Source organism: Corallococcus sp. BB11-1 (genome assembly GCF_026626625.1).
GTDB lineage: Bacteria > Myxococcota > Myxococcia > Myxococcales > Myxococcaceae > Corallococcus > Corallococcus soli.
Window position 1 is genome coordinate 1 of sequence record NZ_JAPNJY010000020.1, and the last position, 56006, is coordinate 56006.

The 56006-nt window shown below is 71.8% G+C and carries 48 protein-coding genes (1 of these 48 running past the window's edge); 32 read left to right on the forward strand and 16 right to left on the reverse strand.

All coding sequences use genetic code 11. The annotated features are described in order from the left end of the window. Positions 1–861 (forward strand): hypothetical protein (locus tag OV207_RS16125; protein WP_267556091.1); only part of this gene is annotated, 861 nt, incomplete at its 5' end. Here the strand turns inward: OV207_RS16125 and OV207_RS16130 are convergent. The 4 genes from OV207_RS16130 to OV207_RS16145 all read right to left on the reverse strand — a co-directional run bounded on the left by OV207_RS16130 (position 836) and on the right by OV207_RS16145 (position 7021). After that, positions 836–2971 carry an FUSC family protein gene (locus OV207_RS16130; protein ID WP_267556092.1) on the reverse strand — a complete coding sequence of 712 codons (2136 nt, stop codon included), beginning with the start codon at positions 2969–2971 and terminating at the stop codon, positions 836–838. The two genes, OV207_RS16125 and OV207_RS16130, sit on opposite strands and share 26 nt — an antisense overlap. Positions 2972–3162: 191 nt before the next feature. Further along, positions 3163–4230 carry a hypothetical protein gene (locus tag OV207_RS16135; protein ID WP_267556093.1) on the reverse strand — a complete coding sequence of 356 codons (1068 nt, stop codon included), beginning with the start codon at positions 4228–4230 and terminating at the stop codon, positions 3163–3165. A gap of 138 nt (positions 4231–4368) precedes the next feature. Further along, a complete protein-coding gene (locus tag OV207_RS16140) occupies positions 4369–4935 on the reverse strand; it encodes a DUF2378 family protein (protein WP_267556094.1) in 567 nt (188 codons plus the stop codon). Between the two features lie 130 nt (positions 4936–5065). Beyond that, positions 5066–7021: a DUF4365 domain-containing protein gene (locus tag OV207_RS16145; RefSeq protein ID WP_267556095.1), complete on the reverse strand. Its 1956-nt coding sequence runs from the start codon at positions 7019–7021 to the stop codon at positions 5066–5068. A 103-nt stretch (positions 7022–7124) separates the two neighbouring features. Between OV207_RS16145 and OV207_RS16150 the strand changes: the two genes are divergently transcribed. From OV207_RS16150 to OV207_RS16160, 3 genes are all read left to right on the forward strand, one after another. After that, positions 7125–8570, forward strand: coding sequence for a hypothetical protein (locus tag OV207_RS16150; RefSeq protein WP_267556096.1), 1446 nt, complete (start codon positions 7125–7127; stop codon positions 8568–8570). Between the two features lie 84 nt (positions 8571–8654). After that, on the forward strand, positions 8655–9518 hold the full coding sequence (locus tag OV207_RS16155; RefSeq protein WP_267556097.1) for an ATP adenylyltransferase family protein: 864 nt from the start codon (positions 8655–8657) through the stop codon (positions 9516–9518). Between the two features lie 16 nt (positions 9519–9534). Continuing rightward, positions 9535–10347 (forward strand): SAM-dependent methyltransferase, encoded by an 813-nt coding sequence (locus OV207_RS16160; RefSeq protein WP_267556098.1) that lies wholly within the window; start codon positions 9535–9537, stop codon positions 10345–10347. A gap of 12 nt (positions 10348–10359) precedes the next feature. On the opposite strand, the gene OV207_RS16165 is transcribed toward OV207_RS16160, so the two are convergent. Continuing rightward, positions 10360–10977, reverse strand: a complete 618-nt coding sequence (locus OV207_RS16165; RefSeq protein ID WP_267556099.1) for a hypothetical protein — start codon at positions 10975–10977, stop codon at positions 10360–10362. Positions 10978–11118: 141 nt separating this feature from the next. On the opposite strand from OV207_RS16165, the gene OV207_RS16170 reads away from it, so the two are divergent. The 4 genes from OV207_RS16170 to OV207_RS16185 all read left to right on the forward strand — a co-directional run bounded on the left by OV207_RS16170 (position 11119) and on the right by OV207_RS16185 (position 16345). Beyond that, positions 11119–11634, forward strand: a complete 516-nt coding sequence (locus tag OV207_RS16170; protein ID WP_193428466.1) for a sigma-70 family RNA polymerase sigma factor — start codon at positions 11119–11121, stop codon at positions 11632–11634. Then, a complete protein-coding gene (locus OV207_RS16175; protein ID WP_267556100.1) occupies positions 11627–12346 on the forward strand; it encodes a hypothetical protein in 720 nt (239 codons plus the stop codon). The genes OV207_RS16170 and OV207_RS16175 overlap by 8 nt, the downstream gene beginning before the upstream one ends. Continuing rightward, positions 12343–13896, forward strand: a complete 1554-nt coding sequence (locus OV207_RS16180; protein ID WP_267556101.1) for a caspase family protein — start codon at positions 12343–12345, stop codon at positions 13894–13896. Before OV207_RS16175 ends, OV207_RS16180 begins: the two co-directional genes overlap by 4 nt. A 70-nt stretch (positions 13897–13966) precedes the next feature. After that, positions 13967–16345, forward strand: a complete 2379-nt coding sequence (locus OV207_RS16185; RefSeq protein ID WP_267556102.1) for an excinuclease ABC subunit UvrA — start codon at positions 13967–13969, stop codon at positions 16343–16345. Between the two features lie 9 nt (positions 16346–16354). Here OV207_RS16185 and OV207_RS16190 read toward each other — a convergent pair whose 3' ends face one another. Both OV207_RS16190 and OV207_RS16195 read right to left on the reverse strand, forming a co-directional pair. After that, positions 16355–18634 (reverse strand): hypothetical protein, encoded by a 2280-nt coding sequence (locus tag OV207_RS16190; RefSeq protein WP_267556103.1) that lies wholly within the window; start codon positions 18632–18634, stop codon positions 16355–16357. 7 nt (positions 18635–18641) lie between these two features. Continuing rightward, positions 18642–19052 carry a hypothetical protein gene (locus OV207_RS16195; protein ID WP_267556104.1) on the reverse strand — a complete coding sequence of 137 codons (411 nt, stop codon included), beginning with the start codon at positions 19050–19052 and terminating at the stop codon, positions 18642–18644. A gap of 104 nt (positions 19053–19156) precedes the next feature. Here OV207_RS16195 and OV207_RS16200 point away from each other — a divergent pair, with 104 nt between their 5' ends. Then, complete coding sequence (locus OV207_RS16200; RefSeq protein WP_267556105.1) at positions 19157–20770, forward strand: hypothetical protein; 1614 nt, start codon at positions 19157–19159, stop codon at positions 20768–20770. A gap of 952 nt (positions 20771–21722) precedes the next feature. After that, positions 21723–23336, forward strand: a complete 1614-nt coding sequence (locus OV207_RS16205; protein ID WP_267556106.1) for a hypothetical protein — start codon at positions 21723–21725, stop codon at positions 23334–23336. Positions 23337–23344: 8 nt separating this feature from the next. On the opposite strand, the gene OV207_RS16210 is transcribed toward OV207_RS16205, so the two are convergent. Beyond that, entirely contained in the window at positions 23345–24439 is a 1095-nt protein-coding gene (locus OV207_RS16210) for an SGNH/GDSL hydrolase family protein (RefSeq protein WP_267556107.1), read from the reverse strand. 358 nt (positions 24440–24797) lie between these two features. Between OV207_RS16210 and OV207_RS16215 the strand changes: the two genes are divergently transcribed. The 6 genes from OV207_RS16215 to OV207_RS16240 are packed head-to-tail and all read left to right on the forward strand — an operon-like array spanning position 24798 to position 31340. Next, on the forward strand, positions 24798–25706 hold the full coding sequence (locus OV207_RS16215; RefSeq protein ID WP_267556108.1) for an ATP-binding cassette domain-containing protein: 909 nt from the start codon (positions 24798–24800) through the stop codon (positions 25704–25706). Next, the gene (locus OV207_RS16220) at positions 25703–26512 is read left to right on the forward strand and encodes an ABC transporter permease (protein WP_267556109.1); all 810 of its coding nucleotides are present in this window, start codon (positions 25703–25705) and stop codon (positions 26510–26512) included. The genes OV207_RS16215 and OV207_RS16220 overlap by 4 nt, the downstream gene beginning before the upstream one ends. Beyond that, on the forward strand, positions 26499–27749 hold the full coding sequence (locus OV207_RS16225; RefSeq protein WP_267556110.1) for an aminotransferase class I/II-fold pyridoxal phosphate-dependent enzyme: 1251 nt from the start codon (positions 26499–26501) through the stop codon (positions 27747–27749). Before OV207_RS16220 ends, OV207_RS16225 begins: the two co-directional genes overlap by 14 nt. Then, a complete protein-coding gene (locus OV207_RS16230; protein WP_267556111.1) occupies positions 27746–28657 on the forward strand; it encodes a nucleotidyltransferase domain-containing protein in 912 nt (303 codons plus the stop codon). The genes OV207_RS16225 and OV207_RS16230 overlap by 4 nt, the downstream gene beginning before the upstream one ends. Then, positions 28654–30354, forward strand: a complete 1701-nt coding sequence (locus OV207_RS16235; RefSeq protein WP_267556112.1) for an alpha-amylase family glycosyl hydrolase — start codon at positions 28654–28656, stop codon at positions 30352–30354. Before OV207_RS16230 ends, OV207_RS16235 begins: the two co-directional genes overlap by 4 nt. Next, complete coding sequence (locus OV207_RS16240; RefSeq protein WP_267556113.1) at positions 30351–31340, forward strand: nucleoside-diphosphate kinase; 990 nt, start codon at positions 30351–30353, stop codon at positions 31338–31340. The genes OV207_RS16235 and OV207_RS16240 overlap by 4 nt, the downstream gene beginning before the upstream one ends. A gap of 5 nt (positions 31341–31345) precedes the next feature. Here OV207_RS16240 and OV207_RS16245 read toward each other — a convergent pair whose 3' ends face one another. After that, complete coding sequence (locus OV207_RS16245) at positions 31346–32134, reverse strand: hypothetical protein (protein WP_193428452.1); 789 nt, start codon at positions 32132–32134, stop codon at positions 31346–31348. Between the two features lie 86 nt (positions 32135–32220). Between OV207_RS16245 and OV207_RS16250 the strand changes: the two genes are divergently transcribed. Genes OV207_RS16250 through OV207_RS16260 form a run of 3 tightly spaced genes read left to right on the forward strand, consistent with a single transcriptional unit; the run spans position 32221 to position 36354 of the window. After that, the gene (locus tag OV207_RS16250; RefSeq protein ID WP_267556114.1) at positions 32221–34962 is read left to right on the forward strand and encodes a PEP-utilizing enzyme; all 2742 of its coding nucleotides are present in this window, start codon (positions 32221–32223) and stop codon (positions 34960–34962) included. Beyond that, positions 34955–35584, forward strand: coding sequence for a gamma-glutamyl-gamma-aminobutyrate hydrolase family protein (locus tag OV207_RS16255; protein WP_267556115.1), 630 nt, complete (start codon positions 34955–34957; stop codon positions 35582–35584). The genes OV207_RS16250 and OV207_RS16255 overlap by 8 nt, the downstream gene beginning before the upstream one ends. Beyond that, the gene (locus tag OV207_RS16260; RefSeq protein WP_267556116.1) at positions 35581–36354 is read left to right on the forward strand and encodes a phosphocholine cytidylyltransferase family protein; all 774 of its coding nucleotides are present in this window, start codon (positions 35581–35583) and stop codon (positions 36352–36354) included. Before OV207_RS16255 ends, OV207_RS16260 begins: the two co-directional genes overlap by 4 nt. Before the next feature lie 4 nt (positions 36355–36358). Here the strand turns inward: OV207_RS16260 and OV207_RS16265 are convergent, their stop codons facing one another. Further along, complete coding sequence (locus OV207_RS16265) at positions 36359–36874, reverse strand: hypothetical protein (RefSeq protein ID WP_267556117.1); 516 nt, start codon at positions 36872–36874, stop codon at positions 36359–36361. Positions 36875–37024: 150 nt separating this feature from the next. On the opposite strand from OV207_RS16265, the gene OV207_RS16270 reads away from it, so the two are divergent. The 8 genes from OV207_RS16270 to OV207_RS16305 all read left to right on the forward strand — a co-directional run bounded on the left by OV207_RS16270 (position 37025) and on the right by OV207_RS16305 (position 44453). Next, positions 37025–37189 carry a hypothetical protein gene (locus OV207_RS16270; protein WP_267556118.1) on the forward strand — a complete coding sequence of 55 codons (165 nt, stop codon included), beginning with the start codon at positions 37025–37027 and terminating at the stop codon, positions 37187–37189. A gap of 1 nt (position 37190) precedes the next feature. Further along, positions 37191–37595, forward strand: a complete 405-nt coding sequence (locus tag OV207_RS16275) for a PaaI family thioesterase (RefSeq protein WP_267556119.1) — start codon at positions 37191–37193, stop codon at positions 37593–37595. Positions 37596–37732: 137 nt separating this feature from the next. Continuing rightward, a complete protein-coding gene (locus OV207_RS16280; protein WP_267556120.1) occupies positions 37733–38254 on the forward strand; it encodes an FmdE family protein in 522 nt (173 codons plus the stop codon). A gap of 337 nt (positions 38255–38591) precedes the next feature. Then, the gene (locus tag OV207_RS16285; RefSeq protein WP_267556121.1) at positions 38592–38954 is read left to right on the forward strand and encodes a TlpA family protein disulfide reductase; all 363 of its coding nucleotides are present in this window, start codon (positions 38592–38594) and stop codon (positions 38952–38954) included. A gap of 41 nt (positions 38955–38995) precedes the next feature. Continuing rightward, positions 38996–39295: a hypothetical protein gene (locus OV207_RS16290; RefSeq protein WP_267556122.1), complete on the forward strand. Its 300-nt coding sequence runs from the start codon at positions 38996–38998 to the stop codon at positions 39293–39295. A 193-nt stretch (positions 39296–39488) separates the two neighbouring features. Then, positions 39489–39758 carry a hypothetical protein gene (locus OV207_RS16295; protein ID WP_267556123.1) on the forward strand — a complete coding sequence of 90 codons (270 nt, stop codon included), beginning with the start codon at positions 39489–39491 and terminating at the stop codon, positions 39756–39758. Next, the gene (locus OV207_RS16300; RefSeq protein WP_267556124.1) at positions 39758–41299 is read left to right on the forward strand and encodes an efflux RND transporter periplasmic adaptor subunit; all 1542 of its coding nucleotides are present in this window, start codon (positions 39758–39760) and stop codon (positions 41297–41299) included. Before OV207_RS16295 ends, OV207_RS16300 begins: the two co-directional genes overlap by 1 nt. A gap of 7 nt (positions 41300–41306) precedes the next feature. Beyond that, the gene (locus OV207_RS16305; RefSeq protein ID WP_267556125.1) at positions 41307–44453 is read left to right on the forward strand and encodes an efflux RND transporter permease subunit; all 3147 of its coding nucleotides are present in this window, start codon (positions 41307–41309) and stop codon (positions 44451–44453) included. A gap of 20 nt (positions 44454–44473) precedes the next feature. Here OV207_RS16305 and OV207_RS16310 read toward each other — a convergent pair whose 3' ends face one another. Beyond that, positions 44474–44851 (reverse strand): DUF1304 domain-containing protein, encoded by a 378-nt coding sequence (locus OV207_RS16310; protein WP_193428439.1) that lies wholly within the window; start codon positions 44849–44851, stop codon positions 44474–44476. A 91-nt stretch (positions 44852–44942) separates the two neighbouring features. Between OV207_RS16310 and OV207_RS16315 the strand changes: the two genes are divergently transcribed. Both OV207_RS16315 and dbpA read left to right on the forward strand, forming a co-directional pair. Further along, the gene (locus OV207_RS16315) at positions 44943–45536 is read left to right on the forward strand and encodes a TetR/AcrR family transcriptional regulator (RefSeq protein ID WP_193428438.1); all 594 of its coding nucleotides are present in this window, start codon (positions 44943–44945) and stop codon (positions 45534–45536) included. Between the two features lie 91 nt (positions 45537–45627). Further along, on the forward strand, positions 45628–47013 hold the full coding sequence (gene dbpA / locus OV207_RS16320) for an ATP-dependent RNA helicase DbpA (RefSeq protein WP_267556159.1): 1386 nt from the start codon (positions 45628–45630) through the stop codon (positions 47011–47013). A 22-nt stretch (positions 47014–47035) separates the two neighbouring features. Here dbpA and OV207_RS16325 read toward each other — a convergent pair whose 3' ends face one another. From OV207_RS16325 to OV207_RS16335, 3 genes are all read right to left on the reverse strand, one after another. Beyond that, positions 47036–47725, reverse strand: a complete 690-nt coding sequence (locus tag OV207_RS16325) for an abortive infection system antitoxin AbiGi family protein (RefSeq protein ID WP_267556126.1) — start codon at positions 47723–47725, stop codon at positions 47036–47038. Positions 47726–47865: 140 nt separating this feature from the next. Further along, complete coding sequence (locus OV207_RS16330; RefSeq protein ID WP_267556127.1) at positions 47866–49161, reverse strand: APC family permease; 1296 nt, start codon at positions 49159–49161, stop codon at positions 47866–47868. A 57-nt stretch (positions 49162–49218) separates the two neighbouring features. Further along, positions 49219–49752 (reverse strand): hypothetical protein, encoded by a 534-nt coding sequence (locus OV207_RS16335; RefSeq protein ID WP_267556128.1) that lies wholly within the window; start codon positions 49750–49752, stop codon positions 49219–49221. A 131-nt stretch (positions 49753–49883) separates the two neighbouring features. Between OV207_RS16335 and OV207_RS16340 the strand changes: the two genes are divergently transcribed. Continuing rightward, positions 49884–50993 carry a hypothetical protein gene (locus OV207_RS16340; protein ID WP_267556129.1) on the forward strand — a complete coding sequence of 370 codons (1110 nt, stop codon included), beginning with the start codon at positions 49884–49886 and terminating at the stop codon, positions 50991–50993. 15 nt (positions 50994–51008) lie between these two features. On the opposite strand, the gene OV207_RS16345 is transcribed toward OV207_RS16340, so the two are convergent. Together OV207_RS16345 and OV207_RS16350 are read right to left on the reverse strand one after the other, a co-directional pair. Further along, the gene (locus OV207_RS16345; RefSeq protein WP_267556130.1) at positions 51009–52064 is read right to left on the reverse strand and encodes a GNAT family N-acetyltransferase; all 1056 of its coding nucleotides are present in this window, start codon (positions 52062–52064) and stop codon (positions 51009–51011) included. Positions 52065–52279: 215 nt separating this feature from the next. After that, positions 52280–53308: an endonuclease/exonuclease/phosphatase family protein gene (locus OV207_RS16350; protein WP_267556131.1), complete on the reverse strand. Its 1029-nt coding sequence runs from the start codon at positions 53306–53308 to the stop codon at positions 52280–52282. Positions 53309–53602: 294 nt separating this feature from the next. On the opposite strand from OV207_RS16350, the gene OV207_RS16355 reads away from it, so the two are divergent. Both OV207_RS16355 and OV207_RS16360 read left to right on the forward strand, forming a co-directional pair. Continuing rightward, positions 53603–55129: a DUF4153 domain-containing protein gene (locus tag OV207_RS16355; RefSeq protein WP_267556132.1), complete on the forward strand. Its 1527-nt coding sequence runs from the start codon at positions 53603–53605 to the stop codon at positions 55127–55129. A gap of 25 nt (positions 55130–55154) precedes the next feature. Beyond that, positions 55155–56006: the 5' portion of an EamA family transporter gene (locus OV207_RS16360; RefSeq protein ID WP_193428430.1), read on the forward strand. It continues 33 nt past the right edge of the window; 852 of the gene's 885 nt are visible here — the first part of the coding sequence; it begins with the start codon at positions 55155–55157; its stop codon lies off the right edge, out of view.

Sequence of the window (56006 nt, forward strand, 5' to 3'; positions counted from 1 at the left end):
CTCCTGAAGGGCACCCCCTCCCAGGAGGAGCTCCTGCGTGCCCTGGGTGACCTCTCCGCTGCTTGCGAAGCGGGTCTTGAGGATGCCTGCACGTTCCTGCACGAATCCTTCGGTCGTCCGGAGCGCATCTCCGGAGGTCTGTTCGTTTCGCCGCATCCCGTGGAGCTGGTCCGTCGCGGCATGTTCGCGCTGCTCATCTTCCGTTGTCGGGTCGATGTGGATGGAAGGGTCCGCGACTGCAAGGTCGTCGAGGGTGGGCCGGTGGAGGGCACCCAGCGCGCGCTCGACGAGCTGTACGCCACCCACAATCGTCCGCCGACCCTGGCGGGCCATCCATTGAGCATCCCGTACACGTTCAACCTCCGCTTCACTCCTCCGGATGGGAGGCTGACAGAGGAGGATGAGCTGGCGTGGGCGCGACAGCGGGTGTCCCAGAATCCGAAGAGCGCCCCTGCCTGGAGGAACCTGGCCAGGCGGCTCGCCGTGCAGTCACCCCAGGAGCGGCTGTATCCCCAAGCCGTGGCACGCGCTCATGCCCTCTCACCCTGGGACTGGTGGGCCGCCACGGAGGTGGCCTGGCAGCAGGTGCAGGCCAGGCAGTATGCGGTGGCCCTGATGACGGTGCGGCGCCCGCTGCGTCGTGAGCGCTCCAATCCCTACGTGCAGGAGACCGCCGCCGCGGCGTACTTCGGCCTGGGGCAGTGCGCGGAGGCCTTGAAGGTGCAGGAGCGCGCGGTGGGCTTGCTGCCGGAGGCGTGGCCCGAAGAGGAACATGCGCGCTTCGGGCGCAAGCTGAAGGAGTACCAGAGCGCGTGCGCCGCGCCCGCTCCGGCCGTCAGCGCAGCGCCGGCCCCTCGCTGAGCCGCGCCACCGCGCCGTGCAGGATGCCGAGCTGCCGGGGCACGCGCTCCAGCAGGGCGCCCAGGACAGGATCGTCGCTGGTGCGTGGCAGGGAGAGCGGTGGCAGCGGCGGGGGCTCCCGTCGCTCCTGCAGCGCGCGGGCGAGCAGCTCCAGGCTGTCGCTGGCCCGCTGCGCCAGTTGCTGTGGCAGCACCGACGTGCGTCCCTCGAACCGGCCCGTGCCCAGCGCCGTCACCGCCAGCGCGAAGCGCCTCGCGTAGGTGAGCAGCGCCATGCCCGACTCCAGGTGCTGCGGCGGGCCCCGGTACTCCGTCATCAGCCGCTGGAAGGACGACTCCGCCTCCAGCAGGGCCTGATCCAACCGGCGCCGCTCCTCGTTCACCTCCGGCTCCGTGCCGCTGCGGTGCGTGGCCAGCCGTTGCAGGTACTTCCCATCCGCGCGCAGGGCGGAGGCCGCCGCGTCCGGGAAGCGGCGGCGCTCCGGGCTGGGCCACAGCGTCCAGGAGCCCAGGAGCGCGAGCGTCCCCGCGATGAGCACCCCCAGCGAGCGCTGCGAGGCGACCGTCCAGTCCCCCGAGCTGAGCGTCGCCATCAGCAGGTAGTCCGGCGTGAGCAGGATTTGAAACGCCCCGAAGTTCAAGGGCAGCAGCGCCACCGACACGGCCGTCAGCAGGCTGATGACCACGATCATCGTCGCGGGCGTGTGCACGGTGGTCGCGATGAGCGCCGCCAGGCTCGCGCCCACCAGCGTCCCCAGCGTGCGCTGGAGCACGCGCTCCTCCGTGCTGCCCGCGTAGGGCTGGAGGATGGAGATGACCGTGAGGCTCACCCAGTGCGCGTCGCCCACCTGCAACGCCCGCGTCAGGCCCAGGGCCGCCGTCGCCACCATCCCCGTGCGCAGCGCGTGTCGCAGCACCAGCGAGTCCAGGTGGAGGTTGTCGCGCACCGGCTGCCACGGGGAGACCCCTCGCGCCTCCGGCTGCCCCCGCACGGTGCCCTTGCCGCGCGCGGACACCGGGTCCCCGAAGAGCAACCCCGACGCCGTTTCGTGCGTCACGCCCGCGTACTCCCTCAGCCGGTCGAGCAGCGTGGCGACGTGCGCGGACAGCGGCCCCTCCGCCCCCTGTCTGACGGCGGGCGCGGACATCCTGGCGGGCTGCCTCCGCCTGGGGCGCAGCGCCAGCCGTGGCGGCGCGCGCATGCCCTCGTTGCGCTCCTGCCGCAGGGCCCGCGCCACCCACTGGTCCATCGCGGCGTGCGCTTCGCACAGCCGCCCCACGCGCTCCCGCGTGGCGTGCAGGTGCGGGTCCCTCCCCACCACCTGCATCGCCTCCGCGAGCGCGCTGAGCAGGGCCACCATGGGCTCCGCCAGCTCCACCAACACCAAGAGGTGCTCGCCGCGCCGGGACTCGTCCGGACGCCCGCGCCGCGTGGCCGCGAGCACGCCCCGGGCCCGTTCGATGTCCGGACGGATTCCCCCATGGCGCCTCAATCCTTCCGCCCACTGGTCGGCCGTGGCCCCGTTCAGCGTGGCCGCGCCCAGCTCCTCCGCCGCGGTCGCGAGGGCCGCGTACACGCGGGCCACCGCGCGGCGCGCGGGCCGGTAGGGACGCAGGGGCCACAGCAGCAGCGACAGCGTCATCGCCCACAGGCCGCCCAGGAGCAGGGAGCCCCCCCGCGCCACGGCGTCGCCGAGCGTGGCCGCGGGCGCGCCCAACGACACCACGAAGATGACGGCGAGCTGGCCTCCCACCGCCCCGGCCGTGTCGCCGTAGCAGCGCGCGAAGCTGGCCGCCGTGACGCCGAACAGCAGCAGGCTGGCGTCCACCCAGTACGTGTGGCCCGCGGGCGCGGCGAGCATTCCGACCAGCGCCCCCAGCGCGGTCACCAGGCCCATGACGCGCGCGCGCGAATGGTACGAGCCGCCCTTGTCCGCGAGCGTGACGAGCAGCCCCGTGAGGCCCGCCCAGCCGGCCTGGGGCACGCCGAGCAGGAAGGCCAGGCACAGCGGCACCGCCGTGGCGATGGCGGCCCGCAGGCCCGCCCACAGGGCCGGGCGTCCCGGCTCCACTCGGAAGAGCGACCGGAGGTGTCGCAGCAGTCGGTGCATGGGGTGTCAGGGGAACGGCGGGCCGTCACCCCAGAGGGTGGCCACGGAAGCTCCCCTCCACATCCCGGCGCAGGCCCCACCCCTCCTGTCCGGACGGCATCGCGGGCCCGTGGCCGCAGGTTCCTCCCTCCCCAGCGGCGGGAGCGGGGGAGGGCACGGGCCCTGCCTCCGGCTCCGGGCCTGCCTGCGCGTCAGCCCGCGTCGCGGACCGGCTCTTGCGCGTCCTCGCGGGGAATCGAGGTGCCATCCCACGGGATGTAGCGCACGCCCGGCATGGCCTCTGGCGCGTGGAACTCCAGCGCGCCCACGGTGGAGGTGAGCTTCTTCGTGGGGCGCCACGCGGCGAACGGGTGGGGCCGGGAGGACAGCTCCACCTCGCACTGGGCCACGTCGCTCTGGGCCACCAGCACGTCCCAGCCCGTCGGGTCGCGGTAGGCGTAGCCCACCAGCGTGCGCGGGTCGCACCACGCCCGGCCCTTCATGGCCACCGTGGCGGACGTGGCGCTGAACTCCAGCACGCCCTGCGCGGGCGACGTCACGCGCGTGAAGAGCATGTTGGGCATCTCATGGAACGTGTGCTGCCCGTCGCCCGTGCGCAGGTAGATGGGCGCGAGCCTCGGGTGGCCGGGCTTGCGCTGGGCGCGAACAATCATCGCCTCCAGGCGCGCGTCGGGGTCCTCGCGGAAGCGCGGGCAGTACAGCCACGTCAGCTCCTCGATCCGCCGGGTGCCCCACAGGTGCTTCTGCAGGCCGGGCGCGCCCTTCACCTCGTAGCGCTCGCCGTCCACCGTCACCGTGCCCTCGAAGGTGACGTCGTCGTGCACGTGGGCCACGCGCGTGGGCAGGGGCAGCAGCGACGTGCCGCGCGGCTCGCGGCGCACCGGCGCGCGGCCGTCCGACGTGAAGCGCAGGTCCCAGGCGATGGCGTGCTCCCCGGAGGCCACCTGTCCGTGGCACTTCCCGGGGGAGAACTCCGAGTCCCCGATGCGCACCCCCGACGGCGTCAGCGCGCTGAAGGCGGAGGCCGGGTGGATGGACTTGAGCGCCACAGCGGGCCGCGTGGGCGACGCGCAGTCGAACGCCGCCGCCCACACCGTGGCGCGGGGCTCGCCGGGCGCGCCGGGCGCCGGGGTGAACAGGGTGTAGCGCAACCACCAGGCGCGGTCTCCGCCAGGGTCGAGCACCACCAGGAACCAGATTTCGAAGAAACCCTGCTGACCGTTCCAGCGCGGCAGGTTGGCGCGCTCGTGCGACGGCATTGGATGCAGCCCCCTCTTCAAGGGCGCGGTCCCGGCACCACCCCCAGGCGGTCCACGCTGGCAGATGGGGCCCGGTGCGAGCAAGGGGCCTCCGGTCGCGGATCCGCGAAGCGCGGGCACCCCCGGGCTGGCGGTGCTTCAGGACCCGGACCCGGGCACGCCCCAGGTCACGCGGTAGGTGACGCTGTCGTCGTCGTACTGCACGACGTCCACCTGCGTGGCGGGGCCGCTGGCCGCGCGCACCGTGGCCAGCATCACGCCCTGCTTGAAGTAGCGCAGCAGGCCGGGCTCGTTGAGCCACAGGTCCGCTTCGCGCTCGCCGCGCTCGGTGATGCGGACCTCCGTGTAGTTGTTGCCCGTGCGGAAGCTGTGCTGCGTGCGCAGCAGCATCCGCTTGGGCCCGATGAGCCGCAGCACGCCCAGCAGCGCCCGGCCCACCATCGTGTCGCGGTAGCCGTCAATCATCCGCTCCCCCAGCATCCGCCACGCGACGGGCTCCGGCTGCTCCGGGTGCAGGGACTTCGCCGTCAGCGCCACGCAGCGCGCCCAGGTGTCCAGCGAGTACGCCGGCTGGAGCGGGCGGTCCAGGTCCAGCCCCTCCTTGCGCAGCTGCTCCTTGAGGGCGAAGGACACCTTGCCGGACAATCCCCGGACGAAGAGGCCCTCGACGATGGTCGGGAAAACGAGTTTCTCGGCGGCGGCCATGATGGGCCATTCCTCCCAGCCCTCCCGGTCCGGGTCAAGCCCTCCAGGGCCGGTGACGTCCTTGGCCTGAAGCTCGCGTCGCCCTCCAGGGCGATTTCCCAGGCGGCGCTGGGGTGCCGGCGGGCGGAACTCAGGGAAAACGCGACCGTGAAGCTCCAGGGGCCGTGCGCGTGCCCTCTTCGTTCGCCCCCTCCGGGTCGCGGAAGAACGTCCGGGCCGCGTCCTCCAGGCCGCGCAGGTACGCCAGGTAGTCGTCGAAGGGGTCTCCGCCGGAGGCGGCGGTGAGCTGCCGTTCGGCCTCCGCGTAGAAGTCCTCGCCATGGTGTCGCAGCGCGAGCGCGAGGATGCACAGCCGCAGCAGGCCGGGGACCTGGCCCGAGCCATGGTTGAGCGACTCCATGGCCTTGAAGCAGGCCGTGACGTCCCGGTGCCCCGTGAGCACGGCCCGGGCCAGCCACCAGTTCGTGGACCGCTCCGGCTCCATGTCGGCCTTGAGCTCCGCGTAGTGCGTCCAGGCGCTCTCGCACAGCGGATCCAGTTGGAGTGCCTCCTGCAACGCGGCGAGCTGGAGCGAGGGGGCCTCGATGGCGCGGGCCTCGGTGGCGCGCCGCCGGGCGAGGCCTACCTGGCGACGGCCGTCGCCGAAGGTCTCCAGCAGCAGGGGCGTGGTGAAGTGTTCGAGCACCCCCTGGGGATCCAGCGGAGGGCCCTGCTCGAACCACTGGGAGAACACGCGGTCGGCGTCTCCAAACCTCCGCAGGCGGAAGAGGACGTCCGCGTGCAGGGCCTGGGCGGGCCGATGCTCGCCTGACGCCGCGGCATGTCCGGCGCAGGCCAGGGCCTGTCGGGCGCAGCCTCGCAGGAGGAGCGCCTCCGCCATCCCGCTCCACCAGTCATCGCGTTGCAGGTGGCCCGGGTCGCTCATCGCCGCCAGCCGCTGGTGGTGCACGGCTTCCCTGCCCAGCCCGGAGCCGCGCAGGTGGTGGGCGAGCCAGGCGTGCAGGGCGCCGCTGACGTCGGGGCTGTTCGTCCGCTCCAGGAGGCGCTGGAGCATCGCGCGGTAGCGCTGGGAGGCCGCGAACCGGCGGGTGGACGGGCGGCTTCGCAGGACGCTCCCGCCCACGCGGGCCGCGAGCAGCGCCTGGGGCCTCAGCTCGCGGGTGGCGAGGAACTCCGCGGCGCCGGGCACGTCGTCGAAGTCCTCCGTCGCGAACAGCACGTTCCACACCACGGGCTGCGACAGGAGGCGCGAGGCGGTGCTCCCGGGCCACGCGCAGGCCCGGAGCGCCTCCACCAGCAGTGACGCCGCGGCGTGGGGGCGGCCCGCGAGCGAGAGCGCCATGGCCGCGATGAGCTGCACCACGCCCGCGGCCTCCTCCGAGGTCGGCGCCGGGGGGAGGGACGTGGGCAGGCAGGGGCGGTGGTCCGAGGACGCGACCTGGATGGCGCTCCAGTCGGCGGCGACCTCCAGGACGACCTCCGCGTCCCCGGACGCCTCCAGGCGCACCTGGGGGCGGGCGGTGTCCAGCCAGGAGGCGACCGTGTCGCGCACCGCGTGGGAGAGGTCGCCCGGCGGCAGCTCCAGGCGCACCCGTGCGGGGGCGTCGTGCGGCGCGGCGTGCCGGGCTGCGAAGAACCGCCGCACCTCGTCGATGAGCTCCCCGGGCTCGCGCGCCCGCAGGGCGTCCTCCAGGCGCAGGCGGACGGTCTTCTCGAAGTCCCACCGCTCGCGCTCCTCCAGGGTGTGCGCCGCCGCGAGCTGGTGGACCCAGGCGAAGAACAGCCCGTTCGTGGGCGCGTGGAAGCCCACGAGCATCACGGGGTGCGCCGCGTCCAGGTACTCGCGGAGCCGTTCGGCCCTGAAGGTGACGGTGACGCCCGTGTCATCCCCGGCGCCGCCGTCGGTGGCTTCGAGCCCCGCGAAGAACGGGGGGACGACGGCCCTCCGGTGCTCGAAGGGCTGCACCCGGGCGTCCAGGCCGTGGTCCCGGTGTGGGTCCTGGATTCGCCACTCCGGGGGCAGGGCCTCGTGGAAGGCCCTCCGGGACAAGGTTTCAAGGACCTGCGCTCGCGGGCGGGTCGGCATCAGGCACCCCGGACCGAAAGGGACGGCGGGAGTGTAGTCCGGAAAAGGGGGGGAGGCCGTCCCGTGCGGCCATCTGCTAGCGTCTGGACGTCCTGGCCCCCCGATGACGTCCCGTCCCCTGCCGTTCCTGGTGCTGCTGTCCGTGCTGTGCGCGTCCTCGGCCCTGGGCGCGAGGCCGGTGCCTGCCTCCGCGGCGGACGGGATGGCGATGCTCCAACGGATGGAGACCGCCCGCATCCAGGGGTCGCCCAGCGCGCTGCGCACGGAGCTGGACGCGCAGGAGGCGAAGGCGCCCCGGGACCCCATGCCCCGGCTGTACCGGGCCTTCCTCGCGCTGCCCTCCGACGAGAGCTTCAGCGAGTTCAAGGCGCTGGCGGTGCTGTACCCGGAGAACCCGTGGCCGCACGTGGGCATGGGGCTCGTGTACGTGCGCTGGAAGATGCTCAAGGAGGCGGGCGCCCCGCTGGAGGCCGCGCGCAAGGCCGTGCCCGGCTTCGCGCCCGCGCTCTGGGTGGACGGCCTGCGGCTCCAGGCGGAAGGCAGGCCGGCGGAGGCGGAGGCGCGGCTGCGCGAGGCGCTCGCGAAGCTGGACGTCCCGCGCATCCGCACCGACCTGGGCCTGGTCCTCGCGGGCCGGCCCGGGGGCGCGGCGGAGGCGCGGGCGCTCCTGGCGCGCTCGGTGAAGGACTGGCGGGAGCAGCCGGAGGCGCTCCAGGTGCTCTCGCGGCTGGCCGGGGAGGCAGGGGACGTGAAGGCCGGGGCGGAGGCGGGCGCGTTGCTCGTCGCGCTCCAGCCCCACGACCGCGAGGCGCACCGGCGACAGGCGGAGGCGTGGCTCGCCGCCGGGGACAAGGCGCAGGCGCTGAAGATGCTGGAGCGCTACGCGACGCTCGGCGGCGCGGAGCCGACGGCGCTCGCCACCTGGGCGCGGCTGAGCGCGGAGCTGGGACGCCCGGAGGACGAGGAGAAGGCCCTGGTGCGGCTGAGCGCGGCGACCCCGAAGGACGTGGAGCCCCTGTCGCGGCTGGCCACGCTGGCGGAGGCGCGCTCGGACCTGGCCGCCATGGAGGCGCGCCTGACGCAGGCGGTGGCGGTGGCCCCGGGCCGCGCGGACTTGCAGGTGCGGCGGGCGCGGCTCTTCCTCAAGCAGGAGCGCCTGGTGGAGGCCATGGCCGCGTACCGGGCGACGCTCGCCGCCCCGGAGCGCCCGGTGCCGGAGGCCGTGGAGGAGACCGCGCAGCTGAGCCGCAAGCTGCGCCTGCCCGCGACGCCCGCGAAGGGCACGGTGGAGCAGATCTACGACCGGGTGTCGCTGGGGCTCGTCGCCCTCTACCTGGAGCACCTCCAGGCGAACCCGGACCTCAAGGGCAACCTCAAGGTGCGCGTGGACGTGGATCCCACCGGGAAGCCCACCCAGGTCGTGGTGCTGTACGACAGCCTCCAGGACGCGCTCATCACCCAGGGCGCGAGCGTCGCCTTCATGGATGCGCAGTACCCGCCCGGCAGCGGACCCCAGGAGCACCAGTACGTCTTCCGCCCCCCGCGCTGAGCCTCGCGGCGGGGAGGGGGAGTTGACGCTGGTGGTGGTGGACGGCAAAGACTGGCGGCTGCCCCCTGAACGGGAGTCCCTTCCTTGAGCGCGGCACCGCTGACGCCTGAAGACCTCTGGTCGCGCACGCTGGCGGTCACCGGACATGCGCTGGAGACCGGCGCGTTGCAGCCCATCACCACCGAGGCCCGCACCGTGGTGGACGGGGGCGCGACGTTCCAGGTGCGCGTGCTGGGGCGGGTGGCGCTCAAGGAGCGTCCCCGTCCGGCGCCTTCCCGCGCGGCGCCGTTCAATCCGTTCGCGCCCCCGGAGCCGGCCCTGGTGCTGGGGGACGTGGCGCCCGCGCACGTGTGCCTGCTCAACAAGTTCAACGTCGTGGAGCACCACCTGCTGCTGGTGACGCGCGACTTCGAATCGCAGGACGCGCTGCTGACGGCCGGGGACTTCGACGCGCTCGCGACGTGCCTGGAGGGGCTGGACGGGCTGGCCTTCTACAACGCCGGGGAGATCGCGGGCGCCAGCCAGCGGCACAAGCACCTGCAGCTCGTCCCGCCGCTGGGGCCCCAGGTGCTGCGGGCCCCGGTGGAGGCGCTGCTCCCCGCGCTGCCGGGGCCGGGCCGCGTGGTGGCCGCGGGGACGCTGCCCTTCCTCCACCTGCTGGTGGGACTGGGGCCCTGGGAGGCCCCGGCGCCGGGCGCCCGGATGCTGGCGGCGTACCGGTTGCTGCGCGAGGCGCTGGGCCTGGGAGCGACGTCCCCCTACAACCTGCTGGTCACCCGGGACTGGATGCTGCTCGTGCCGCGGAGCCGCGCGGAGCACCTGGGCGTCAACGTCAACGCGCTGGGGTTCGCGGGCTCACTGCTGGTGCGCACGCCGGAGCAGTTCAGCGCGGTCGCGGCGCTGGGGCCGTTGGAATTGCTGCGCCAGGTCGCGGGCCTGGCTCCGTAGGAGGAGGGTGATGACCATGGATGCGAACGAACTGGCCCGGGTGCCGGGGGTGAATCCCCAGGTGCCCGACGCGGCGCGGATCTACGACTACACGCTGGGCGGCACGCACAACTTCGAGGCGGACCGGCAGGCCGCGGAGGCCCTGTTCTCGCTGCTGCCTTCGACGCGCAAGTGGGTGCGGATGCTGCGCTCCTGCCTCCAGGTGGCGGCGAAGCGGTTGTCGTCGGAGGGCTTCACGCACTGGGTGGACTTCGCGTCCGGCCTGCCCACCAACGACCACGTCCACGGCGTGCTGCCGCCGGACGTGAAGGTGCTGTATTCGGACATCAACCCGCTGACGATGGCGCAGGCGCGCGTGCTGCTGGGCGACGACCCGCGCGTGCGCTACCTGGAGTGCGACATCCGTCAGGCGAAGCCGTTCCTGGAGCGCCCCGACGTGCGCGAGTTCCTGGGCGGCGAGCGCAAGGTGGCGCTGGGCGCCAACGGCATCACCGTGTTCCTCCAGGCGGAGGAGAACCGGAGGTTCTTCCGCGACCTGTATGACTGGGCCGCGCCGGGCTCCAAGCTCTTCACCACCTTCGAGACCAAGGACCCCACGAAGACGACGCCCCAGTGGGAGCAGTTCGTGGGCATGTTCAAGACGATGGGCGAGCACTTCGAGCTGTTCTCCCTGCCGGAGTACCTGAAGCTCTGCGAGCCGTGGACCCCGGGCCCCGGCGGCATCCAGACGGTGCGCGAGTTCCTGGGCCTGCCGGAGGACTACATCACCCAGGAGGACCGGCAGGGGGTGGGCATCGAGTTCTATGCCGTCATCCTGGAGAAGAAGTAGCCGACGGCATCCTCAGTCGCAGCGCTGACCCGTCAAGGCGCACCGGCCATACGCGCAGGGCGTGAAGGGCGGGGTCGCGCAGCCCGAGGCAGGGCAGGCGCAGGTGGTGACCTGGCGGGTGCGTGGGTCGCAACAGGGGCGGTACTCCGTGATGGGGTCCCCCGGGCCCGCGTCCACGGTGCCCGCGTCCGCGCCTGTTCCCGCGTCGGTGGGAGTGCCCGCGTCGGTGGGGGTGCCCGCGTCGGTGCTGGCGCCGCCATCGGTGGGGGTGCCCGCGTCGGTGCTGACGCCGCCATCGGCGGGGATGCCCGCGTCGACGCTGCTGCCGCCATCCAGGATGAGGCCGCCGTCGGTGTTCACGCCGCTGCCGGCGTCCTGGGGGCCCGACGAACCGCCGTCCGTGGAGGCGCCGCAAGACTGGCTGAGCGACTCCGCGCAGGTGCCCGCCTCGCAGGGCCGGAAGGAGGCCGGGCAGCCGTCGAGCGACTCGCAGCGGCATGTGTCCACCTGACCGGAGACGCAGCAGACGGCCCACGCCACCTCGCCCAGTGGATCCGGGTCCTCGTACAGCGGGTCGAAGCACCCCGCTCCAATCAGGGCGAGCAGGATGGCGGGCAGGAGTCGGTTCACGTGCGGTTGGGACACCCGACGGGCGCGACCTGGGACATGCCGCCGGGGCGCGGCTAGTATCCCACACCCCATTGCGGATTCGATGTCCCAGGCCCCCGGGCCCGGGTGTCACAAGCACGAACAGGAAGGTCGGACACGCGGATGGCGAGCGGGCTCGGTGCGGAGGAGCTCAGGGAGCTCTACGAGCGCTTCGCGCCCGTGGTGCACCGTCGCGCGCTCGCGCTGCTCGGCCGTGACGCCGATGCGTGGGACATCGTGCAGGAGGTCTTCGAGCGCATGTTGACGGCCGGCGCGCGGTTCCGACGAGAGGCCCGCCCCATGACGTACGTGTACCGCGCCACCACCAACCTGTGTCTCAACGCGCTGCGCTCGCGCCACCTGCGCGAACCGCTGCTGCCGGAGCGCGAGGAGGCCGCGGCCCTCACCCCCAGCCAGTGGGAGGCCGCCGACTTCATCCGCCACCTGGTGGGCCGGATGGGGGAGCGCGAACTGGAGGTGGCCACGCTGCACTTCTTCGACGGGCTGACGCAGGAGGAGATTGCCCAGATGCTGGATGTGTCGCGAAAGACCATCGTCCGCGACCTGGAGTCCATCCGGAAGAAGGCCGCGGAGCTGGGGCGGTTGCCGGAAGAGCCACTGGAGGCGGACCGTGGCTGAGCACCTCTCGCGGTTGGAGTTGGACGAGTGGCTTTCGGGGTTGGATCCAACGGGCCGCATGGGCGCGCACGTCGCGTCCTGCGGGACGTGCGGACCCGTCGCGGAGGAGCTGCGGCGGGCGCGGGAGTCGAGCCTGCGAGCCCCCCGGGCGGAAACGGTGTTCGCGAAGCTGGAGGCGAAGCGGGCCCAGCCGGCGCGGACGCGCTGGAGCTGGGGCGGGCCGCTGGTGGTCGCGCTGGCGGTGGGGCTGACGCTGGTCGTCTACGTGCCGAAGGGCACGGAGGACGGCGTGCGGCTGAAGGGGAGCGTGGCGCTGCGGCTGCTGTCGGAGGGCGGCGCGCCGGTCACGAACGCGAGGCCCGGCGAGCGCGTGACGCTGGCGGTGGGCACGGGGACGCACCGCGACGTGCTGGTGCTCGCGGTGGATGAGGCGGGGGCGGTGGACGTGCTCTGGCCACAGGGGGGACGGACCAGCGGCAAGGTGGAGCCCGGGGCGGAGGTGAAGCTGTCGCCGCCGCTGGAGGTGACGCCGGGGTCGGTGGCGTTGCACGCGTTCTTCTCCGACACGCCGCTGCTCGCGGACGAGGCGAAGGCGGGGCTCCTCGCGCGCATCGTCGAGGCCCGTGCGAGGGGAAGGGGGCCGCTGGACGCGGTGACGCCCGAAGGGCTCGGGAAGGCGAGCGCCCACGCGGTCCTGCGGGTCGCCCCATGAGACCGCGGTGGCTCTCCACGGTGGTGGGGCTGCTGGCCGTCCTCTGCGGGTGGCTGGCCCCGCTCCACGCCCGCGCGGCGGAGGAGGCCCCGCGCCGCTGGGCGTTGATCGTCGGTGAGAACCAGGGGCTGTCGGGAGAGGAGCGGCTGCGCTTCGCGGAGGCGGACGCGCGGCGGATGCGCGAGGTGCTCCAGGAGGTGGGCGCGGTGCCCCCGGAGCGCACCGTGACGCTGCTGGGCACGGATGCCGCCACGCTGCGCGAGGCCCTGACGCGCTTCCAGGCCCGGCTGTCCTCCGAGGCCTCGCCGCGTGACTGGCTGGTGCTCTACGTCTCCTCGCACGCGGGGGACGGCCGCCTGCACCTGCGCGGCACCGAGCTTCCGATGCGCGAGCTGGTGGACTTCCTCAAGGGGGCACCCGTGGGCGTGGGGCTCCTCATCCTGGACTCGTGCCGCTCCGGGGTCGCCACGCGCCTGAAGGGCCTGAAGCCCGTGGCAGCGCCCATGCTGATGGAGGCCGCGGACCTGGAGGGACGGGTCGTCATCAGCGCCTCGGGCGCGGACGAATACGCCCAGGAGTCGGACGCGCTGCAGGGCTCCTATTTCACGCACCACCTGGCGGCGGGACTGCGCGGCGCGGCGGATGCGTCGCGCGACGGACGCGTCACGCTGGAGGAGGCGTACCGCTACGCCTACGCGCGCACGCTGGAGTCCACGCTCGTCTCCGCGGGAGGATTGCAGCGCCCGACGTTCCGGATGGACCTGCGGGGACGCGGGGAGCTGGTCCTCTCCGAACCGCAGCAGGCACGGGGGCGGCTGACCCTGGATGTGAAGGCCCCGGGCCGCTGGCTGGTCCTCTCCTCCGAAAGCGGCGCGTTGGTGGCGGAGCTGGAGAAGGGCGAGGGCCCCACGACGCTCGCCGTGGCGCCGGGGGCATACCGGCTGCTGCTGCGCGCGGAGGAGGGCTTCCTGTCTCGGTCCGTGACGGTGCCCGTCAATGGCAGTGCATCCGTGGGAGGCGCGCCCCTGGAGCAGGCCGCGCGGTCGTGGCTCGCGCGCAAGGGTGGGGTGGGGTCCACGCTGCTGCTCGCGGTGGGGCCGTCCCTGACGTCTGGGATTGTCGCGGGCCTTCCCTCCATCCCGGGCCTGGACGTGCGCCTGGAGCGCGAGGGTCGGCTGGGCTGGGGACTGGACGTGTCGGGCGTGGGGCTCGCGGTGCGCAGGGGTTCGGGCCAGCGGGTGGCCTTCCGGCAGACGGAGCTGGAGCTGCGGCTCAACGCGGGACCGCACTGGAAGCACGGACCGTGGACCTTCTCCAGCGCGCTGGAGGCCGGGGCGCTGGCCGTCTTCCAGAGCGGGCTTCCCTCCGATGAGGCGCGCTTCGGACTGGAGCCGCTGGCGCTGGTGTCCGGAGGCGTGCGGCTGCGCGTGCGCGGCGGCGTGTCGACGCTGCTGAGCGCGTCGGCGGGAGGCGTGGTGGCGCGCAGGGACTCCGGCGTGGCATTGGTGCCCCGCGCCTCCGCGTCGCTGATGGTGGGCTTCGCGCTGTAGCAACGGCCTGCTGGGGTGCCTGTCTGTTCTTCTTGTTCTCCCGAGCACGAAGTACTTTGACTCCATCGCCATGACCAAGCCCAAGCCCTCCTCCAGCCTGAACCCGGCGGACAGCCACGACCTGATCCGCGTCCGGGGTGCCCGCGAGAACAACCTGAAGGACGTGAGCATCGAACTCCCCAAGCGGAGGCTGACGGTGTTCACCGGCGTCTCGGGCTCTGGCAAGTCGTCGCTGGTGTTCGGCACCATCGCGGCGGAGTCCCAGCGGCTGATCAACGAAACCTACAGCACGTTCGTGCAAGGGTTCATGCCGACGCTGGGGCGGCCGGAGGTCGACGTCCTGGAAGGGCTGACGACCGCCATCATCGTCGATCAGGAGCGGATGGGCGCCAACTCCCGCTCGACGGTCGGCACGGCGACCGACGCCAACGCGATGCTGCGGGTGCTCTTCAGCCGCCTGGGCAAGCCGCACGTCGGCTCGTCCAACGCCTTCTCCTTCAACGTCCCGTCGGTCCGAGGCGTCGGGCAGATCTCGGTCGAGAAGGGCGGCGGCGCCGCGAAGACCGAGAAGCGCGAGTTCACGGTCTCCGGCGGCATGTGCCCGCGCTGCGAGGGCATGGGCTCGGTGACGGACATCGACCTGTCCCAGCTCTACGACGACACGAAGTCGCTCGCCGAGGGCGCGCTCACCATCCCGGGCTACACCGCCGACGGCTGGCAGGTGCGCATCTTCGGGGCCTCGGGCTTCCTCGACCCGAACAAGCCCATCCGCGACTACACCAAGAAGGAGCTCCAGGACTTCCTCTACCGGGAGCCGACCAAGGTGAAGTTCGAGAGCATGAACCTGACCTACGAGGGGCTGGTTCCGCGGATCCAGAAGTCGTTCCTGACCAAGGACAAGGAGGCGATGCAGCCGCACATCCGCGCGTTCGTGGAGCGGGCGGTGACGTTCACCACCTGCCCCGAGTGTGGCGGCACCCGGCTCAACGAGGCCGCCCGGTCCTCCAGGATCAAGAAGCTCAACATCGCCGAGGCCTGCGCGATGCAGATCAACGAGCTGGCCGAGTGGGTGCGCGGCCTGAAGGAGCCGTCCGTCGCGCCGCTGCTGGCGACGCTGCTGCGGACGCTCGACTCGTTCGTGGAGATTGGCCTGGGCTACCTCAGCCTGGATCGGCCGTCAGGGACGCTGTCGGGCGGCGAGTCCCAGCGCATCCAGATGATCCGGCACCTCGGGTCGTCGCTCACCGACGTGACGTACGTGTTCGACGAGCCGACGGTCGGGCTGCACCCGCACGACATCCAGCGGATGAACGACCTGCTGCTGCGGCTGCGCGACAAGGGCAACACCGTGCTGGTCGTCGAGCACAAGCCGGAGGCCATCGAGATCGCCGACCACGTCGTCGACCTGGGCCCCGGCGCTGGCACCGCGGGTGGCGAGGTGGTGTTCGAGGGCACCGTCGAAGCGCTTCGGGCCAGCGGCACGCTCACCGGGCGGCACCTGGACGACCGGGCCTCCCTGAAGCCGTCGCTGCGCAAGCCTTCGGGGGTGCTGAAGGTGCGCGGCGCCAGCGCCCACAACCTGCGGAAGGTCGACGTGGACATCCCGCTCGGCGTGCTGGTGGTGGTGACGGGCGTGGCCGGGTCGGGGAAGAGCTCCCTCATCCACGGCTCGGTGTCGGGCCGGGACGGCGTGGTGACGGTCGACCAGTCCCCCATCCGCGGCTCGCGGCGGAGCAACCCGGCGACGTACACCGACCTGCTGGAGCCGATCCGCAAGGCGTTCGCGAAGGCCAACGGCGTCAAGCCCGCCCTGTTCAGCGCCAACTCCGAAGGCGCCTGCCCGGTCTGCAACGGCGCCGGGGTCATCTACACCGACCTGGCGATGATGGCCGGCGTCGCCACGGTCTGCGAGGAGTGCGAGGGCCGGCGGTTCCAGGCGGCGGTGCTGGAGTACCGGCTTGGCGGGCTCAACATCGCGGAGGTGCTCGACCTGCCCGTGAAGGACGCGGTCGCCTTCTTCGGCGCCGGCAAGGCGCACACGCCGGCCGCGCACGCGATCCTGAAGCGGATGACCGACGTGGGGATCGGCTACCTGCGGCTCGGCCAGCCGCTCACCACGCTGTCGGGTGGCGAGCGGCAGCGGCTGAAGCTCGCGACGCACATGGGCGAGGACGGCGGCGTCTACGTGCTCGACGAGCCGACCACCGGACTGCACCTGGCCGACGTGGAGCAGATGCTCGGGCTGTTGGATCGGCTGGTCGACTCCGGCAAGTCGGTCATCGTCATCGAGCACCACCAGGCCGTCATGGCGCACGCCGACTGGATCATCGACCTGGGGCCGGGCGCGGGCCACGACGGCGGGCGCATCGTGTTCGAAGGCACCCCGGCCGCCCTGGTCGCGGCGCGGTCCACGCTGACCGGCAAGCACCTGGCGGAGTACGTCCGCTGAGGTTCAGGCCTACGGCTTGGGTGGGACGGTGAGGGTCCCCACCTCGAAGCCATCCTCGGGGACAGGCGCGTCGTCGGCCGTGAAGGCCTGGAGGCGTGAGCCGTCCCCGCCCGCGTACCAGAGGCCCACCCGCACCTTCCATTGCCCCGGCTCCCAGTCCTTCGTGGAGAGGGCGAAGGCGTCGCGCAGCAGCGCGCGGCGGGGCGCGTCGCTGAAGAAGAAGGTGCCGCCGACGACGGCGTGGTCGGCGGTCTTCCGCTCCCCGGGGCCGGTGACGTGCACCCAGATGCCGACCGACCGGGGCACCTTCCCCCGCACCTGCCAGTAGAGGACCAGCGGGACGATGCCCTGCGCGTCGGGCGCGGCCGGCACCTGGGCCGCCACCAGCTCCACGGGGCGCTCGAAGCGTCCGTGGAGGATTCGCGCGTCCGGTGGCAGCTCCGCCGTCCCGAGCAGCGAGCCATCCGGGTTGCGCAGCACGGGCATCGCCTCCGGTTCGCGCCAGGCCGCCAGCAGGACGCCCATCGCGACCAGGGGCACGACGGCCACCGCCACGGCACCAGGCCCCGGCCACGCGCCGCCGCGCCGCCATGGGCCCCAGGCGAGCACCGCCAGGCCCACCCAGGCGAGCACCGACACGGCCGCGCCTCCCAGTCCGGAGCGGGGCAGGAAGCGCAGCACCACGCGGTGGTGGCCCTCGGGCAGCGTCACGCCCAGCAGCCCTTCGCGGGACACCACCTCGCCCACCGAGGACTTCCAGCCCGGGTGCCAGTTCTGGTTGATGAGCAGCGCCGTGGGCCGCGTCGCGTCCACGTCCACCACGAGCCGGTTGGGGGTCCACTCGACCCGTCGCGCGCTGCCGGCGCTGGCGTCCTCCAGGTACTCCTCCCGCAGCAGGTCGCCCCTGAGGCGCTCGGACATGGGGACGGGCCAGGCCTCGCCACAGGCGATGGAGCCCCGGTTGAGCGGGAGGAAGGCGCCCTGTGCCCAGCGGTTGCCACGGGCCTGGGCGAAGGGCTGATCCACGGCGAGGGGCGTGGGCACCAGCGTCACGCGGCGGGCGTTCCTGTGGAAGCCGACGACCTGGACGGCGATGCCCGCCAGCGCCAGGCCGCACGCCACCCGCGCGGTCCACCTCCACGCGGTCCCCCACCGCGCGCGGAGCATCAGCGCCGCGAACCCCAGCGCGGCCAGCTCCGCGAGGAAGAGCCCGGCGGGGACGAGGAAGCGCTCGGGGTAGCGAAGCGTCCCGAAGATGGGCAGCAGCCGGAGCGCGGCGAACAGCGAGGGCTTCGCGGCGTAGCCCGCGGCCAACCACACGCACAGCCCCGCGAGGACGGTGGGGTACGCGGCGCGGCGGCGGGAGAGCGCGGCGCCCAGCGCGAGGAGGACGGCGAGGGGCGCGACGAAGAAGTGGCCCACGTCGGCGTTGCTGGGGAACTGGAGCAGCTCGCGCCCCACCGTCAGCAGCGAGTGGCCCGGCGTGCCGGCCATGAGGCGGGGCGCGGAGCGCATCGTCTCCACCAGGGGCCACAGGCGGAACATGCAGGCGCCCAGGGTGAAGAGCGCCGTCGCGCCGAGCGCCCACACCCCACGCCGCCACCGGCCGCTTCGGCGCAGGGGCCGGGACACCAGCGTGCGCACCGCCTCCAGCGCGACGAAGAGCGCGCTGATGGGCACGGGGTAGGAGCTGCCGAAGCCCAGCTGGAGCGCGAAGCCACCGGCCACCAGCGCCGCGCCGTCCAGGTGCCCCTCCGCCGCCCGCCGCGTGCCGAACAGCAGCCACGGCAGCAGCAGGAAGCCGGCGAAGTTGAGCCAGCCCAGCGACCACGCGTGCGCGGTGAAGCCCGCGAGTCCGAAGAGCGGCGCGGCGACGAGCGCCCCCACCGAGGAGCCCGTGCGCTGTCGCGCGAAGCGGTAGAAGCCCTCCATGCCCAGCACGAGGAAGAGCCACAGCACCACGGCCTGCGCGCGGTGCGCGCCCAGCGCGGCGGACAGGAGCACCGTGGGCGACGCGACGCGGGTCTGTGCGCTGCCCAGGGCGTACTGGCCACCGCACGTCCACGGGTTCCACAGCGGCGCCTGGCCATACGTCGCCACGGTGCGGGCGCCGGCCTCCTCGTAGGCGTGAAGCAGGTGCGCGTCGCGGAAGTCATTCGTCCGTCCCACCTGCGACAGCGGCTCCCAGGCGGCCACGAGCGCGAGCAGGCCGAAGAACGCCAGACGCAGACCCGCGGTGGTGGCGGCGCGGTGCATGAGCCGGAGCAACGGGGAGGGGAGGGGCCTCATCCGCGCGTCAGTCGTAGAAAGCGCGCGGCTTGCAGGGCGCCGCCGTGGCCTTGCGCGGCGGCCGGAGCGGGCCACTGGCGCGCAGCTCGTCATCGACGGCGCGGAACACCTCTTCCACGGGCACCTTCCGGCGCTCGGCCTCCCCGGTGGCCCACTGGCGCTCGGAGGCGCTGAAGTCGTCGTCCTGCGACCAGCGGTCCCCCGGGAAGTTGTGCAGCGATTGCGCGCGCCACCTGGGCTCCTCGGCGGCGGCCGCGCGGCCTGCCTGGGCGCGCTCCACGTCCGACAGGTGCTTGCGCTCCGGCGCCGGGGCGACGGTGGCGGCGCGCACCCCCACCGTGACACCGCACAGGGCGAAGGCGAGCCACCCCGCGAGGCTGGCGCGTCGCCAGCGGACCCGTGTCGTCGTGTCTGTCATCCCACGCGCCTGCGCCAAGCGCCCATGGGGAAGTCCTACTTCAAAGTCGGGACACGGTTCATCCGTTTTCCCGGCCAGGGTGCCACTCGGGGGAAGCGCCCCTGATGCACACGGGACGCCCGCGCTACGGCAAGGATGACGCGCCGGACAGGGAGTCCTGGCCTTCCTATACGTCCCAGCAGGCCTCGGATACACTGGTGGTCGCGATGGGCCGCATGGACGAATGCCCGGCTCGCGCCCGTCTGCTGTCAGCCTTCATGCACGCACCCGCCGCCGCCTCCCTTCCTCGCCCATTCTCTCCCTCTTTGCTGCTCGCGCTCCTGGTGGGAGCGGCATTTTTCGCGCTGCACTACCCCACGCTGGCCTCCTTCCCTGACTTCATCCTCGCGGATGCGGGCGCCTCACTGAAGTTGGATGTCCTTCTGGCGTCGGAGCTGCGGCCAGGGGTGGATTTCGGCTACACGTACGGGCCGCTGTCCGCCGTCGTAAGCCGCATCGGCTATGGCTTGGTGGGACGCACCGCACCCGCTCACCTGGCGCTCGTGGCGCTCCTGTCGCTGGGCTCCATCCTTGGTCTGGCTCGCTGCATGGCGCGCCTGGAGACGAACTGGACAGGGCTTGCCATGGCGCTGCTCTGCACGCAGTTCTTCGTCCGGAACTTCGGCTTCAACCTGACGTATGGCCTGGAATCCGCCTGCCTGCTGAATGCGCTGGCCTGTCACATGGAGGGCCGACGCGATCGGGCCCTGGCGCTCGCGGTGCTGGCCGCCCTGGTGAAGCCCAGCATGGGCATCCTCTATTCAGCGCTCCTGGTCTTCTGGATTCTGCGTCGCGTGCCCGGGCTCCGCGAGGCCTGGCGCCAGCTACGGCCCGCCGTCGTGACCGCCACGCTGGCCCTGACGGCGTGTGTGGCAATCCTCGGGTTCCAGAGCACCTTGCGCACGGCGATTCCATTGGTGGGGGCCGTCCACTACTCCGCTCGCGGCGCGAGGTTCACGCGACTCATCACGACGCTGGTGGCTCCCTCTGGGGTCAATTTCAAGTACTACCTCGGGACGCTTGCTGGGTTCTGGATCCTCGGGACGGCGCTCTTGGTGCTTGGGGCTGCGCGCGCGCTTTCGGGCGTCCGAGGCAACCAGCCCCGGGCCGAGGTGGGCGTCACCTGCGCCGTGCTTCATCTCGCGTTCACGACGCTCTTCTTTGGACCCTGGCAGACCTATCTGGGCCTCCTGGTCGTCGGTGTCTTCTGCGTCGTTGAGCGCGGTGCTTTTCGCTGGGCCCTGGTGGCCATCGCCCTGGTGGGCAGCACGGAGATGGTGAGGGCGGGGATCCGGGGTTGGAAGGAGCGCACTCCGGACGCGCATCTTCTTGGCACCTGGGTTCGGCCAGCCGAAAGACAGGAGGTGAACGAGGTGCTTCGCGTGGTGGGGAGCCAGCCCATGTACTTCCTGACCACCGGCTTTCCCGAAGGGCTGTTTCCAGGCAGCCACGGGAGCCGAAGCTGGTTCGTGGCTCCGGGGGTCTTCTCTCCCGCCGAGCAGGAGGCCATGTCCCGGGACATGCGAACCTCGCCTGTCGTGGTCGTCTCTGATTTGTATCAGGGCGCAGGCATCCTCCAGTGGGACTGGGTCCGCCAATCCCTGACCCACCACACCCGGGTCCACAGCGGCGAGCTGTTCACCGTCTTCGTGACGGGCGCCCCGCCTGTTCGACCGTAGGCTCCGTCATCCCGCGCACCCCTGGGTGCCGCATCGATTGCCTCATGCCGCAACAAGGCTGGCGCGCGGTGGGACGCATCAGGCCGCTGGTATAGGGGGCCTCTCCCTGTCGCGAGGGAGAGGCCCCTGGAGCGCCCTGCGCTTCACCCGCGTCAGACCGCGTCCTGGATGTTCCCCAGGTACGTGTCGATGCGTTGCCCGGAGTGGAGCCCGTGGACCTGGCGCGCGACTTGAAGACGTCCGCCTGGGCCAGGGGGCGGGCCACCTGGTTCTTCGGGGCGCCGGGCGCCGCCTGGGGGTTCAGGGGCCGCGGCGTCACCGGGCGGATGCCGCTCTTTCCTGCTCCGTCGATGTCCGTGGTCGGGTCCTCTGGATTCTCGGGTTCAGGGCGTTATCGGAGCCTGAGAGAGAAGGAGTTGCTCCGCCAGGTCAGATGAGGACGCGGATGCCGCAGGGCGTCGCGGCGGGCGAGGGGCCGGCCCGGCTCAAGGCAGCACGGCGCCCCGACAATTCCTGTCACGACCACGCGGACAGCCTGCTGGGGTGTCCTGCAATCTGAATCAGCAAAAGCAGGTTTGAGACTACCCATGAAGGCCTGTGAACAAACCCGGCGATGTGACTGGCGTTATCGTGCGCGGCTCCGGGGCCAGGACCGGGTCTCGGATTGCGCATCGCGCCGCAGCGCCGGTGTTCGTCAATGCGCGCTGTCACGCGCGCTGCTGCGTCGCGCAATCCAGATTCTCATGTATCAAGACATGTGGGTGGTACACAAAACATATTTCAACGATTGTCACTCATTGAAAGAAATTCGCGTAAGAGTCTTTCGGGCATGAAGGGCGCCGGCCGCGCAACCCGCGGGCCTGGCAGTCCTGAATGCACAGCCGACAGGCTGGAACCTCCATTGAAGCATCCATGCACATGTCTCGCGGCCACGGGCTGCGAAGGGAGAAGTATGCGAAAGCTGTCCATGATGGGCGCCATGCTGTGCGGCGCGCTGGTGTCAGGGTGTCAGGGCGAGGACCTGGAGTCCCCGTCCCACGAGCAGTCCGGCGGCACGGGCATCGAGGCGTCCGTCGCGTCCACCCAGCAGTCGGTCGTCTCCGCGGAGCTCGGGGCGGCGCTCGCGTGTGTCCAGACGTATGCCAACACGGGGACCTGCGACTGGGAGCACTGGAGCGAGATGGTGGAGACGTGCCTGACCTACGAGCATGTGGAGCTCGAGGACGGCGTCTTCGTTGATGCGGTGCAGTCAGGGAGCTGCACCGCGGCCAACTGGACCGCGCTGCGCGAGCAGCTCATCGCCCCGCGCTCTCCGGCCGTCCGCGTGCGCGAGAGCTGCAACGGCGCCTCCCTGGTGCTCCAGGAGGCCACGTCCAACGGCTGCCACACCCTCGCGCCGACCGCGGGCGCCTCCTTCATCGACGTGCCGATCGGCAAGACCGTGACGCTCCATGCCGGCGCGGACTGCGCCGGCGACTCGGTCACCGTCGAGAACGACGCGAACCTCTGTGAGACGTCGTTCGCGAGCGGCGCGAGCGCGAACGACAAGGTGCGCTCGTACCGGATTCAAGACGCCGAAGTGCTCCCCTCGTCGCACCGCTACGACTGTGGCGCCACGGAGTCGACCTGCGTCAAGAACTACAACAGCGCCAGCAGGTTGGGCGCCCTCAACAAGAAGCACACCGTCAAGATCGTCCGCATGACCCTCGAGGGCAAGAGTACGCCCGCGATGACCACCATCCGGAACGTCGTCGGAAACCTTTACGACTACTACGCCGTCGCGTCGCGCAACCAGGTGAGCCTGGAGATCGTCGGTACGCAGACCGTGGCGGTGACGAGCAGCAACTGTGCGACGGCGAAGACCCAGGCCCGTCAGAAGACCACCAACTCGAACGCGTTCCTGACGGTGTATGTGCTGCCTGGCGGGATCTGCTCCACCTCGAACGCCGGCTCGCGCACCGTCAACCTCAAGGGCACCCTGTTCCGGGACTACGCCCATGAGGTCGGGCACGTCCTCGGCCTCGCTCACGGCAACGTGCGGGACCCCTCGACCGGCAAGGTCAAGTCGTCCGGCGACTCAAGCACGTACATGGGCATCTTCGCGTCGGACAACTACAACCTCCCGCAGCTCCACTGGCTGGGGTGGACGAAGAAGGAGGAGATCGTCCAGATCAACTCGGCCATCGCCAGCAATGGCTTCACGGAGATCACCCTCCGTCCGGTGGGCACCAACGCCGACAGCACCAGCCCCCTCCCGATGGGAGCGGTCTGGGAGATTCCCGGCACCGACCAGCGCCTGTTCATCTCCGTGCCGAAGCCGCGCCTGAACGGCACGAACAACATCGAGGGCGGCAACGTGTTCGCGCACCGCGCGCCCAAGTGCGTGGGTTGCACGGGCATGGCCATGGGCACGATGCAGATGGCGCGGTTCGGCGCCAAGTCCGTCAATGAGCACGAGGCGAGCGGCATCTTCATCAAGCCGGTGGGCTACACGAGCCACTTCGTCCAGGTGGACGGCAAGAGCGTGGAGGTGTTCACCTCCGTCACGCTGCGCGTCAGGCAGTAGGCGCCGGCTCAGGGCAGCACGACGTCCCGGATGAACCGGGTCAGGGACTCCGCCATCTTCTGGTGCGTGGCGGCGGAAGGATGCCAATCCTCCGCGACGCCATCGGTGGCGGGGTCCTGTTCGGCCATGACGTGGCGGTGGACGCGGGTGTCCCCGGAGCGGCGCCGCTCCTCCACCAGTCCGGTGATCCAATCCCCGACGTGCACGGACTTCACCACGCCGTGCCCTTCGAGTTTCTTGTATCCATCCGTCATGCTGCCCAGCGTGCAAACGATGTGGGCGCGGGGATGGAGCGTCCGCAGCCGCTGGAGGAACGCGCGGTAGGCGGCCTTGAAGCCGGCCTCGTCCGGGAGGAAGGCGTCGGTGCCGCTGCCCGCGAGCGTGTCATTGGTGCCCACGTTGATGACAATCACGTCCGGAGAGCCGTCCGTGAACTCCCACGCCGCGGGATGCCCGGGCACCGCGAGCCCATAGAGCGCGGGCAGCAGGCCGGACGTCGTCAGGTCCAGGTTGCGATAGACACCATGGCCCGAATAACAGACGAGGACGGGCTCCGCGCCCAGGTTCATGGCGGTGAGCCACGCGTAGGTCCGTCTGGGATTCTGATGCTTCGACGTGAAGGTGGGCGCCCTCCAGGAGCGTGACTCCGGGATGAACGCGACGTCGGTGCCGTAGCCACAGGTGATGGAGTCCCCGATGAACTCCATCCGGAGCCCCGGGCGGGCTGGCGGCTCCCGAAGCTCGCCATGGACCTCCAGCGCCACGAGCTTGCTGGGGCCCACGATGGATTCGGTGCGCTTGAGGAGCTCCACCGTGTGCAGCCCGACCGTCAGCGCCGGGGTGAGCGGGTAGGTGGCCTCGCCGCTCCGCACGGCGAGCCGGGTCGGTGGGGCGCCGTCAACCGAGACGTCGAAGTGGTTGGTGCCCACCTCGCCGCCCGTGCCCGCGTCGTCGAGCCGCATGCGCAGGGCGTCCCCCCAGAAGCGCGCGCGCACCGTGACGCCCGGGTGGGAGAAGACGACCCCGGTGCTGGAGCGGTACGTCCGACCGACGTACTGAATCCTCGCGTCCGTGGCGGGAACGGTGACCCAGGACTGGGCCATGTTGGAGCTCTCCTGTCGGGTCGTGCCCTCCGGCCCGCGAGTGGAACCCTTGCAGTCCCAGAACAGGAGTCCAAGGGCCAGGGCCGGAAGGGTTCGACGGGTGATGAGGAAGGGATTCATGCGTGCTCCGTGACGGAGGCTGTCGGCGAAACCCCTGACGTGGTTTCGCGCATGGCGTGCCGGAACGAATCCTGAACGCACTGAGTTCCTCCGCGTCATTTTTCGACGCGATGGGCTGACGCTGGATGTCAGACCGCATCTGTAGAAGGTCATCCCGACGATGACCGACAAAAAAGCTTTTCCTGAAGAAACAGTATTTCAGGACCCAATCAAACCTCCTGGCCGGCCTGGTCAGTCCATGGGCCCGCCGCACGGAAACATCCTGCTCCGCGCGGAGGGGCTGTCCTTCGCGTTCGCGCAAGGGGCGCCCGTCCTCCGCGACGTCTCCCTCCTCCTGAAGGGAGGGACCTCCGTGGGGCTGCTCGGGGCCAACGGCGCTGGCAAGACGACGCTGCTGGGGGCGCTCACCCGCACCGTGCGGGGCAAGAGCGGGGGCTCGGTGCGGCTGGACGTGGGGGCACTCCCCGCTCACCGCGCCATCGGCTTCGCGACGCAGGCCATCGCGCTGTATCCCGTGCTCACGGTGGAGGAGAACGTCGGGCACCTTGCCCGTCTGTTGTTGGGGCGCGGGGAGGCGAAGGCGGCCATCACCCGGACGCTGGATGAGTTCGCGCTGGGTCCCATCGCCAGCACGCGCGTGCACCACCTGTCGGGAGGACAGCGGCGGCTCGTGCACCTGGCGGCGAGCTTCGTCCACGCGCCGCCCATCCGGCTGCTGGATGAGCCGACCGTCGCGCTCGACTTCGAGGCGCGCCAGCTCGTGGTGCGTCGGGTGCGCGCCTGGCGGGAGGAGGGCGCGGCGGTGCTGGTCACCGCGCACTACCCGGAGGACATCGAGGAGCTGTCCACGGAGCTGGTGCTGCTGCGGGAGGGAAGGACGCGGGACCTGGGGGCGCTGGGGACCGTCCTGTCCAACCAGTCGCGCACGCTGTCACTGCGCGGCGCGCGTCCCACGTCCCCGCCCGCGGAGGGCGCGTGGGAGCTCACGCTCGCCGCCGGCAGCCTGGAGGAGGTCCGCTCGAAGCTGGGCGAGGTCCCCTCCGACGTCCGCCTGTCCGAGCTGCGCCTGTCCGGCAACCGGCTCCGCGACATCCTGCTGAGGGACCCGTCCCTGAGCGCCTTCGCCAGGGAGTCCGAGGGCCCATGAGTCACGACATCGCTTCCAGCAGTCCCTCCGCCCCCAGCGGGGTGGCGGGCTTCGTCAACGTGGTGGGGTGCTACGCGCGGACCGAGTGGCGCGTGCTCGCGCGTGAGCGCACGGCCATGGTGTTCATCTTCATCCTGCCCGCGGTGCTCTCCGCCATCCTCGGCCCGGGTGTCTCGGGGCTCGACGCGGCGCCGGGCGCCATGGGCCGGGCCACCATCGGCTTCGCGGTGATGTTCAGCTACATGGTGGTGACGTACTCGGGTCACGCGTTCTACCGGGACTTCTGGTACCACACCCACGGCAGGCAGGCGCTGATCCGCCCACCGAGGCTCGCGTTCGCCATGGGCAAGGTGCTGCCCGCGTGCGCGATGTCGTTCGTGCAACTGCTGCTCTTCACGGGCTTCGCGGCGGTGTTCCTGGGGCTGCCGCTGCACGGCAGCGTCCTCCAGGTGGCGCTCACGGGCGCGGCGCTGGTGGCCAGCGGTTCGGCGCTGGGCTTCCTCCTCTTCGCGCTCACCCGCAGCACCGCCACGCTCTCCAACCTCTCCTACCTCGTGCTGGTGACGTTCAGCGCGGTGGGCGGAGCCATCGTCGTCACCGAAGCCCTGCCGGGGTGGTCGCGCACGCTCGGCTACGCCACGCCGCACTACTGGGCTTTGCGCGCGCTCAACGAGTCCACCTTCGGCGAGGGCCGCTGGAGCGTCGTGCTCCAGAGCACCGCCGTCATCCTCACCTTCACCGCCGTCTGCGCGACCGCCGCCATCCTGGCGTTCGACTTCCGGGACACCAAACATGACACGACCTGAACAAGACACGGCGGGCCGCCCACGGGCGCCCGTCATCCAGAGGCTGCTCGGGGACCCGCGCGTGGCGCAGGCCCGCCTGGGCAAGCGCATTGGTCGCCTCCCGTACTTCACGCGGGTGGAGTCGGCCACCGGCCCCATCACCCGCATGGAGGGCCGGGACATCCTCAACTTCGGCTCCAACAACTACCTGGGGCTCGCGAACGACGCCCGCGTCATCGCCGCCGCGCAGGAGGCCACGGCCCGCTGGGGCGCGGGCGTGACGGGCTCGCGGCTGCTCAATGGCAACCTGGCGCTCCACGAGGAGCTGGAGGAGGCCCTGCGGCGCTTCTACGGCCGCACCGGCGCCATGGTGTTCTCCACCGGCTACGGCGCCAACCTGGGCCTGATGAGCGCGCTGCTCGGCCGCAACGACCGCGCCTGGGTGGACGAGGAGATGCACGCCTCCGTCCTGGACGGCGTGTGGCTGGCGCGCGCCAACATGAAGCGCTTCGGTCACAACGACCCGGAGCACCTGCTGGCCCAGGCGACGGAGGACGACACCCCCGGCCTCTGCGTCGTGGAGGGCGTCTACTCCATGCGGGGGGACCGGGCCCCGCTGCGCAGGTTCCTGGAGGTGTGCCGCGCCACGAAGCTGGCGCTGGTCGTGGACGAAGCGCACGGCCTGGGGACGGTGGGGGAGCGGGGCCTGGGCACCGTGGAGGAGGAGGGCATCGTCCAGGACGCGGACTTCATCACCATCACCTTCTCCAAGAGCCTGGGCTCCTGCGGCGGCGCCATCATCGGGGACAAGGCGCAGGTTGAGGCGCTGCGCGTCCTCACGCGCCCCTTCCTCTTCACCGCCGCCAACACGCCGGCCTCCGTGGCCGCGGCGCTCGAAGCCCTGCGCATCTTGCAGACGGATCCGGAGCTGGTGCGCCAATTGAAGGAGCGGGTGCGCTCGCTGCGCGAGGCCCTGGTGGCGCGCGGGCTGCGGCCCATCCCGTCGGACGGTCCCATCGTCAGCGTGGAGGTGGGCGCGGACTTCGACACGCTCCAGGCGTGGCGGCTGCTGTGGAACCGGGGCATCTACGCCAACCCGGTCATCCACCCGGCCGTCCCGGCAGGCCATGGCCTGCTGCGCCTGAGCGTGATGCGGACGCATGAGGAGCAGATGGTGCGCACCGTCGCGGATGCGTGCGCGGACGTTTTTTCGGACTTGCAGCTGTCCCAAGAGGGACGGGGGAAGGTGGCATCATGAAGCGCATTCATCAGCTCTCCAGTGGTCAACCGCTCACCGCGGAGACGCTCCGCGCCCACGGCGTGGACGTTGAACGCATCCTGTCGGAGCTCGTCAGCGACCCCGCCTCGTGCGGCGTGCTGCTGACGGGTTCGCTCGCGGCCGGCAACGGCACGCCCAGCTCGGACGTGGACCTGATGGTGCTGGTGCCACACCGCACGTCGCTCATCTCGAGCCAGGAGGGGGTGCGCTTCAAGAACAGCCGCTTCAGCGAGGCGCTCCAGTACTGCGACGGCATCGAGGTCAACGTCGAGCTGGCCGAGCGGGGCCGCGTCGCGGAGATCATGACGTGGATGACCGCCATCGCGCCGGCGCTCTACAAGCCGTCCGAGCTGAAGTTCATCCCCATCATCGACGGCCCGGAGCTGCGCTTCCTGCACCGGCTGCGCACCGGCCTGCCGCTGCTGAAGCCGGACCTCGTCGCGAGCTGGCGGGACGAGTTCCTCGTGGAGCTGCTGCCCACCTACCTCACCGTGCGGCACTTCATGGAGGTGCACGAGTACCTGGAGGACGCCATCAGCCACCGCGCCGTCAGCGAGGAGTCCAGCCGGCACGTGGCGCGCATCGCCGTGGAGGAGGCGCTCGTCTCCATCCTCGCGACCCAGGGGGTGACCAGCGCGGCGCGCAAGTGGCTGCTCATCGAGTCGCGCAAGGCGATGGCCACCTCGGGCGAGGTGGACCGGGCCCTGCTGGCGGAGGGGCTCTCCATCCACGCGGACTGCGCGGTGGGGCCGCTGGTGGAGTGCCTCAAGCGCATCGAGGCGCTCCACCAGCGCATGGCCGCGCGCATGTCGGCGGAGCCGGAGCTGGCGCGCGCGGTGGAGTTCCTCCAGGGCCGCATCGACTACGTCCTCGAGCACCAGGGATGAGCTCCTCCGTGACCACGGCCATCCCGGGCCGCGCCCTTGCGAGGGCGCGGCTGGGGGACGCGCTGCGCCTGCTCCACGGAGCGGAGCGCGCGGAAGCGCTCGTCCAGGAGATCGAGGCGGCGGCGGAGGGGGCGCGCGCGCACGGCCTGTCCAGGCGTGCGGCGGGGGACGCCCGGCCCGTGGTCATCGCCGTGTACCCGGACCATGTGCTCGACGGGGGGGAGGCGCCGCTCGCGGCGCTGCGGCGCTTCCTCCACGACGAGGTGGGCGGCGTGGGGTCGGCCCTGCTGCACGTGCTCCCTCCCTATGTGTCGGACGGGGATGACGGCTTCGCGGTGGTGGACCACCAGGCCGTGCATCCGCGCCTGGGTGCGTGGGAGGACCTGGAGCGCCTATCGGAGGTGGGGGGCGGGCTGATGCTCGACCTGGTGATGAACCACGTGTCCACCTCGCATCCGGGGTTCCGGGACGTGCTGCGCGGGGCGGGGCGGCCGGAGGACTTCCACCTCTTCAGCGAACCACGGGCCCTCGAGTGGGGCACGCGGGTGCGGACCTCCTCCCTCCTCCAGCGCTTCGAGACGGGAGCCCGCCCGGTGTGGGCGTGGTGCACCTACGGACGCTCCCAGGTGGACTTGAACCACGGCTCTCCGGACGTCTTCCTGTCCATGGCGCGGACGCTGCTGCGCCTGATGGCGGCGGGCGCGCGGGTCGTGCGCCTGGATGCCATCCCCCATGTGTGGAAGCGCGTGCCCGGCGGGCCGCACCAGCCCGAAGCGAAGGTGCTGGTGCGAGCGCTGCGCGCCGTGGCGGACCTGGTGGACCCCTCGGTGCGCCTGCTCGCGGAGACCGACCATCGCCCCGGGGAGCGGTGCTACCTGGGCGCGGAGCTGGCGCAGCACGACAACCACCTCGCGGTGCCGCTGCTCGTCTTCGCGGCGGCCCTCGTGGGCGAGGGCAGGCCCCTGGTGGACTGGGTGAACGCCTCCGCGTCGGATGCGCACCGCTGTGACGGCTACGCCTTCCTCCAGACGCACGACGGCGTGCACCTGCGTCCCATGGATCCACCGCTCGACGCACCCACGCTGGGGCGGGTGCTCGCGAGGCTGGAGCGCGCCGACGTGCGGATGTCCCACGCGGACGTGGGAGGCGAGCCCCGACCGTACGAACTCAACAGCTCCCTGCACCGCATCTTCTCCACCGAGGCGGGGCTCGACGTCGAGCGCTACCTGGCCGCGCACGCGCTGCTCTTCGCGCTCCCCGCCACGCCCTGCCTCTACTTCCCCACGCTCTTCGGACTGCCGGACGCGGAGGGCGTCGAGCCCACGAACCCCCGCGCCGCGAACCGGCACCGCTACCCGTATGGAGCCCTCCGCGCGCTGATGAGGCAGCCGGTGCACGCGCGCATCCTGAAGTCCCTCCTGGGCCTCATCCACCTGCGCGACCAGACGCCCGCGTTGCGGGAGGACTCAGGCTGCGAGGCGCGGCTGCCAGCCCCGCACGTCCTCCACCTGGTGCGAGGCCATGGCCGTCAGTCCCTGCACGTGCTGGTGAACTTCGGTGTGGAGCCCGTGTCCGTCCCTTCTCCGCTGCGGGAGTGGAGGGACCTGCTGGGCGGGCGCCAGGGCCAGGGGGACGTGCGGCTCGCGCCGGCCGAGGCGCTGTGGCTGGTGGAACCCGTGAGTGGAGATCCCACATGAGAAACGCCGCCAGTGTGTCCGACCTCGTGGAGACCTACGGCTCGCGTCCGGGGACCGAGGAGTTCGTCTTCACGTTCTTCGACCCGTACGCCATCGGGTTGGGGCTCGCGGAGGAGGCGCTCGCGTTCCTTGCGCGCGAGGGCTTCCACGCCGTGGACCGCCGCTTCGTCCAGTACACGCAGAGCAGCATCGAGGCGGTGTACAGCCCCAACCGCCCCATCGCGCTCGACAGGACGTGGGCCATCCCGAGCGAGGTGTACCTGCTGGAGTCCTCCTGCGCGCTGCTGCTTCGCACCCCGGGCCGGTCGGCCAGCGCGGAGTTCAAGGCGCTCAAGGGGTCCGCGGAGCCGCGCAAGCGCTCACCGCACCACCTGCGCAGCCGGCTTCAGGCGCCGACGCGCGCGCTGAGCCTCATGCACTCCTCGGACGACCCGCGCGCGACCCTGGAAGAGGCCGCCACGGCCTTCGACCCCCGGGAGCTGCGCAGGCTCCTGGAGTCGGAAGGGCAGCCCACCCGGCGCGCCACCTCGGCCGTCCAGCAGCTGCCTGGCGCCGTCGTCGGCCGGACGTGGCGTCCTTCGCCCGGGGAGTTCCTGGTCCACCTCCGCTTGCGCCTCGCCGAGGAGGTGGAGCTCGTCGCTCCCCTCCCGGACGCCCTGACCGCGCCGTGGCGCGAGGCCGCGGACCAGCTCGCGGCGCTTCGCTCCGAACCCGCGGCGTCCCGCGAGGTGTACCTGCGCGTCGTGGCCCGCGAGGCGGCGTTGATGGCGGACGCGGTCCAGGCGGGGCTCGCGCACCCGCGCCGGCCCGGGATGTTCGACTACCGCGTGGAGCCGGCGCTCGTCGCCGCGGTGCTGGAGCTGCTCCACCACCCCGCGCTGTACCGCGAGACGGACCTCACGCGAATCATCGGCCCGCTGGGCGCGTTGGTCCGCAATGCCTATGAGCGCGTGCTCCTGCGCAGCGCGCTCCAGGAGTTCGAATGAGCCCGTCACCCCGTCAGTGGCACGCGCTCAAGGACCCGGCTCTTGAGGATGAGGTCGTCGTGCGTGCGCAGGATGGACAGCTCGCTCACGTCCAGCTCCACGAGGGTGGTGTCCCGGAAGCCGCGCAGCACGCCGAAGAGTTCGTCCGCCTCGTGCACGTCCAGTTCGGAGTTGAAGCGCAGGTGGTCCATCAACTGCAGACAGCCGATGTAGAAGCCGGGGTGGAGCGGGTGGCCCAGGCGCGTCTGGACCTCCGTGAGGTGGTCCACCGGATCCGTGCCCTCCGTCAGCTCCGGGTAGACGGGGAAGTAGATCCGGCCGTTCTTCTTGCCCCAGAACCAGCCGCCCTTCACCTGGACGCGGAAGCGGGGGAAGCCCGCCAGCCGCTGCTTCACGAAGGGGACGATGTCCTGCGCGGGCATCCGTTCGTGGAGTCCGTTGCAGATGGTGAAGTGGTGTCTGTATTTGCGCCGCTCGACGATGTCCCAGGCGATCTTCCGGGCCGCGGCGGTCATGGCGACGGCGTTCATGAAGCGGTTGAACTGGGGGCTCTGGGCGAAGGCGCCGAAGTCCACGAAGCCCACCAGCGAGATGCGGGGCGCGCGGTAGGTGCCCAGCCAGTCGTAGCCGGCCTTGAGGTCGAACGGCACGACCTCCGGGTGGTCGGGCCGCACCAGCGGCAGCTGCATCAGCCGGTATTCGTAGGAGAGGACGTGGTCCTCGGACGGGCGGGGCTGAAGCTCATTGCCCACGCGGCGGTACGCCAGCCGCTCATCCGTGGCGAAGGTTCTCATGCAGTGAATCCATCACACGTGGGCAGGGGCCACAATGCGATGCCGCGCTCGCGCCACGCACCCCTTCCGCTCGAGCGAGGTTGCCCGTGATTGCCCTGGACCGCGAAGCCGCGACGCTTCGCCTCACCCCTCCGGTTGGAAGTCCTCCCGACTTCCGCATCCGCTGCGTCGGCCCCGCGCACGCCTCCATGCGGGTCTGGGCTGAGCGCGTCCTGGGCACCCTCGCCAGGACGTACGCCAGCGCCCCGCTGACGCTCGCCTTCAAGGGGGCGGTGCTTCTTCGACCGGGCGCGCTGCGCGTGTGGCTCCAGGCGGCCCCCACCGTCATCGCGACCTGGCGGGGTGAGTGCCGCTTCATCCTCGGCAGGACCCAGGCGGTGCGCGAGGCGCTGGAGGGCTGGGACCTGGACGCGGTGGCGGACCGCCTCACGCAGGCCGGCGACGTGGCGCGCTTCGAGCTGGCTGGGGAGGAGGTCTCAAGCGAGCCCCTGGCCCCCGTGGGCCGGCTCGTCCTGGGGGACAAGGCGCGCACGCTCGACATCCTCTCGGAGCTGCACGGGCCGTGGCGCATCTCCCCGCCGCACATCGTGCGGGGCGAGGACTGGGCCCGGGACCGGGGCGACGTGCTCCAGCGCGTGCGCGAGCGCTTCGGGGCCGAGCGCGTCGTGGTCCGCTCCTCCTGCTCCGCGGAGGATGCGTGGACGGAGTCGAACGCCGGGCGCTTCCTCTCCGTGCTCGACGTGGACGCGGGCGACGCCGGGGCCCTTGGGGGAGCCATCTCGGACGTGTTCGATTCGTATGGCGCGGGGGCGGCGTCGGAGAAGGTCTTCCTCCAGTCCTACGTCCATCCCGTGAGCGAGAGCGGCGTGCTGATGGCGCGGCACCCTGAGACGCTGGCCTCCTACTGGGTGGTGGCGTCGGATGTGCACAGCGGGCGCACGGACCAGATCACCTCCGGAGCCCTGGAGAAGCCCTCCTCCGCGTACGTGGAGCACGGCGTGCCCAGGGGGCTCTTGCCGGACTCGCTCCGCCGCGTCGTCACCGTGGGCCGCGAGCTGGTGGGGCTCCTGGGGGTGGAGGCGCTGGACATCGAGTTCGCGCTGGCGGGCGGCGACTTCCACCTCTTCCAGGTGCGGCCCATCGCCAAGGGCACGTCGCTGCCGGAGGGGAGCGACGTCCGCCGGGCGATGCTGATCGCGGAGGCCTGCAAGGCGCACCATGCGCTCCTGCTGCCGAAGGGTCCCGTCGTCGGAACCGGGCCCGTCTACAGCACGATGACGGACTGGAACCCCGCGGAGATGATTGGCCGGCGCCCGCTTCCGCTCGCGCGGACGCTCTACGGCTCGCTCATCACGGACCGGACCTGGGCGGAGCAGCGCGCGGGTTACGGCTACCGCGACCTGCGGGGCGTGCCCCTGCTGCGCGACTTCGCGGGGCATGCCTACGTGGACGTCCGGGCCTCCCTCAACTCCTTCATCCCGGCCGTCACCCCGCCGCATGTGGCGGAGGTGATGGTCTCCCATCAGCTCGCCCGGCTGGCGCAGTCCCCGGAGCTGCACGACAAGGTGGAGTTCGAGATCGCCGACACCTGCGCGAGCCTCGGCCTGCGCGAGCGGCTCCGGCGGCTCTATGGGTCCTCCGTGGAGGCAGGGGAGCTGGACGCCCTGGCCACCGCGCTGCGGGACATCACGCTCAACGGGCTCCGGGACCTCCCCGCGTGGCTGGCGCAGGTGGAGCGGCTTCGCGCCCACCCGTTCGCGCCGGGCTTCGAGGGCGGCCTGGGGCCCATCCTCGCGCGCCTGCGGGAGCTGGGCACCCTGCCATTCGCGCACCTGGCGCGGACGGCGTTCGTGGTGACCGCGCTGCTCAAGAGCTTCGTTCGCGAAGGCGTGCTCGACGCCAGCGAACAGCGCGAGGTGCTCCAGCGGATCCGGACGGTGGCCGGGCAACTGCAAGCGGACGCGCTCCGCGTGCGGCGGGGCGAGCTGGGCCTGGAGGCGCTCGTCGCGGAGTTCGGGCACCTGCGCCCGGGGACCTATGACATCCGCATGCCGCGCTACGGGGCGGACCCGGAGCGCTACTTCGGCCCGCTCATCTCCGGAGGGGAGGAGCTGGCCACGCACGAGGCGCCCCTGTCACCAGGCCTCCAGGCGCGGCTGGGGACGGGTCTCCGGAGCGCGGGCTTGAAGCTGACCCCCGACGCGTTCCTCGGCCACCTCGGCGCGGCCATCGCGGGCCGCGAGTACGGCAAGCACGTCTTCACGAGGACGCTCAGCGGCGTGCTCGAACACCTGGCCGATTGGGGCGAGCCGCTGGGGCTTGGCCGGGATGAGCTCGCGCACCTGTCGCTGGAGCAGGTGGAGACCGCGCTGGCGCTCCCGCCGGAAGAGGCGCGGCGCTGGTGCCGCGACGCCGTGGAGGAGGCCCGCGAGCATGCCGCCGCCGTCAACCTCATCGAGCTGCCGGACATCCTGGTGCGCACGTCGCACCTGCTCTTCCACGTGAGCAGCGGGGAGCAACCCTTGTTCGTCACCAAGGCTTGCGTCCGGGCGCCGGTGTTGGTCGCGGACGGGCTGCCGGATCCGGAGCGTGTGCGCGGCAACATCGTGCTGCTGGAGCGTGCGGACCCCGGCTACGACGGCCTGCTCGCGCTGGGCGTCGCCGGCATCGTCACGGCGTATGGGGGGGCGAATTCGCACATGGCCGTGCGCTGCACCGAGTTGCAGCTGCCGGCCGCCATCGGCGTGGGCCGGGAGCAGTTCCGGCGGCTGTCGGGCGGGCGGGTGATGACGCTGGACTGCGGGGGGCGCAGGCTCGTCCATGAGTGAGCGCCGCGTGGTCCTGATCACCCAGCGCCGCGACCACGTCCCGGGGCGCCCGGAGGTGAGGGATGCGCTCGAGGACGCCTGGGCCGCTTGTCTGTGGGAGGCGGGGTGGGTGCCGTTCCCCGCCGTGAACGTGGCGGCCGCGGCGGCCATCCAGTTCGAGGCCCTCCGTCCGGGGCTCGTCATCCTCAGCGGGGGCAACGACGCTCCGGGGACGGGTCAGGACCTGGTGCCCGCCCGGGACGAGACGGAGGCCGTCCTCCTGTCGCTCGCCGCCCGGACGGGGACGCCGGTGCTCGGCGTGTGCCGGGGTGCGCAGATGCTCGCGCTCGCCGCCGGGATGCGGCTCGTGCGCGTCGAGGGCCACGTGCGCGTACGCCACGCGCTGACGGGCCCGCTCGCCCGCGCGTGGCGGGGCCCGGCGGAGGTGGCGAGCTTCCACCACTGGGGCGTGGAGGAGGACTCGCTGCCCACTGGATGGGACGTCCTCGCGCGCGCGGAGGAGGGTGGGGTGGAGGCCTTCGCGAGCAGGGAGCGGCGCTCGCTGGGAGTCCTCTGGCATCCCGAGCGCGAGCCCCATCACCTTCCCGCGGTCATCGAGTACCTGGAGGCGTACGCACCATGAAGGCAATCATCCTGGCCGCGGGTCTGGGGACCCGCATGGGGCCGCTGGCGGCGAGCCGGCCGAAGTGTCTGGTGGAGCTGATGGGCGCTTCGCTGCTGGACCACCAGCTGGCGGTCTACGAGCACTTCGGCGTGGACGTCACGGTGATGGCGGGCGCGCACCCCGAGCAGATTCAAGCCGGGCGTGACGTGCGCGTCGTGGTGAACCCGGCCTACACCACGGGCAACATGGTCGCCACGCTGCGCTTCAGCCTGCCGGTGGTGTCCCGGAGCGAGCCGGTCCTCGTCGCCTACGGGGACATCGTCTTCTCGCGCGAGGTCCTGGGGACGATGCTGGCCGCGTCGCGCGACATCGACGTCGCCATCGACACGCAGTGGCGCCGTCTGTGGGAGCTGCGGATGGAGGACCCCACGACGGACTGCGAGTCATTGCGCCTGGACGGTGAGCGCATCGTGGAGATTGGCGCGCGGGTGCGCTCGGTGGAGGAGGTGCAGGGGCAGTACATCGGGCTGCTGCGATTCGGGCCCGGGGTCCTGCACGCGCTCTACGAGCGCTTCGACCTGCGCGTGGCGAAGGATCCCCGCTATTGGAACACGTCGATGACGGGCTTCCTCCAGGACCTCATCGCCGAGGGCGTGGCGGTGCACGCCGTGCCCATCGCGTCCGGCTGGCTGGAGGCGGACAACGCGGAGGACCTGCGCCGCTATACCGAGGCCCACGCCTCGGGAGCACTGGCGGGCCTCTGGTCCCCCACGGCGGTCTCCCGCTGAAGCCTCAGATGAGGCGCACCCGAGGGTCCCCCGAGTCCTGGAGCAGGGAGAAGCCGGCCCGGTAGCGCTCCTGGATGTCGGGGACGGAGGCCAGCGCGCGGACGGCCGTGTCCCAGTCCGGCCAGGTGAGGTGCTCCGCGCGGACGGCGTCGCTGAAGGGCGAGTCGTCCGTGAGGTGGAAGTGCACCTGTCCGACGTCCTGTCGGGGCCCCGCGTTGACGAGCACCGAGGCAGGGGCCCGCTGCCGGGCATTGGCGATGAGGGCGAAGAGGCTCGCGCGAAGCCCGGCGTGGCGCGGGTGCGCCAGGGCGAAGACATCCGGCACGCCCCGCAGGGGGACGGCGATGTGGTGGAAGGTGCCGTAGACCGGGCGCGGGTGGCGGTAGACGGCGGCCAGCTCCGAGCGCTCCACGGAGGTGAGCGGCAGGAGTCGATCCGCGTGCGCGAAGCCGAAGCGCACCAGGGAGCCGGAGGCAGGGGTCCTCGCCATCCGGAACGCCAGTTGTTTCAGGGTTGCCATGAACGTCCTTCGCCCGTGGGTCAGTCGAAGGAATCATGTCCTCGCGGTCTGACAGAGGGCCCCGCCGATTCTACTCCAGGCGAGGCTCCTGCGATGGGACGGCCCTGCACGAAGGGGAACGATGCGAGGGAACATGCCAGGCACGGAACCATGACGGCGCCCTCGTCGCTCTCCGTCTGTGTCGGCTCGCCGCGCGGCTTCTCCCGCGAGACGTCGAGGTTGGGGATGAAGATGAAGCCCCTTCGTGACGGCTTCCTGGGCACCTGCTTTCGCGCCATGCTCCTGCGGCTGTCCCTCTTGAGTGCAGGAGCATGAAGTGGACGACCTCCAGGAGTTCGCGAGTCAGGTATTCGCATCCCAGCCCTTCAGCCAGTTCCTGGGGGCTCAGCTCGCGAGCTGCGGGCCTGGGACCGCGGAGCTGCGGCTGCCCGTTGTCGATCAGCTGAAGCAGCAGCACGGCTTCGTCCACGGGGGCGTGCTCAGCTACCTCGCGGACAATGCCATCACGTTCGCTGGCGGGCTGGCGCTGGGAGGAAACGCGCTGACCTCCGAATACAAGATCAACTATGTGAGGCCGGCACAGGGAACGCTGCTCATCGCGCGGGCGCAGGCGAAGAGTGCGGGAAAACGCCAGGCTGTCTGCCAGTGCGAGATCTTCGCGGTGCAGGACGGCGAGGAGAAGCTGTGCGCGGTGGCCCTGGGGACGGTCGTGGCCGCGTGAGGAACTGGCGTCGCCCTTGGGAGTTCTCCTGGCGGATCGTTTCAAACGCCTATCCCTGCGGAACGGCGTTCTGATCGCGCGGTCACCGCGTGCTTCCGGATAGAAGGCTCCTGCTGAATCTTCCGCTGGAGGCTCCTGTGTCCGTGCGTCGTCACTCGCTGCTCCTCGCCACGCTGTGCCTCACGCTGGGGTGCGCGGGTTCGCCTCCCGCCGGGCCCACGCCCGCGCCCGCCGAGCCCGGAGCGCTGGAGCGGGTGGCCCTGGTGCACGGGGGCGCGGGACCTTGGGCGGTGGCGGGCTATCGCATGGGCGACTTCGCGCTCCAGCAACTGGGCCTGCCCCGGGGCAGCTTCAAGCTGGAGGTCGTCCACCACAGCCCGGCGTTGGTGCAATACACCTGCGTCGCGGACGGCGCGGCGGCGGCCACCGGCGCGAGCCTGGGCAAGCTCAACCTGTCGCTGGTGACGACGCCCTCGCCGGAGGCCGTGGCGACGACGTTCCGCAACCGCGCCACGGGCCAATCCCTGACGCTGCGTCCGTCCGCGAGCTTCGTGCAGCGCTTCAAGGACGTGCCTCGCGAGAAGCTGGGCGAGACGGGCCGCACGGTCCTGACGCTGCCGGACGCGGAGGTCTTCGAGACCGTCGCGCCAGCGCCCTGAGGCTCCCTTCCGAGTCCATCCACGGGCGTGCGGAGGGGCTGAACAGGACCGACGAGCGCGGTCCCGACGTCGCGCACTCCACTCCGTGCGCGGTCGATACCGTTCCTCCTCGCACGGGGCTGACGCTGGCCATCGGAAGGGTTACACCTCACCCATGCCCCGGACGGATGGTGCGATGACAGGCCGCGGATGGCGCGAGGCGAGGCGGACCTGTCTTCCCCTGCTCGTGGCGCTCCTGCTGAGCGGCTGTCGGGAAGCGGTCCCTCCTGCCTATGTGCGGTTGTCCGGCCCCGCTCCGACCCTCGCGGGTGTTCCGGCGGTTGGAGCCCAGCTCCTCGTGTTCTGGGCGGCGTGGTGCCCTCCCTGCCGTCAGGAGGCCCCGGGACTGCGGGCCCTGGCGAGCGACCCGCCGGAGGGGCTGAACGTCGTGACGTTCGGCCGGGATGCCTCCCTGGAAGAGGTGTCCCGCTTCTTCGACGGCCGCGTGCCGCCGGAGCTCAACCTGCGATTGGACGAGGGGGCGGTGGCCACGCAGGCCCTGGGCGTTGAAACCCTCCCCACCAGCATCCTGGTCGTGGACGGTCGCCTGGTCGCCCGGTTCACCGGCCCCCGGAGCTGGGACGCCCCGGAGATGCGGCGCCTGCTGGAGCGGTTGATGAAGGAACAGCGGGCTCCCGCCGCTTCGGCCCCGCTGCGTTGACCCCGGCGGCCCGGGGCCCATATAGAAAGGGCCTCGCGCGCATGCAGACCTTCTTCCGACTCATGGCCGTCCTCCTGGTGCTGACGACGGGCGGCGTCTTCCAGGCGCTGGCCTACGCGACCGGGGTGTCCGCCGCGTGCTCGGAAGAAGCGGATGAGGACTGCGCGGACTGCACGGCGTCCTGTGGCCTGTGTGCCCGCTGTCCTCAGCCCGCGAGCCCGACGGTGGAGGTCCTTCTTCCCCTGGCGCCCGCGCTGGTGGCGGAGCTGGTGCACGCGGTCATCGTCCATCCGGTGCTGACCGCTCCGTTGACGGACGTCTTCCAGCCGCCCAGAGCCTGACTCCGGCCATTGACGGGGGACGTGTGTCCTCTGTCTGGCCCTCGTCACGCCTCCCATCCCCTCATCCAGGTTCCCCACGCACCGTCCGCGCGGGGTTTCAACGCCGCTGCCCTCCCTCGCGAAGGCGGGCCTGTCCGTGTCGGGACCGGTCTGCTCCTTCGCGACAAGGCGGGCTCGGCAGGAGTCCACACCCATGCGTTCGTTCCGCTCGCTCGTCGTCCTCTCCGCCCTGTCCCTTTCCCTCCCGGTCCTCGCCGAAGAGGCTGCCCCCAAGGCCAGGCCTGCCGCAGACGCCCCGAAGCCCTCCTGTGAGCACGGGGTCCAGAAGGCGCTCTGCTCCCGCTGCAACCCGAAGCTGTCCGCCGTCTACAAGTCCAAGGGGGATTGGTGCCCGGAGCACGAGCGGGCTGAGTCCCAGTGCGTCATCTGCAATCCGAAGCTCGCTGAAAAAGGGGTGAAGTGATGGCTGCCCGCACCGGCCTGGTCGCGCTCACCCTCTGGCTCGCCGCCGTCGGGGCGGGCTGCGCGAAGGAGCCCCGTTCCGCGCCCGCGCAAGGGGCGCCCACGACCGGTGCGGGCGCCCCTCCGGCCTCGGCGCAGCCTGCCCAGGTGAAGCTGTGCCAGCACCGGGTGCCGGAGGAGCTGTGCACCCGGTGCAATCCAGAGTTCGTGGAGGTCTTCAAGGCGCAGGGCGACTGGTGCGAGGCGCACGGTGTCCCGGAGTCCCAGTGCCTCCAGTGCGACCCGAAGCGCACCTTCACGGCCCAGGCGCCCCAGGACTGGTGCGTGGAGCACTCGGTCCCCGAATCCAGGTGCACCAAGTGCAACCCTGCACTGGTGGTGAAGTTCATCGAGGCGGGGGACTACTGCCGCGAGCACGGCTTCCCCCTGTCCATCTGTCCCATCCACCACCCGGAGCTCGCGAAGGCGGCGGGGGCTGGCACCGTCGCGCTGCCGCGCGTGCGCCTGGCCTCCGCGGAGACGGAGTCCGACACGGGCCTGCGCACGCAGCGGGTCGAGCGCAAGAAGCTGGCGCGCACGCTGGACGTGGTGGGGCAGCTGGACTTCAACCAGAACCGTCGCGCCCAGCTGTCCGCTCGGGGCGAAGCGCTCATCCTCGAGACGTGGGTGGACGTTGGCGACGAGGTGAAGGCCGGACAGCCGCTGTTGACGCTCGCCTCCGCGTCGGTGGGAGAGGGGCAGGCCCAGCTGTCCGCGGCGACGGCTCGCCTGGTCACTGCCCGGGCGGTCGTCGAGCGCGAGCGACACCTCGTCGCCAGGGGCATCTCCGCCCAGCAGGCCCTGGAGGCCGCCGAGGCGGAGCTGGCCGCCGCGCAGGGGGCGTCCGACAGCGCCCGGGCCGCCCTGGGCGCGGCGGGCGCGGCGCCTTCAGGCACGGGGGGACGCCATGCCCTGACGGCCCCCTTCGCCGGCACCGTCGTGGCGCGCAACGCCACCATCGGGCGCGGTGCCGCCGCGGGCGAAGTCCTGTTCGAGGTCGCGGACCTGTCCACCCTCTGGGCCTGGCTGGAGGTGCCGGAGGCGGAGGCGGGCTCCGTGCGCCCGGGACAGAAGGTCGTCCTCTTCTTCGAGGGGCTGCGGGGGCCGCCGCGCGAGGCCACGCTCAGCCGCGTCGCGAACTCGGTGGAGCCGCGCACGCGCACGGTGCGCGTGCGCGTGGAGCTGCCCAACCCGGACCGGAGCCTCAAGGCGGGGGCCTTCCTGCGGGCGCGGATCCAGGTGTCCGACGAGAAGGAGCTGCTCCTGGTGCCTCGGGCCGCCGTGCAGCGCGCGGACGGCAAGAGCATCGTCTTCGTCAAGACGGGCGCCGGCATCTTCGAGCCCGTCCAGGTGGAGCTTGGCGATGCCTTCTCCGACTCCGTGGAGGTGGTGAAGGGGCTCGCGTCCGGAGCGGAGGTCGTCACCACGGGGGCCTTCCTCCTCAAGACGGAGGTGTTGAAGGACTCCATCGGGGCGGGCTGCTGCGAAGAGGGGGGCGGGTGAGCCTGCCATGCTGACGCAGACCATCGACTGGTCCCTCAAGCACCGCGGGGTCGTCCTCGCGGCCACGCTCGCGCTCGTCGTCTCGGGAGTCCTCGCCTTCCGCGAGCTGCCCATCGACGCGCTCCCCGACACCACGCCCACCCAGGTCCAGGTGAACGTGGTCGCGCCCGCGCTCACGCCCGTGGAGGTGGAGCGACAGCTGACCATTCCCATCGAACAGGGCCTCGCGGGCCTGCCGGGGCTGGAGGAGCTGCGCTCGGTCTCCAGGTTCGGCCTTGGACAGGTGACGCTGCAATTCAAGGAGGGCACCGACGTCTGGTTTGCCCGGCAGGTCATCAGCGAGCGGTTGGGCGCGCTGGAGCTGCCCACCGGGGTGGCGAGGCCGACGCTGGGCCCCGTCGCCACGGGGCTGGGGGAGGTCTTCCACTACCTGGTGAAGAGCAGGACGCGGAGCCTGGAGGAGCTGGGGGCGCTTCATGACTGGGTCATCGCGCCCCAGTTGCGGAGCGTGTCGGGTGTCGCGGAGGTGAACACCTGGGGCGGTGCCGAGCGGCAGTGGCACGTCATCGTCGACCCGAGGCGCCTGCAGCAGTTCGACCTGACGCTCGGCGACGTCTACCGCGCCCTGGAGGCGAACAACGCCAACGTGGGCGGCGGGGTGATGGAGCAGGGCGGCGCCGCGAGCCTCGTGCTGGGCGTGGGCGTCCTGGAGGACGGCAAGCAGGTGGGCGAGGTCGTCATCGCCGCCCGGCAGGGCGTCCCGGTGCTCGTGCGGGACGTGGCGCGGGTGGAGGTGGGGCGCGAAATCCGGCGCGGCGCGACCACCGCGGATGGCCAGGGGGAGGTGCTGCTGGGCCTGGGCTTCATGCTGATGGGAGAGAACTCCCACACCGTGACCCGGGCCCTGGCCCAGCGTCTGGAGGAGGTGAGGAAGGGCCTCCCCCGGGACGTGACGGTGGAGCCCGTCTACGAGCGGACCGAGCTGGTGGACCTGGTGATCCGCGGCGTGGAGAAGAACCTCTTCGAGGGCGCGCTCCTGGTCATCGCGATCCTCTTCCTCTTCCTGGGCAACGTGCGGGCCGGGCTCATCGTCGCGGCGGCCATTCCCCTGTCCATGCTCTTCGCGTTCAACGGGATGCTGCGCTTTGGCATCGCGGGCACGCTGATGAGCCTGGGCGCCATCGACTTCGGCCTCGTCGTCGACTCCTCCGTCATCCTGGTGGAGAACGCGGAGAAGCGACTGGCGGAGGCGAAGGGCGGACGCAGCGTCCTGGAGGTGGTGCGGGATGCGGCCGTGGAGGTGCGAAAGCCCACGCTCTTTGGCGAACTCATCATCATGGTGGTGTACCTGCCCATCCTCACGCTGGAGGGGGTGGAGGGGAGGCTGTTCCGGCCCATGGCGCTGACCGTCATCCTGGCGCTGCTGGGCAGCGCCCTGCTCTCCATGACGCTGATGCCGGTGCTGGCGTCCTTCGTGTTGCGCAAGGGGGCCGCGCGCGGCGAGCCCTGGCTGGTCCGCGTGCTCAAGCGGGGCTACCGGCCGCTGCTGGACCAGGCCCTCGGGCATCCCCGGCGCGTGCTCGGTGGCGCGGTGCTGCTGGTGCTGGGGGCGGGGCTTGGGGCCACGCAGCTGGGACGCGAGTTCGTCCCCCGGCTGTCGGAGGGCACCCTCGTCATCAACACCGTGCGGCTGGCGGAGGTGTCGCTGTCAGAGTCGGTCCGCTATGGAACGCAGCTGGAGAAGGTGCTGCTCGCGAAGTTCCCCCACGAGGTGAAGCGCGTGTGGACGCGCACGGGCTCACCCGAGGTGGCCACGGAGACGATGGGCATCGAGCTCTCCGACGTCTTCATCACCCTGACGCCCCGCGAGGCGTGGACGCGGGCGGCGACGCAGGACGCGCTCGTCGCGGAGATGAAGGCGGAGCTCGCCGACATGCCCGGCATGCGCATGGCGTTCCTCCAGCCCATCGAGATGCGCGTCAACGAGATGGTGGCCGGGGTGCGCAGCGACGTGGGCATCAAGCTGTTCGGCGACGACCTGGACGTGCTCAAGGCCAAGGCGAAGGAGCTGGAGGCGCTGGTGCGGGCCATTCCGGGGGCGACCGACGTCACCGTGGAGCAGGTCACGGGGCAGCCCGTCCTGGAGGTGGTGGTGGACCGCGCGGCCATCGCCCGTCATGGCATCCCCGCGCGCGACGTCCTGGACGTCGTGGAGGCGGTGGGCACCCGGAAGGCCGGGGAGGTGCGGGAAGGGGAGCGGCGGTTCGACCTGGCCGTGCGCCTCTCGGAGGACTACCGGGAGCGGCCCGCGAAGCTCGCGACGGTGCTGGTCGCGGCGCCGGATGGGTCGCGGATCCCCCTGGGGCGCCTGACGACGATTCGCGAGGTGTCCGGTCCCACCAGCCTCCAGCGCGAGTGGGGCAAGCGGCGCATCGTGGTGCAGGCCAACGTGCGCGGGAGGGACCTGGGCGGCTTCGTCGCCGAGGTGCGCCGCGCGCTGGAGGAGAAGGTGGAGCTTCCTCCTGGTTACTTCCTCCGGTACGGCGGGCAGTTCGAGCACCTGGAGCGCGCCCAGGCACGCCTGCTCGTCGTGGTGCCGGTGGCGCTCGCGCTCATCCTCGGGCTGCTCTACGTCACCTATCGCCGCGTGTTGGATGTGTTGCGCATCTTCGCGGGGGTTCCCTTCGCGCTGGTGGGAGGGGTGCTGGCCCTGCTGGTGCGCGGCCTCCCGTTCTCCATCTCCGCCGCGGTGGGCTTCATCGCGCTGTCGGGCGTGTCCGTGCTGGGAGACATGGTGCTGGTGTCCCGGGTGCGCCAGTTGCTCGGCCGGGGGCGTCCCTTGCAGGAGGCCCTCCCCGAGGCGGCGCTCTCCCGCCTGCGGCCCGTGCTGATGACGTCCTCGGTGGCCGCCATCGGCTTCCTGCCCATGGCGCTCAACACGGGGGTGGGGGCGGAGGTGCAACGGCCCCTGGCCACGGTGGTGATTGGCGGAATCCTGTCGTCCACCTTGCTGACGCTCGTGGTGCTGCCCGTCCTGTACTCCATCCTGGGCGCTGGTTCGGAGGTCCCCCGTGAAGGCGGGCCGAAGGGGCAGGAGGACGAGGACGACGGTGGGCTCGAAGCCGACGAGGAGGTGAAGCCGGTCGCGGTGTGAAGGGCCGCAGGAGGCCCGGCTCAGGAGGCCACGAGCACGATGGCCAGCAGCGGCAGCAGTCCCTGGACGACGCTGGCCTTGAGGAACTTGCGGTTGCTCGACACCAGCACCAGCGCGGCCAGCAGCATGCACGCGCAGCCGAACACCACGGCCGCCACGCCGGACACGGCCGCCGGGGTGTGCACGAGCACCACGCCGACGAGCACGCCCAGCGCGAGGAACAGGTTGTAGAAGCCCTGGTTGAGCATGATGGGCTTCGCCACGTCCGCGTCCGACTGCGACTTCAGCCCGAAGCGCCTCCACACCTTCGGTCGCGAGAAGAGGACGCTCTCCATCACGAAGAACAGGACGTGGATGAGCGCTGCGATGACCGCGAAGACCTGTGCCAGTGGCGACATGATGACTCCCCCTCCGGGGTGGGCTATTCTGTACCAGTCAGTTCCGAATATATATTGAAACGGTCGGTCCAGAATTGTCAAGGAGGGTGACGTGGCGCGGACGCGTGCGTTCGATGAGACGGTGGCGGTGCGGGCGGCGCTGGGGGTGTTCTGGTCGCGGGGCTACGAGGCGACGTCGCTTTCGGACCTGGAGTCCGCGACGGGGCTGAACCGCTCCAGCCTGTACCAGGCGTTCGAGAGCAAGCGGGCGTTGTTCTCCCGGGCCATCACGCTGTACCTCCAGGAGGTCATCGCGCCCCGGCTGGTCGTCTTCGCCGCCGGCACGCCGGGCCTGGAGCAGGTGACGGCCTACTTCGAGTCGCTCGCGACGACGATGGGCACCGCGCCGCCGACGCTGACGCGGCGGGGCTGCCTGCTGGTGAATACGGCGACGGAGCTGGCCCCCCACGACGCCGAAGCGCACCGGGCGGTGGAGGACTACCGGGCCCTGTTGAGCGGGCACCTGACGCGGGCCCTGGAGGGCGCCGCCCGGGCGGGCGTGATGCCCCGGAAGGCGGTGGCCCGGCGCGTGGAGCTGCTGGTGGGGGCTGTCATCGGCGTGCTCGTCACGGCGCGGGTGGACCCGTCGGCCGCGGCGAAGCTGGCCCGGGCCGCGGCGAGCGAGGTGGCGGGCTGGGCGGAGTAGGGTGGGGCCGGGCTTGTCCGGCCCCTGAAGACTGCTACAAGGGCGCGCGTCACCCCCGAGGCGCCCCGTGCCTCCGTCCCCCGAGGCCCCGATGGACTTCTCCGCGCTCGCGCTGTCGCCCCCACTGCTCCAGGTGCTGGAGGAGCTGGAGTTCCGCACCGCCACCCCCATCCAGGCGCAGACCATCCCGGTGTTGCTCCAGGGCAAGGACCTGGTGGGCCAGGCGCGCACGGGCAGCGGGAAGACGGCGGCGTTCGCGCTGCCCATCCTCCAGAAGGTGAAGCTGACGCAGGACCGGCGGCTCCAGGCGCTGGTGCTCTGCCCGACGCGCGAGCTGTGCGCGCAGGTGGCCGGGGAGATCCGGCGCTTGGCGCGGCGGATGCCCGGCGTGCAGGTGCTGCCGTTGGCGGGCGGGTCGCCCATCAAGCCCCAGGTGGAGGCGCTGGAGAAGGGCGTGCACATCGGGGTGGGGACGCCCGGGCGCATCCTGGACCTGCTGGACCGCGAGGTGCTGGACCTGCGGCACCTGGCGACGGTGGTGCTGGATGAGGCGGACCGGATGCTGGACATGGGCTTCCGCGAGGACATGGAGCGCGTGCTCGGCGCGACGCCCACGAAGCGCCAGACGGTGCTGTTCTCCGCGACGTTCCCGGACGACATCGAGAAGCTGAGCCGCGCGTTCCAGAAGGACCCCGTGCGGGTGTCGCTGGCGCAGGAGGAGGCGGCGCCGGACATCCAGCAGGTGGCCTACGCGTGCCAGCCGGAGGAGAAGGTGGGGATGCTGCTGCGCATCCTGAAGCAGCACCAGCCGGCGTCCGCCATCGTGTTCTGCAACTTCAAGGCGGTGGTGGTGGAGCTGACGCGCGAGCTGGTGAAGGCGGGCGTGAGCGCGGACGGGCTGCAGGGGGACCTGGAGCAGTTCGACCGGGACCGGGTGATGGCGAAGTTCCGCAATCACAGCACGCGCGTGCTGGTGGCCACGGACGTGGCGGGCCGGGGCATCGACGTGGAGGCGCTGGACGCGGTGGTGAACTACGAAATGCCCCAGCAGCCGGAGGCGTACGTGCACCGCATCGGCCGCACGGGCCGCGCGGGCCTGCGCGGCCTGGCCATCTCGCTGGTGACGCGCTCGGACAGCCGGAAGGTGGAGGACATCGAGGCCACCACGGGCGTGAAGCTGGAGAAGGGGGACGTGGACGCGCTGGTGCCGGAGCACACGCCGGGCGTGTCGCTCATCTCCAACTGGGAGACGCTGTCCATCTCCGCCGGGCGCAAGGACAAGATGCGGCCGGGCGACATCCTGGGCGCGCTCACCGGGGAGGCGGGCGGGCTGGCCGCGACGGACGTGGGCAAGATTGAGATCCACGACCACCACGCCTTCGTCGCCGTCTCCAAGCGCGTGGTGAAGGTCGCCTTCCAGCGTTTGAGCGAAGGCCGCATCAAGGGCCGCAAGCAGCGGATTGAGCGGGTGAAGTAGCGCGCGGGGAGGGAGCTCCTGCCTATGCCGGCGCGCTCTTGCGCTCGGCCCGTGTCGCCGGGGTGCCTTCCGCGTGCTTCGCCAGCGCTTCGGCGATCTGCGCCTCCTTCCAGCCGGGGTCCAACACCGGGCAGAAGTAGCCGGGCCCCGCGCGCTCCCGCACCGCCCAGGCGAAGAAGTCCTGGGCCAGGGTGTGCACCTCTTCCGGCAGGAAGAGCGCCGCGACGTCGTACTCCGTGAAGCGCAGCAGGCCCGGCACGCGCCACTCCCGCTCCCAGTCGAAGCGGTAGTTGTAGGGCGCGTTGTGCGCGTCCCCCTGGATGTCCACGAAGGGCGTCACCGCCCACACCGGCTCCTTGTGCGGCTCCTTCGCGGACAGGGCCTGGTCCAACTGGTGCTTCAGCGCCAGGTGCGCCGGAGAGCCGTACTGCACGTACCAGACGGGGCCTCCTCCCTGCGACAGGATGAAGCTCTTGCGGAAGGCGATGCCGTACAGGCTCCGGCGCTGCACCAGCCGCCCCAACTGGTCGATGGGGATCTCGCTGAAGCACACCGAGCGGCTCCGGTCCGCCACCTTCGCCTCCCGCCGCGCGATGCCGAAGCCCTCCGCGCCCGGGATGAGCGTGCGCGCTCCCAGGATGCTCATCATGTTCTGGTAGGCGTCGTGGTACGGGGGCCCGGGCTTCGTGAAGTGCACCACGAAGTCGGACATGTCCCGCCACTGCGCATTCGCCTGATACCCGAGCATCGACCTGGAAACCCCCGGGGGAGTCTCCCGGCCCGGTCACCTCTTCGCAACCCGACTTGGCAGGTTGTCCCGGTGCCTGCCCGCCCCTCGTGCGGACAGCCTGCTCAGGCCTGGGGGCCGGGCGCCGGGACCCTCGGCCGCGACCGCCGCATGAGCGCGAGCCCCGCGAGCACCGCCAGCGCCGCGACCGCCGCCTCGCGCGCGCTCGCGCCGAAGGCCACCAGCGTCAGCCCCAGCGCCAGCGTGGGCACCGCGAGCAGCGCGTGCGCGGGCTTCAGGTTCCGCTCGCGCCGCAGCGACAACACCGCGAGCGCGGCGGCCGTGACACCGAACTGCATCAGCACCGCGATGGCGGACAGGGCGAAGAGCTCCGACAGGTCGCCCAGGTTCACGAACACCATCACCAGCACCCACGTCACGAAGAGCGCCCGCATGGGCACGCCCGACGTCGTCATCCGCTCCAGGCCGAACAGCGACCGATCACCGGAGGCCAGCGTGGACAGGTAGCGCGGCGTCGTCACCAGCATCCCCAGGCAGATGCCCAGCGCGGACACGCTGGTGCCCGCGTTCACGAAGCGCTCCAGCCCCGGGCCTCCCCAGACGCCCGCCGCCTGCACCAGCGGCGCGGTCGCCTGCGCCAGGCCCGGCAGCGCCGCCACGCACGCCCACGTCAGCCCCACGTACAGCAGCATCGCCACCAGCAGCGAACCCACCGTGGCCAGCGGCACCGTGCGCTCCGGTGAGCGCACCTGCCCGGCGATGACCGGCACGATTTCGAACCCCTGGAAGGCGAACATCACCGCGAGCCCCGCCTTCAGCCACGATCCTCCCGTGGCGGGCAGCGGCGCCGGCAGCTCCGCGGCGGAGGGCAGGAAGAAGAAGGCCCCCAGCAGCGCCACCAGGGGCACCAGCTTGAGCACCGTGAGCGCCGTCCACGTCCTCGCGGACACGCGCATGCCGGTGGCCACCAGCGCCGCGAGCCCCGTCACCAGCGCGGAGGCCAGGAGGCGCTCGCCCAACGGCCCCGCCAGCCCCAGCGACGGCGCCAGCGCCCGCGCCAGCCCCGCGTTCACCGCGGACGCGCTCAGGAAGGCGCTGACGTAGGCCACCCAGCCGACGAGGAAGGACGCCCGCTCGCCGAACGCCGCGCGCGCGAAGACGACGGGCCCACCGTCCGCGTCGAACCTCCTGCCGAGCACCGCGAACGCGAGCGCCACCGGCACCAGCGCCAGGCCCGTCACCGCGAAGGCCCACACCGCGCCCATGCCGGGGGCCTGCGCCGCGACCTCCGCGGGCGCGAAGAAGATGCCGACGCCCACGATGCCGTTGACGCCCAGGGCCAGCAGTTGGAAGGGACCGACGGTGCGTCTGGGGTCGGCGCCAGCGGGGAGGGTGGGCACGGCCCGCAGTTCACTACACCCGGACGTCCGGCACCATGGGTGCCCCGGCCCTCGGGCTCACGGATGGGACAGGAGCAGGCTGAGCGCGGCCATGCGCCCGGACGCGGAGCCCTGGCCCAGCGTCTCCGGGATGGCGAGGTGCACGTCGTCCTCGCGCTGGTCGCCGCAGGCCCGCGTGCCGCTGTAGTGCTTGCGGTCACGCTCGATGATGAGGTTGTAGCCGCACGGCCCCACGGAGCCCGTCAGCTCCGACGGGCTGAGCGTCAGCGACGAGGGCTGGCCCGCGAAGTTCCCGGACACCTCCACCACGTCCGGGCGTTCGCGCACGGAGAGGTCCACCGGGGCCTTGCCCACCGTGCCCTGGATGCGCTGCTCCGACAGCTTCAGGTCCACGGGGCGCTGGAAGGCCTGTCCGCGCAGCGCGTCGTCCGTCATCCGCAAGCGCAGTTCGGGGCCCTGGAGGCCCTGCGCATCGACGCTCGCGCGCACGGTCGTCCTGGGGGTCTGGAGCTCCACGACATCATCCGTCTTCGCGACGGCGGATCCGCCCGCGAGCAGGGCGGCGACGGTGAGGATGCAGGCGGTCTTCATGCTCCAAAGCTGGGGCGCCGGGCCGCGCGTCACCAGGGCCGCGACCCGGTCGCCTGGTGGGCGACGTCCGGACGGGGCGGTCCCTCTGCTCCGCCCCGGTGGGGTGGGCACGCCGTGATATCGGTGCGAGCGTGTCCCGCACGCGCCTGCTGGCCCTCCTCCTCGCGGTGGTCGCCCTCCTGGTCGCCGCCTGGCAGCGCTCCCGGGCCGTCGAGCTCCTGTCGCAGGACTACGACGAGGCGACCTACCTGCCCATCGCCTACACCTACGCGGGGATGCTCGACCAGGGGCGCTGGCGCGACGTGGGTGAGCTGCGGGAGAACTTCGAACACCCGCCGCTGGTGAAGCTGCTCTTCGCGCAGGCCGTGCGGGCGACGAACGCCCCCGAACCCGACTGGTCGAGCGTGCCCATGGGCCAGCCCCTGCCGGACGCCGCGCGGCCCGCGTTCCGCGCGACGCGGCGCCTGTCCGCGGTGGCCGGGGTGCTCCAGGTGGGCCTGCTCGCGACCGTGAACCCCCTGGGCGCGCTCCTGCTGGCGTGGGATCCGTACCACGCGAAATACACCTCCCATGCGTACCTGGAGGCGGTGCCCGGGCTGCTCGCGACGCTCGCACTGCTGGCCTTCGAGCGCGCACGGCGGGGCGCCGGGGGCTTCGCGCCCGGGTGGCTCGCGGCGTCCGGCGCGCTGCTCGGCTTCGCGGCGGCGGGGAAGTACCCGTACGGGTTGGTGGGCGGGCTCACGTTCCTGCCGTTCCTGGTGATGGGCGCGCGGGCCCGCTGGCGCGTGTGGGCCACGTTCGCCGTGCCCACGGTGGCGGTGTTCTTCCTCGCGAACCCCGCGCTGTGGTCCTCGCCCTTCGCGTCGCTGTGGGAGTCCGTCACGTTCCACTGGGACTACTCGCACGGCGAGCACGTCCGGACGAGCGCGCTGCCGTGGTACCAGCCGCTCGCGTTCCTGGTGGACCCCTCGCTGGCGCGGTCGCGGGAGGGGCTCTACCTCACGGCCTTCAACGCGTTCGCGCTGCTGCCGCTGGCGGGGGTGGGCATGCCCCGGGCGTGGCGCGAGCGGCCCGTGTGGGCGGTGGGCGCGGTCGTGGGGCTCGCGTTCCTGCTGGTGTGGAGCACCAAGTGGCCGCAGTACCTGCTGCTCGTCCTGCCCGCGCTGTGCGTCTGCGCGGGCCTGGGCGCGCGGACGCTGTGCGGCTGGGGCGCGCGGCTCGTGCACCGGGCCCGTGCCTGACGGGCCCGAGCGGCTTCAGCACAGGTGCGTGAACACGTTCGGTGTCGCGGGGAGGTGCAGGTTCGCGCCCGGCAGCAGGCACGTCTGCTTCGCGCCCCCGGGCAGGGGCCACCACCCGGAGCGCAGCATCCCGCTGGCCGGCAGGCTGGGGCTTCGCAGCATCCCGGCGCAGGCCACGCCCCGGCGCTCCATGTCCTGCATCGCGCACTGGAGCAGCCGCTGCCGGTCGTGGGAGGACACCGAGTCCTCGAAGGCCACCAGGTCCACGACCTCCGAGAGGACGGTGTGGGTCCCCTGGCCCGTCAGCTCCAGGCTGTGGGTGTTCACGAAGCCCCGCACCTCGCCTTCCTGCTCCAGCACGAAGGTGCGCGGCACGTCGCGGTACTGGAGCTGATGCGCCAGACGTTCGGACGTGTAGGTGAAGCCCAGGTTCACCGGCTCCAGCATCCGCCGCACCAGGGTCATGCAGCGTGGCAGGTCGTTGGGGTGGTAGGGCCGGACGCCGCGCGTGTCCGCCTCCCGGAAGCCATGCCGGAGGAAGGGCCGCGCGCAGGTGAGCACGTTGCGCTGGGTGCCGGTGAACGCCCCCCGGGCCAGCGCGCGCGCGTCAAAGACATACACCCAGAAGCCCAGCCCGTTGACGCGGTGCTTGTTCCAGGCCCCCTTCCAGAAGCCGGTCTGCTTCGCGTCCGTCGTCACGCAGCCCAGGGACACCCGGGCCCCACGCTCGCGGTGGCGGTTCCACAGCTCCCGCGCCAGCTTCCCTCCAATGCCCTCGCCCCGGTGGGAGCAGGCGACGGTCGCCCGGCTCCCGTGGGTGCCGGCCACCTCCTCGGTGCCCAGGCGGATGCGGGCGGGCTCCGCGAACAGCGTCCCCACCAGCGTCCCCTTGTCGTACGCCGCCAGCAGGTAGTCGCGAGGGGCGCGGCCGTCCTGGAAGAGCCGCCAGTCCATGATGCGCGAATCCCAGACGGGCAGCGGGGCGGACTTCCCGTAGCTGGACTGCCAGACGCGGTTGATGAACCAGGACGCCTCCGCGGCGTCGCCCTCGAAGGTGCGCACCTCAATCATGGTGCGCCTCCTCGCGGTGGAGCGGGTTGGGCGGGGAACACCAGACCCCGATGCGCCGCGGTTGCTGCGACCTGTGCCCTGGCATGGAGTTCATGACAGGGAAGTTAGGGAGGGCTGGCGTGCAGGTAAGCGGTCCCCGGGGGCAGGGGGCAGGGCCGACAATGTTCAGTCCACCGCGTCCCCTGCGTGCGCGGCGGGGCGCAACCCCCCTTGTGTCAGGGAGTGTTCAGCGCGGGCCCCAGGTGGAAGTCCGCCATCACCGCGCCGTGGTCGGAGCCGCCGTAGCCGTTGCCCTCGCGCGCCACGCGGAAGGAGCCCGGGACATAGGTGCCGCCCGCGGGCGCGAGGTACAGGTGGTCGATGGCCTGACGCTGGTTGGAATAGACATACGTCCAGGTCTCGGAGGTGGGCCGGTCGCTGGAGACGCGCAGCAGGGCGCCGTCCTTCTCCATCGCGTCGAGGGCCTCGGAGCCGGGGACGTCGTTGAGGTCGCCGCCGAGCACCACCAGCGCGTCGGGGAACTCCTTCGCCGCGTCCGTGACGATCTCCCGCGACGCGGTGGCCTCCGCGATGCGGCGGCCCGGATCGTCGTCCACCTTGGACCGGAAGTGCGCGGCGAAGACGATGGCCCGCGCGCCATTCACTTCCAGGTGCACTTCGAGCAGCTCCCGCGAGAAGCGCGTGGCGGAGCCATCCGGGCGGTAGATGTACCGGGCGCGGTGACGGCGCACGTCGGTGATGGGGTACTTGGAGAGGACCCCCACGTCCACCGAGGCCGCGGTGTGGGTCTCCCCCAGCTCCGCGTAGCCGAACCCCGGCGCGCGCTTCTGGAGCTCCGTCAGGCCCGCCTGGGTTTCAATCTCCTCCAGCAGCACTACGTCCGCGTTGAGCGCGGAGATGGCCCGGGCCAGGCGCTCCGACTGCTGCTCGAACTCCGCCTGCGTGGGGAGCTCCTCGTAGTTGGAGCCGCCGCACGCGCCCGAAGCGCACTCGGTGTCGAAGAGGCGGTGCACGTTGTACGCGGCGATGCGCACGCGGCCCGCGGAGCCCTCCGGGGGCGCCGTGCCGCTGTCGGGCAGGCAGGCGCTGGTGACACAGGGGCCCGCGTCTGGCGTCGGCGGGTTCTGCGCGGGACGGCCATCACACCCCGCCAATGCGAGGAGCAGGCCGCCCAGGGCGAGGTTGGAGCGGAGCGCCCCCCGGAGGAAGCGGGGGCGGAAGGGGAGCCGCGGGGAGGGTGACATCGGGGCGGCAACCTATCACCGCCGCTCCTCGCCCCACCGGGGGGACCGGGCCCGAATCGTCCAACGCAGCGCGGCTGGCCCGCCCCCTGGGACCGGCGGTCCGTGCCGCGGCGGACGCACGGCTTCAGGGGCTCCGCGCCGACCGGCCACGGGAGGACTGGCGCCGCTCGCGGTGCGTCCCCGACCGCTCGTCCCCGAGCCCACCAGCCGGGCCGCCGTGCGTGTGCATGCTGTCTTCATTCCGAGCCGCCGCACGCGCTCCGAGGTCCCACCGCCATGACCCCGTCCCTTCCCATGTCACCCCTTCCTCCTCCGGTGGCCGTCGCCGCTCCGGGCCCGGCCCGCTCGTCGCGGCCCTGGGTGCGCGCCCCGCGTCCCATGCTGCTCGCGTCCCTGTCGCTGGGGGGGCTCGCGGTGGTCCTGTTGGACCGGGCGCGCTGGGGCCTGGGCTTCCCGGTGCTGGTGGCGGCCCTGCTGGGCGCGCTCGCGTGGCTGGGCGGGCGCGAGGGCTGGCAGCGCGCGCGGCCCAATGCGTGGCTGCTGGCGCCCCTGTGCCTCGTGGCGGGCTTCGTGGCGGTGCGTGACAGCGCGTGGCTGCTGACGCTCAACGTCCTGACGTCGGGGGTGCTCCTGATGTTGCTCGCGCACTTCTGGGCGGGGGGCCGGGTGGAGCGGCTGGGGCTCACCGACTATCCCGCCGTCGTGCTGGGCGCCGCGCTCCAGTCCCTGCGCTATCCGCCGGCGCTGGCGCGGGACAGCCTGGACGTGCGCGGCCTGCAGGGCCATGGGCCCCGGCTGCTCTCGCTGGGCCGCGGCCTGCTGCTGACGCTGCCGGTGCTGCTGCTGTTCAGCATGCTGCTGTTCACGGCGGACGGGGTCTTCTCCCTGGCCATGGACCGGGCGCTGTCGTTCGACCTGGGGCTGGACGTGCTGGTGCGGTGGGGGGTGGGCGCGGTGTTCAGCGCGTGCGTGGCGGCCGGCGTGCTGGGGCATGCGCTGCGCCGCCGCGACGCGAAGGAGCGGGGCGTGGAGGAGGCGGCGCCCGCCACGCCGCGCCTGGGCCTCATCGAGGCGATGACGCTCGTCCTCGCCGTGGACGCGCTGTTCTTCGTCTTCGCGGCCTTCCAGGTGTCGTACCTGTTCATCAGCGAGACGACGGCGATTGGGCGGGGCTACACCGTCGCGGAGTTCGCGCGGCATGGCTTCTTCGAGCTGGTGGTCGTGTCCCTGCTGACGCTGGCGCTGGTGATGGCCCTGACGCGCTGGACGCGGCGCGAGTCGCCCGTGGGCCAGGCGGTGTTCCGCGTGGGCACGTCGCTGATGGTGGGGCTCACGCTGGTCATCCTCGCGTCGGCGATGCGGCGCCTGTCGCTCTACGAGGACGCCTACGGCTACACGCTGCTGCGCGTCTACACGCACGTCTTCATGTTCGGGCTGGGGGCGGCGCTGGTCTGGCGCGCGGTGACGCTGTGGTGGCGGACGGAGCGCTTCGCGGTGGGCGCGCTCGTCACGGCGCTGGGCGCGGTGGTGGCGCTCAACGTCCTCAACCCGGAGGACTTCATCGCCCGGCACAACCTGGCGCGGCACGCGCGCACCGGGTCGCTGGACGTGGAGCTGCTGTCCCGGCTGTCCGCGGACGCGGTGCCCGCGCTGATGCCGGCGCTCGGCGTCCTCTCCCAGGCGGAGGCGGAGCTCCTGCTGAGCCAGCATCTGGACACGCTGTCCCAGCGGGACACGGTTCCCGAGTGGAACTTCTCCCGCTTCATGGCCCGCCGCAGGCTCCTCCAGGCCGGGCCCTGGCGCGAGCCTGTGAATCCCTGACGCGGGGTGGTTAGAGTCCGGCGCCATGACCGAAGCCGCCGGACGCCGTGCCCCGCTGTTGTCCCCGATTCCCGCGGTCCTCATCGCCGTGGTGAGCGTGCAGGGTGGGGCGGCGCTCGCGAAGGGGCTCTTCCCGGCGGTGGGCGCGGCGGGCGCGGCGGGGCTGCGGCTGATGTTGGCGTCGGTGATGCTGCTGGCCTTCTTCCGGCCGCCCCTGCTGCGCTACAGCCGGGCGCAGTGGGCGGCCATCATCCCGTACGGCCTGGCGCTGGGGGTGATGAACCTCACCTATTACCTGTCCATCGCGCGCATCCCGCTGGGGCTCGCGGTGACGCTGGAGTTCGTGGGGCCGTTCGCGCTCGCGGTGGTGGGGTCGCGCAAGGCGCTGGACTTCTTGTGGGTGGCCCTCGCCGCGACGGGCATCGTGCTCATCACCCCCTGGACCTCGCGGCCCGGTGGGTTGGATCCGCTGGGCGTGGTGCTGGCGCTGACGGCGGGCGCGTGCTGGGCCGTGTACATCCTGGTGGGCGGCCGGCTGTCGAGGCTCGTGCCGGAAGGGGAGGGGGTGGCGGCGGGCATGGTGGTGGCGACGCTGACGGTGCTGCCCTTCACCCTGGTGAGCGGCCACCTGGAGCGGCTGACCCCGGCCCTGTTCGCGGCCAGCGTGGGCGTGGCGCTGCTGTCCAGCGCGCTGCCATACACACTGGAGATGGCGGCCCTGGGCCAGTTGTCCAGCCGCGCCTTCGGCATCCTGATGAGCCTGGAGCCCGGGGTGGCCACGGTGGCGGGCTGGGTGTTCCTGCGCGAACAGCTCACGCCGCTGCAATGGCTGGCGGTCGCGCTGGTGAGCGTGGCTTCGGCGGGAGCGACGCTGACA

Bases quoted from the DNA above. Each gene is read 5' to 3' on its own strand.
- OV207_RS16130 (WP_267556092.1), bottom strand. From the start codon at position 2,971: ATGCACCGACTGCTGCGACACCTCCGGTCGCTCTTCCGAGTGGAGCCG.
- OV207_RS16135 (WP_267556093.1), bottom strand. From the start codon at position 4,230: ATGCCGTCGCACGAGCGCGCCAACCTGCCGCGCTGGAACGGTCAGCAG.
- OV207_RS16140 (WP_267556094.1), bottom strand. From the start codon at position 4,935: ATGGCCGCCGCCGAGAAACTCGTTTTCCCGACCATCGTCGAGGGCCTC.
- OV207_RS16145 (WP_267556095.1), bottom strand. From the start codon at position 7,021: ATGCCGACCCGCCCGCGAGCGCAGGTCCTTGAAACCTTGTCCCGGAGG.
- OV207_RS16150 (WP_267556096.1), top strand. From the start codon at position 7,125: ATGACGTCCCGTCCCCTGCCGTTCCTGGTGCTGCTGTCCGTGCTGTGC.
- OV207_RS16160 (WP_267556098.1), top strand. From the start codon at position 9,535: ATGGATGCGAACGAACTGGCCCGGGTGCCGGGGGTGAATCCCCAGGTG.
- OV207_RS16170 (WP_193428466.1), top strand. From the start codon at position 11,119: ATGGCGAGCGGGCTCGGTGCGGAGGAGCTCAGGGAGCTCTACGAGCGC.
- OV207_RS16180 (WP_267556101.1), top strand. From the start codon at position 12,343: ATGAGACCGCGGTGGCTCTCCACGGTGGTGGGGCTGCTGGCCGTCCTC.
- OV207_RS16185 (WP_267556102.1), top strand. From the start codon at position 13,967: ATGACCAAGCCCAAGCCCTCCTCCAGCCTGAACCCGGCGGACAGCCAC.
- OV207_RS16190 (WP_267556103.1), bottom strand. From the start codon at position 18,634: ATGAGGCCCCTCCCCTCCCCGTTGCTCCGGCTCATGCACCGCGCCGCC.
- OV207_RS16195 (WP_267556104.1), bottom strand. From the start codon at position 19,052: ATGACAGACACGACGACACGGGTCCGCTGGCGACGCGCCAGCCTCGCG.
- OV207_RS16200 (WP_267556105.1), top strand. From the start codon at position 19,157: ATGCACACGGGACGCCCGCGCTACGGCAAGGATGACGCGCCGGACAGG.
- OV207_RS16205 (WP_267556106.1), top strand. From the start codon at position 21,723: ATGCGAAAGCTGTCCATGATGGGCGCCATGCTGTGCGGCGCGCTGGTG.
- OV207_RS16210 (WP_267556107.1), bottom strand. From the start codon at position 24,439: ATGGCCCAGTCCTGGGTCACCGTTCCCGCCACGGACGCGAGGATTCAG.
- OV207_RS16215 (WP_267556108.1), top strand. From the start codon at position 24,798: ATGGGCCCGCCGCACGGAAACATCCTGCTCCGCGCGGAGGGGCTGTCC.
- OV207_RS16220 (WP_267556109.1), top strand. From the start codon at position 25,703: ATGAGTCACGACATCGCTTCCAGCAGTCCCTCCGCCCCCAGCGGGGTG.
- OV207_RS16225 (WP_267556110.1), top strand. From the start codon at position 26,499: ATGACACGACCTGAACAAGACACGGCGGGCCGCCCACGGGCGCCCGTC.
- OV207_RS16230 (WP_267556111.1), top strand. From the start codon at position 27,746: ATGAAGCGCATTCATCAGCTCTCCAGTGGTCAACCGCTCACCGCGGAG.
- OV207_RS16235 (WP_267556112.1), top strand. From the start codon at position 28,654: ATGAGCTCCTCCGTGACCACGGCCATCCCGGGCCGCGCCCTTGCGAGG.
- OV207_RS16240 (WP_267556113.1), top strand. From the start codon at position 30,351: ATGAGAAACGCCGCCAGTGTGTCCGACCTCGTGGAGACCTACGGCTCG.
- OV207_RS16245 (WP_193428452.1), bottom strand. From the start codon at position 32,134: ATGAGAACCTTCGCCACGGATGAGCGGCTGGCGTACCGCCGCGTGGGC.
- OV207_RS16255 (WP_267556115.1), top strand. From the start codon at position 34,955: ATGAGTGAGCGCCGCGTGGTCCTGATCACCCAGCGCCGCGACCACGTC.
- OV207_RS16260 (WP_267556116.1), top strand. From the start codon at position 35,581: ATGAAGGCAATCATCCTGGCCGCGGGTCTGGGGACCCGCATGGGGCCG.
- OV207_RS16265 (WP_267556117.1), bottom strand. From the start codon at position 36,874: ATGGCAACCCTGAAACAACTGGCGTTCCGGATGGCGAGGACCCCTGCC.
- OV207_RS16270 (WP_267556118.1), top strand. From the start codon at position 37,025: ATGACGGCGCCCTCGTCGCTCTCCGTCTGTGTCGGCTCGCCGCGCGGC.
- OV207_RS16290 (WP_267556122.1), top strand. From the start codon at position 38,996: ATGCAGACCTTCTTCCGACTCATGGCCGTCCTCCTGGTGCTGACGACG.
- OV207_RS16295 (WP_267556123.1), top strand. From the start codon at position 39,489: ATGCGTTCGTTCCGCTCGCTCGTCGTCCTCTCCGCCCTGTCCCTTTCC.
- OV207_RS16300 (WP_267556124.1), top strand. From the start codon at position 39,758: ATGGCTGCCCGCACCGGCCTGGTCGCGCTCACCCTCTGGCTCGCCGCC.
- OV207_RS16305 (WP_267556125.1), top strand. From the start codon at position 41,307: ATGCTGACGCAGACCATCGACTGGTCCCTCAAGCACCGCGGGGTCGTC.
- OV207_RS16310 (WP_193428439.1), bottom strand. From the start codon at position 44,851: ATGTCGCCACTGGCACAGGTCTTCGCGGTCATCGCAGCGCTCATCCAC.
- dbpA (WP_267556159.1), top strand. From the start codon at position 45,628: ATGGACTTCTCCGCGCTCGCGCTGTCGCCCCCACTGCTCCAGGTGCTG.
- OV207_RS16325 (WP_267556126.1), bottom strand. From the start codon at position 47,725: ATGTCCGACTTCGTGGTGCACTTCACGAAGCCCGGGCCCCCGTACCAC.
- OV207_RS16335 (WP_267556128.1), bottom strand. From the start codon at position 49,752: ATGAAGACCGCCTGCATCCTCACCGTCGCCGCCCTGCTCGCGGGCGGA.
- OV207_RS16345 (WP_267556130.1), bottom strand. From the start codon at position 52,064: ATGATTGAGGTGCGCACCTTCGAGGGCGACGCCGCGGAGGCGTCCTGG.
- OV207_RS16350 (WP_267556131.1), bottom strand. From the start codon at position 53,308: ATGTCACCCTCCCCGCGGCTCCCCTTCCGCCCCCGCTTCCTCCGGGGG.
- OV207_RS16355 (WP_267556132.1), top strand. From the start codon at position 53,603: ATGTCACCCCTTCCTCCTCCGGTGGCCGTCGCCGCTCCGGGCCCGGCC.